Here is a 57,671-nt window from a genome sequence, read left to right as displayed (position 1 = left end):
AATCAGCGGAATTATAGATCAGTCAACAGGGACTTCCAACTTGCGTGCAGCATTCCCAAACCCCGACCAGTTACTTCGTAGCGGAAATACAGGAGATATACTTGTTCCGATAAAGCTTGATTCAGCCATTTTAGTTCCTCAAGCCGCGACATACGAAATGCAAGATAAACGATTTGTATATATCGTACAAGATGATTCTACCGTAAAAAATACGGAAATAAAAATCCTAAATGTAGATGACGGAAAAAACTTTGTAGTAACGTCAGGACTAAAAGCTGGAGACAGAATTGTTCTTGAAGGTGCAGGTACCCTGAAAGACGGTGCTCAAATAAAACCGATCTCACCTGAAGAAGCTGCAGCCAAACTGAAAGCGATGACACAAACACAAGCTGCCGGGAAAAATAAATAATAAATTCATAAACAGTATAATAAAGATATGAAGCTAGATAGATTTATAAACCGCCCTGTGCTTTCGACGGTTATTTCCATTTTGATAGTCATTTTGGGAATATTAGGGTTGGTATCCTTACCTATTACACAGTATCCGGATATCGCCCCCCCTACCGTACATGTATCTGCAACTTATACCGGAGCTAATGCCCAAACTGTATTGAATAGTGTAATCGCACCTCTGGAAGAACAGATAAACGGGGTAGAGAATATGATGTATATGACCTCAACGGCATCTAATAACGGAGAAGCAAGCATCGAGGTCTATTTCAATCAGGGAACAGATCCGGATATGGCTGCCGTAAACGTACAAAACCGCGTTACTAAAGCTCAAGGGTTCTTGCCGTCAGAAGTTACCCAAATCGGTGTGACGACACAGAAACGCCAAACCAGTATGTTATTGGGATTTGCTATTTATAGTACAGATGATCGATATGATATAAAATTTCTCGAAAACTATGCAAACATTAATATCATACCTGAAGTAAAACGTATTCCCGGTGTCGGAGATGCAATGGTGATGGGTGCAGACTATTCCATGCGTATCTGGTTGAAACCAGATGTTATGGCACAATATAAATTGATGCCTACCGACGTATCCGCTGCTTTAGCAGAACAAAATATCGAAGCTGCACCAGGTCAATTCGGCGAAAACGGAAATCAGTCGTTCCAATATGTCATGCGATATAAAGGACGTTTACAAACCGAAGAAGAGTTTGGAGACATTGTTATCAAAGCTACTGAAAACGGAGAAATTCTACGATTAAAGGACATTGCTACAATTGAACTTGGACGATTAACATACGGGTTTGACAACAAAGTCAACGGACATAATGGTGTTACCACCATCATATTCCAAACAGCAGGATCGAATGCAACCCAAATCATCAAAGATATAGAAGCATATCTTGCTCAAGCGGAAAAACAATTCCCGTCAGGAATAAAAACTGAAGTCTTATTAAATGCCAATGACTTCCTTTTCGCCTCTATCGAGGAGGTTATCAAAACATTAGTCGAAGCATTTATTCTCGTATTCTTCGTAGTATATATATTCTTACAAGACTTCCGTTCTACATTGATTCCGGCTATCGCTATCCCGGTAGCCCTCATCGGTACATTCTTTGCTTTGTACCTGATCGGATTTAGTTTGAACTTGTTGACTCTATGTGCTATGGTGCTTGCCATTGCGATAGTCGTCGATGATGCAATAGTCGTCGTCGAGGGCGTCCATGCGAAACTTGACCAAGGATATAAATCATCCCGTAAAGCTTCCATCGATGCCATGAGTGAATTAGGTGGTGCTATCGTTTCTATTACATTGGTAATGATGTCCGTATTTATCCCTGTAAGTTTCATGGGAGGTACATCCGGTACATTCTATCGCCAATTCGGATTGACTATGGCTATAGCCATTGGGTTCTCAGCTATCAATGCATTGACTCTTAGTCCGGCATTATGTGCTTTGTTTTTGAAACCTCATCAGAAAGAAGGAGAAAAGAAAATGAGTTTAATAGACCGTTTTCACACTTCTTTCAACACGGCATATGACATCGTACTCAAAAAATACAAACGCCAGACATCGTTCTTTATAAATCATAAATGGCTATCTATAGGGACGGTAGTCCTTAGCGTTATAGTATTAGTTTTCTTGATGAGATCAACCCCGACAGGACTAGTACCCAACGAAGATACAGGAACAATCTTTGCTATGGTATCTATGCCTCCCGGAACATCTATGGAACGTACTGATGCCATGATGCAAAAAGTTGACAGCATGATCGCTGCTATCCCGGCCGTAAAAGGACGAACTCAAATTACGGGATATAACTTTGTTGCCGGACAAGGTAATTCTTACGGATCTATCATCGTCAAACTAAAAGATTGGAAAGAGCGTAGCTCGGAAGAAAGTTCGGACAATATCATTAAAATGCTATATGGGAAGTCTGCCCAAATATTTAATGAAGGACAGATTCTTTTCTTCGCACCTCCTATGATTCCGGGTTACGGAGTAAGTAGCGGTTTCGAACTCAACTTACAGGATAAAACCGGAGGAGATTTGAACGATTTCTTTGAAGTCGCTCAAAATTTCTTAGCAAAGCTGAATGCCCGTCCGGAAATTGCTGCAGCACAAACAGCATTTAGTCCGGTATTCCCCCAATACATGATCGATATTGATGCGGCAAAATGTAAGCAAGCCGGCATCAGTCCGAGAGATATTCTCACTACATTACAAGGATATTATGGAGGTTTGTATTCTTCAAACTTCAACCGTTTCGGTAAACTATACCGTGTTATGATCCAAGCCGATCCGCAAAGCCGCATCAGCCCGGAAACACTAAACAGTATTAAAGTACGCAATGGTAATGAGATGGCTCCGATCACTCAATTCGTAACATTAAAGAAAGTATACGGTCCGGATAATATCACACGTTTCAACATGTACACTTCTATGAAAGTAAACGGGTCTCCTGTTCCCGGAGTCAGCTCAGGAGATGCAATCAAAGTTATAGAAGAAGTCGCCGCAGAAACATTGCCTGTCGGATACGGATACGAATTCTCTGGTATAACGAGGGAAGAACAAAGCACAGGAGCCAATACGACTGTAATAATCTTTGCTTTATGTCTTGTTTTCGTATATCTGCTATTGAGTGCCCAATATGAAAGTTATATTCTTCCGTTGGCAGTAATACTTTCCATACCGTTCGGTTTAGCGGGAAGTTTTATTTTCGCCCAAATAATGAGTGTAGAAAACAATATTTATCTGCAAATCGCTTTAATCATGTTGGTCGGATTGTTGGCAAAGAATGCTATTCTTATCGTTGAATTTGCTCTTGACCGTAGAAAAACAGGTATGAGTATCGTCGATTCTGCGATACAAGGAGCAGCAGCCCGTTTACGTCCTATTCTTATGACCTCCTTGGCAATGGTTATAGGGCTTCTTCCTATGATGTTCGCTCACGGTGTAGGTGCAAATGGAAACAGTACGCTGGGAACAGGAGCTGTAGGCGGTATGTTCATCGGTATGGTTTGTCAGATCTTTATCGTACCTGCTCTTTTCGTTATATTTGAAATAATACAGGAAAAATTCAAACCTATCGAATGGCACGATACGGATAACAGCGAGATCGAGGCAGAGATTGAACAATATACCAAATAAAGGTTTTCACATTAAAGAAAAGAAAATGAAGAAACAAATAATTTTATATACTGTATGTCTGGCAGCCATGATGAGTAGCTGTCACATATATAAATCCTATGATCGTCCTGAAGTGGACACACAAGGGTTGTATCGAGATCCGGTATCAGATAACGATACTCTCGCTTCGGATACGACCAACATGGGCAACTTACCTTGGGAACAAGTCTTCACCGATCCCCAATTACAAGCTCTCATCCGATTAGGTTTAGAGCAAAATACTGATCTACAAAGTGCAATACAAAATGTAAAAGCAGCCGAAGCCGGACTTATGTCGGCACGGCTGGCTTATGCTCCTTCTCTTGCAATTGCACCACAAGGAGGAGTCAGCCATTTAGAAGGATCTAAAAGAAGCTGGACTTATACGCTCCCTATATCTGCAAGCTGGGAGGTCGACTTGTTCGGGAAACTTCTTAATTCAAAGCGAGGTGCCAAAGTAGCTTTATTACAAAGTAAAGCTTACAAACAGGCTGTACAAACGCAGGTAATAGCAACAATCGCAAACTGCTACTACACATTACTGATGTTGGACAAACAATTGGCTATAACTGAAGAAACTTCTATCATCTGGGATAAAAGTATCGAGACCATGCGGTCGATGAAAGAAGCCGGAATGGTCAATGAGGCGGCAATCGTACAGAGCGAAGCTAACAGTTATATGATTAAAGCCTCAATACCTGATTTGAAACAACAAATCAGAGAAACAGAAAATTCCCTTTCTCTCGTTCTTAAAGAAGCTCCGCAAAAAATCAAAAGAGGGACATTAGAAGAACAAAAACTTCCCGAAGTACTTAATTCCGGAGTTCCTATACAATTATTAGCTAATCGTCCAGACGTAAAAGCTGCAGAAATGTCTTTGGCCGGAGCTTATTACAGTACAAATCAAGCGCGATCGGCTTTCTATCCACAAATATCTATAACAGGAACGTTAGGATGGACAAATAGTGTCACAGGGATGCCGATTTTCGATGTCCCCAAAATGATCATGTCTGCTCTTGGAACTTTGACTCAACCTTTATTTTATCGGGGCGCTAACTTAGCAAAACTGAAAACAGCTAAAGCGCAACAAGAGATAGCTGCTCTCAATTTCCAGCAATCCATACTAAATGCAGGAAGTGAAGTCAGCAATGCCCTTTATCAATATCAAGCAGCTAACGAGAAGACCATCCAACGGGAAAAACAGATAAATTCCTTAGAAAAATCGGTCGAATATACACAACAATTGCTAACTTTAGGGACTTCTACTTATCTAGAAGTTCTTACGGCACAGCAATCATTGTTAAGCGCCCAATTATCCGGAATATCGGATGAGTTCCAACGCATACAAGCTGTCGTAAATTTATACCACGCCTTAGGTGGAGGACGAACAGAATAAATTAACCCTAAATTCCATGTAATATGATTAGTCCATTAGCTTATATCGATTCAAGCGCAAAAATCGGGAAAAATGTCACTATTCATCCGTTTGCGTACATCGATAAAAATGTAGAAATCGGTGACAATTGTACGATTATGCCTTATGCCAGCATTCTGGACGGGACTCGTATGGGAAATAACAATATCGTTTACCAAGCTGCAATCGTCGGAGCTGCACCACAAGATTTCAAATTTAAAGGTGATGAAACTCTTTTGATCATCGGAGACAATAATACAATTCGGGAAAAAGTCATTATCAACCGTGCAACAAATAAAGGAGATAGTACTGTTATTGGTAATGGAAACTTCCTACTGGAAGGAGTACATATCGCCCATGATACCTATATCGGGAATGACTGTATCTTAGGAAATGGTACTAAAACCGCAGGAAATTGCAAACTCGATGATAAAGCAATATTAGGAAGCGGTGTTATTCTGAAACACGGATGCCATGTAGGTAGCTGGTCACTTTTACGGGACAGTTGCCGTGCCAACAAAGATGTACCTCCTTTTATTGTCGCTGCTCACAATCCGATTACTTATTATGGAATCAATGCGGTATTGATGTCTAAAGCCGGAGGATTTAAGGACAATATAGTAGATGATATTGCAAAAGCATATCGTCAAATATACCAATGCGGCACAAGCCTCGAGAATGCTCTTCTCAGAATCAAGGAATTGATTCCTGAAAGTCCGGCAATCAAATATTTGATCAATTTCATTGAAAGTTCCGATAAAGGAATTATCGGTATCACAATTTGATTCTGTTAAAAACAAGTGATAAAGGAAAAGAGGGTGACCCAAAAGTCAATAACGACTGAACGGGTCACCCTTTTTCATTATCTTTCGGCATTCCCTTAAGAGACAAAAAATAACGGTTATCATCTTGAAAATAAAGAAGATAACCGTTGTTTTTGTGGTAAGGATTTATTATATTTAAGGTGCGAAACAAAAAGATAATCAATCATTTACCATGGGTGCAAAGATAATACATAAATCCTACAATCAGAACGATAATCTTCTTTTTCCTCCGTCATTGGGCGAACTTATCCCTGAAAACCATCCGGTGAGAACAGTCAGCGCAATAATAGACAGGCTTGATATCTCCGATATAGAGTCGACTTACAAGGGCGGCGGCACGAGCAGCTTCCATCCGCGGATGCTCCTCAAGGTGATCGTGTATTCGTATATGTGCAACGTCTACTCCGGGCGCAGGATGGAGCGTCTGCTGCACGAGAACGTGAACTACATGTGGCTCTCGGGGATGTCTCGTCCGGACTTCCGTACGATAAACCGCTTCCGTAGCGAGCGCCTGTGTGACGGCCGTTTTGAGGAATTGTTCCGCCAAACTGTGATTATGATGAACGAGGAAGGAGTGGTGTCGCTGAAGGTCCAGTACATAGACGGCACAAAGATAGAGTCCGTAGCGAACAAGTACACCTTCGTTTGGAAGGGCAGTATCGAGAAGAACAAGGCGAAACTGGAGGCCAAGGTTGACGCGTTACTGAAGGCTGCAGAGTCGGTCCTGGCGGAGGAAAACGAAGAATGTTCTGCGGAAGAGCCTAGCATGGAGGACCTTTCGGCGCGTACAGAAAGGATACTCCAGAAGATGGACGAACAGGGCATCAGCAACAGGAAACTGCGCAGGAGCGTAGAAAAGGTGAAGGACGAGTCTCTTCCGAAACTGGTGTCGTACAAGAGGCATCTGGAAATCATGGGTGAGAGGAACAGCTACAGCAAGACTGATCCCGACGCCACTTTCATGAGGATGAAGGAGGATGCGATGAACAACGGCCAGACTAAGCCCGGTTACAACGTTCAGATAGCGACGGAGAACCAGTTCATAACCAACTACGGCATTTACTGGAGACCCACGGACTGGGGTACGATGATACCCTTCCTGGACTCTTTCAGGGAGAGATACGGGACGCAGAGCAATGAGGTCGTGGCAGACTCCGGCTACGGCAACGAAGCGAACTATGCGTACATGGAGAGTAACGGGATAGATGCTTATGTCAAGTACAACATGTTCCATGCCGAGACCAAACGCAGGCATGCCAACAATGGTTTCCTCGTCCAGAACATGTACTATAACGCCTGTGAGGACTACTATGTGTGTCCGATGGGGCAGCACATGGAGAGGTGCGGCACGCAGCACTCCGTTTCAGATCTCGGCTATAGGTCGAAAGTGGATGTGTACAGAGCCGTCAACTGCAAGGGATGCCCGCTCAGGGGAATGTGCTACAGTTCGGTCATTGACCGTAGGACCATAAAGGTAAACCACCAGTCCGATTCCTTCAAGAAGCGCGCAAGGGAACTGCTCACCAGCGAACGCGGTATGATGCACCGAAGTAACAGGCCCATCGAACCTGAGTCCGTCTTTGGGGACATCAAGTTCAATCACGGCTTCAGGCGTTTCCGGCTGAAGTCAAACAGGAAAGTGAGGATTGAGTTCGGCCTCGTTGCGCTTGCACACAACCTTAGAAAGTACTCTGCGATCCTTTCAAAGCGGATGATGGGGCGGAATCATGCCTATGTTACAATATAGGTAGTCAATTCTGCTTCATACCGATGCCAATAACCGGCATGTAGCTCGCAAAAAGGCGATTTGTCAAAGAAAAAACAGTAATCGGTTGCAATTTTCAGGTTGCAGCCGATTATTGTTTCTATAAAAGAAAAAGAGACCGAACTCTAAAAAAATCTTTTGGGTCGCCCCCTTTTCTTTATCATATAAAAAACAAACAAGCATTTTATCTATAAAAAAGCTGTCTACATCTATTTATGTTGTCGAAACACTTAAAGAGAAATATTTTCACGGACGAACACAAAACATATAATAAGATGAACCACAAAATTCTATTTACCTTATTCGGATTGTTTTGCTGTAATATCATAACCGATATTGCAGCCCAAACATTTGAAAAAAGAGGCTTTCCACAAGAACGACTATCACCTGAATTAACAGCCAGGAAAAAGACTGAACAGATGGACAAACTTCTGCAACTGTCGGAAAAACAATTCAAAAAAATATTCAAACTAAATTTGAAAGAGGCAAAATCGATCGATGTCCAACGAAAAAACAGACAAGGAATAATGCCTCCTCCTATGCCTGACAGAAATCAGGATAAATTTCCCGATCGTCCCCCTATGAGAAAATTTTTTAATGAAGTACCGATGCGACCCCATCCCCAACCGCTACAGAATCCTGAGAAACTGAAAAAAGAGACTCGGAAAAGAGAGAAAAAGCTTAAAAAGATACTAACCGAAGAACAATATAATACATGGAAAGAGTATCAAAAATCAATACAAGACTATAAGCATCATAATAATCTATAATAATAAAAATGCACCAAGGGCAATAATGTAACTTTATAACTCCTGGTGCATTTATTCTCTAATTATATCTGCTATTCACTCTTCAATTTTTCCCCGACAATACGCGCTGCAACTGCCACATAATCGGCACAAGGACGACGCTTATAATACGCTTCCGTGCGATCTGAAGGCTCAGGATCATCCTGTTTTCGAACTAAACCCAACAACTCCCGACAAACAATCGATCCGTTTTTCTTCCTGAACTCAGCAGCCAGTTCCTGAACTGCAGTATAATTACGGGTCTTTGCAGGCTTATCATTCGGATCATTCGCAGGATATTTAAGACCGATTATCATAAAAGATGCCGAAACAGCACCGCAAACCTCTCTCAGACGTCCCATACCTCCACCCAATGGAGCTAACAATGTAGCAGCCAAAGTATCTTCGATAGCAAAAAGATCATTGTAAGCGAGAAAAACCGATTGAGAACAATTATACCCGCTCTTAAAAAGATCTACGGCCTTCTGCACCCTTTCTTCTATATTTATATCCATCTCTCCCATTTTTATTACCATTGAATAGGCTCTATTCCATGCTCTTTTAGGTATGCATTTGCCTTACTAAAATGCCCATTACCGAAAAAGCCTCTATGCGCAGACAAAGGAGACGGGTGAGGAGATTTTAAAACCAAATGCTTCGAACGATCGATAAAATCCCCTTTACGTTGTGCATATGATCCCCACAAAATAAAGACAAGGTGTTCTCGCTCTTCTGCCAATCGATGAATAACGGCATCCGTAAACTGCTCCCAACCCTTATTCTGATGAGAGCCTGCTTGATGTGCTCTCACTGTTAACGTTGCATTTAAAAGCAAAACACCTTGATCAGCCCAACGAGTCAAATCTCCGCTTTTGGGCATAGGAATACCAAGATCAGACTCAATCTCTTTAAAAATATTGAGAAGAGAAGGCGGAAAAGGAATACCATCGTTCACCGAAAAACATAACCCATGCGCCTGACGCGGTTCATGATAAGGATCTTGCCCTAAAATAACAACTTTTACCTTATCAAAAGGACAGATATCAAAAGCTCTGAACATTTGATTTCCAGGAGGATATACAGTTGAAGTTCTATACTCTCGACGAACAAAATCAGTAAGTTGCTCGAAGTACGGTTTATCAAATTCATTCTGTAACCGGTCTTTCCAACTTTTCTCTATACGAACATCCATAGGCATTAAAAACTTTTCGTGAAAACTTTTTGCAAAGCTACAAATATTTCTTACTTTTGCCACGCATTTGGCCCCGTAGTTTAGTGAATAGAACGTCAGATTCCGGTTCTGAAGGTCACAGGTTTGAGTCCTGTCGGGGTCACTTCTATTAAGAGCATGAAAAAACAGTTTTTCATGCTTTTCTTTTCTTAGCCTTTATAACAAATTACAAATGCTTATTTCTCCTATATCATACAACGACACAAATCGATTCAAAGGAATGGCTATTCTTTTGATTGTTTTACATAACTTTTATCATGTATTACCCCAAGCCCCTATTGAAAATGAATTTTTTTTCAACATCGAAAATACCAATTATTACCTTAAATCCGTTATAGATTCCTTTTCCCCGATAAGCATCACTTCCCTTTTCACCGACTTTTTTTCTTTTTTCGGACATTACGGAGTCGCTTTATTTATATTTCTCAGCGGATATGGATTAACGATAAAATATTCGTCTAAAGAATTTTCCAATATAGAGAAAATACATTTCATCTGGAAAAGAATATTACGTTTCTGGAAAGTCATAATACCGCTAATACCGCTCTCTGTACTCGTCAAAATGATAAAATATGGGAATGGCCTATGGGAAACGCTGACCGATCACATCGGAGAATATTTATCCATTATAACATTCACACAAACATTGATTCCCGGTAAAGAATTTGTCGTTAGCGGTCCATGGTGGTTTTTCGGAGCTATACTCCAATTATATATTATATATATTTTCTTATTACATAAAAAAAGTAACCGGTTTCTGCTTATAATAAGTTTATCGGCATTGTTTATACAAGCAATAACTATATTTTGGGGATGGGAAAATATTTTATTCCGCTTACGATACAATAGCATAGGATGGTTACCGATATTCTGTTTAGGCATTTATTATGCTAAAAAACCCGTTACTACATGCAAACCTTCAATTCCCATTATATTAATGATACTATTTTTATGTAGTAATGTCAATGCGTATTTTTGGTTATTTTCATCTCTTTTGTTCCCTTTAGCATTCATTCCCCTTTTCCGAAACTTTCCGATCAAATCATTTTGGGAATTTATGGGTAAAATATCTTTTTACCTGTTTGCTATCCATTCGTTTATACGAGGAGCTTTTTTCGGCCTAATTGGTGAAGAAAAAATCGTAGAACAAAATCTAGGAGTACCAATCGGAATCTTATATTTGTTGACAAGTATTTTAATCGCATATATCTTTCAGCAACTTCTCAACCGTATTTATACTTATTGTCAAACGATAATAGTACAGAAAAAACAATAGTCCCGATCTTTTAATCAGGACATCATTTTCCTTTTAAAATCCAATCCATCACCCTAGCGGTACGTGCTCCGCTTTCATCTGTCGAAGGAGAACTACCGACTCCCCTTAATTCATCTACAACTTTCTGAATCAAAGGTTGTTCGATATGCTCCGGAAGAATAAACTCAAAAATTTTGGCACCAGAATCTGTTTCTAACCGTATAGGTGCAAAAGAAAATGTTGCAAAAACAATTTTCCCTTTCGTACCGATGATTTCTACTATATCCCGTTCCATATTCGAGGCAACGGCAAAGCACCAATGCCCTGAACCTATTATTCCCGACTTAAAATAAAAAGAAGCAGAAAAAGTATCTTTCACATCATAAAAACCGGCAAGATTAGCGGAGAAACCTTTTGCATCCACAATCTCCCCCAAAAGAAAATCGAGAATATCGAACGTATGAGGAGCCAGATCATAAAAATATCCTTCACCTGCAATTTGCCGATCTACTCGCCAAGAGTGTTTATCCGGAATGAGATCCGACTCTAACGGAGTCTTATTAAGAGAAACTGTAACCAAAAGAATATCCCCGATAGCTTGCTTTTCTAATAAAGACTTTATTTGAATAAAATATGGTAATGCACGACGATAAAACGCAGGAAAAAGCTTTTGTCCGGTTTCTCGAGCGACCACGATCATTTCACGGCATTCTTCATAACTCATCGCCATCGGTTTCTCCACATACACGGGCTTGCCTGCACGCATTGCCTTTATAGAATATTCTTTATGCGTATTCGGCGGTGTAGCGACATATATCGCATCTATATCCGGATCAGAAATTATATCCTGAACATCGGTATAATATTTCTGAACATGATGCCTGAGAGCAAAATCCTTGACCTTTACAGCATCCCGCCTCATTACAGCGTTCAGCTCAGAATGCTCTATTTTATAAAATGCCGGTCCGCTTTTCTTTTCACAGACATCTCCACAACCTATAATTCCCCAACGAATCGTATCCATATTCACACAGTTCATTACTTTTCTGGAGCAAACATCGGATCCCAAGCTGGTAAACGTACCGGAGTTTGACTCAGAATATTCAATATTTTCTTAGGAACATATTTTTTTTCTACAACAAGGCGGAACATATACTCATCAAACCAACGATCAGTCATTATCAAATGTCCTTTATATCCAGTAGTTGCCCCCCAACTATTTTCCAATAACCATTTTATCGGGTTACCCGAATCATCCAGATCTACGGCAACTAAAGTCATCGCATGTGAAGAGCCGCTCGCAAAAGATTGCACACGCTGTTTTTTATTCATTCCGAAAGTAGTACCCATCAATGATTCATAATCATAATTATTCAAATCCAAAGTTCCTTTATCCCGATTTAAAAACTTTGTCACATCACAAGAAAAATACATTGCCGTACTATCTTTTATAGATGCTATCGCCATTTTCTTTATATCTTCTACTGGAAGATTTACATATCTCCAATTATAACCATCATACATGTGACGGTCATAATCTATTTCATACAACTTATAATATTCCCGTGTCGGGTCATTCATTAACATAACATAACCGTTTGTCAAATCTTTTCCTATATATTCATTATAAAATGACTTCGGCGTATATTGTTTAGTCTCCACCGGTTTTCCATTTATATCTTTTCTTGTCCAAGTAAACTCAAGCGGCGGTTCTCCGAGATTTAACACTAACATTCGATACACAGTGCCCAACATCTCAGTTTTTATTCTTTTTATATCCTCCATATCTGTCTGAACAGGTAATTCACGAAGTTGCAAACCATATTCCCGTAATTTAAGTTTCAGCAGAGAAGCCATTTGCGAAGTATTATTGCTGGCAAATGTTTCATTCATAACTTCTTTCGGAACAACTCCATATTTACCTATAATATCAGATATTCCGGTAAACTGTCCTCCATCACTCAACGGATTCTTAAACAACCATTCGACCATTTGATCAGACATCGGCTTCTGACGTGTATCGATAACTCCTTGAAGAAACAAATTAGCCTTCTCCAACTGATCGTAAAAAAAATTATAATTCTGGGAAAACTCAAATTCCGGTAATTTATATTTATCTATCATCTTCGCCCGAAATACATTCAATCCGGTAAATAGCCAACACCGCCCCGATGCTTTTTGATCAGTAACTCCACGGGAATATACCCGATCAGAAAAATATCCATCTATAACATCCTTCTGATCCGCACTTACAGCCAACTTCTGTATGCTATTAGCATTTAATGCATTACGTATAGCCTTGTCTGCCGATGTATTTTTATAAGCGTTTTTTATTCCTTGCATCATTGCATCATCTATACCTCCGGAAATCTGAGCAAAAGCGGTCTCGGCTATTACCGAAACACCGACTAATAGAGAAAAGAATATTTTTCGGTTCATGAATCTATCTTAATTTACCAATCTTTTAAATAAGTACACAAATATAACAAAAGATAAGATATTATCTTCTTTTTTCTAACACATAACCAACGATTCCCCAACGTTGTGAATGTATAATTTAATCCATTTGTAGTAAATAATTAACAGCGCGTTAATAACAAACTTGTTTTTTACTTATTAACTTTGCTTACATCAAAATTAAAATAAACACTTTTAGTTAATCCATTATGAAAAACAAAATTTTCTCTTTTTTATTTGTCTTTTTTTGTGTAACCGTAGCTTTCTCACAAAATAAAGAAAAGACAAAAGCTCCTTCTTCATACCAAAATACGGAATTTCACACAGATTATAAACCCAATTATAAAAATGACGGTTTAAATAAACCTGTTAAAAATGTAATTTTACTGATAGGAGACGGCATGGGATTAGCTCAAGCATCGGCCGGAATGTATGCAAATCACAATACATTAACAATCTTTAATTTGAAAAACATCGGTTTAATAAAAACATTCTCTCTCAGTGATTTCATTACTGATTCTGCAGCTTCAGGAACAGCATACGCAACAGGGGAAAAAACTAAAAACGGATGTATTGGTGTAGATTCTTTAGGCAATAAGTTACCGAACATGACAGAAATTTTGTCCCCTCTCGGATATGCAACAGGAATTGTAACTACCGATAAAATAACAGGTGCTACGCCATCGGCATTTTACGCACATCAGATCAAGCGAAATATGACTAAAGAGATATTAGAAGATTTGGTCAATACTAAAGCATTATTCATTGCCGGAAGTAGTGTAAAAGATTTTGAAAAAAACAATACAGAAAAATTAGACGCACTAAAAAAGAAAAATTTTAAAGTACTGCATGATTATAAAAATCTACCCTTATCAATGGAAGCAGAAAAAATCGCCTTGATATGTGATGACATGAATGCCAAATTCATCAGCGAAGGCCGTAACCCGAACTATCTTAAAGAAACAACGGCCCAAGCTATCAAATTCTTATCTAACAAATCAAAAAAAGGATTTTTCCTGATGGTAGAGGGAGCACAAATCGACTGGGCAAGTCATAATAATGTTATTGAAAATGTGATCCGAGAAGTTCTCGATTTTGATAAAGCTGTAGAAGAAGCTTTAAAGTTCGCCGATAAAAATGGAGAAACTTTAGTTATCATTACAGCAGATCATGAAACCGGTGGCATGTCTTTAAGTAATGGAAACATAGAAAAAGGATCTATTAAAGCTCATTTCGCAACCAGCGGACATAGTCCTATTATGGTTCCGGTATATGCATACGGGCCACAAGCTCAATTATTCAGAGGAGTACAGGACAATACTGAGATTTTTTCTAAAATATTATCTGCATTACAAGTGAAAAAATAGTCTTCGACAAGGCAATATCTTCTTAGAGTCAGTTTAAATTTTTTAATAAGAAAAACGTTATCGGATTATTTTTGCGTTTTCTTACAGCCTATAACAATGTTGTTGACGGTTATCAGTAAGTTCTCTTATTGAAAGGGGCAGGAGTGTCGTTTGGTTGCAATACTGTTAATACAATTTTCGAATCTATTGGCATAAGTTCAATACCATCACACACCCTTTTTATCCCTTATCGAAAAGAGAACTGACTATTCACATGGATTTTTCTCAAACTTTGTCCGTGTGTAGACTTAATAAGGGGCTATTCCTCTGCTCTTTGCTTCTTAACATACAATTTGCAAGTCTTTAATAAAATATCATTCAATAAACCTGAGGTTATTTTTTCTATTAAAGCATAAGGATGATTTCACGCCTTTTACTTTTAAAGTATAAATAACAAAAAGGGACTTTCCGACTTTTTAAATAACTCCTTTGTCTATCATATTTATTATTCCCCTATTCGGTCAAAATTCGAATTTAACAACCATAAAACAAACACAAAAAAATACCCGAAGCAAACCTCCGGGTATCTGATATATTTCATTTACAATTACGCACCAAAATCATCATACATCAACATTTCTCGAGGAACTCCTAAATCCCATAACATTTTTTTCACAGCATTAGCCATAGGTCCAGGACCACACATGTAATATTCAATATCTTCAGGAGCATCATGATCTTTCAAATAATGATCATAAATAACCTGATGAATAAAACCAGTATACCCTGTCCAATTGTCTTCAGGCTGAGGGTCGGACAAAGCGATATGGAAAGAGAAGTTCGGGAAATCGCGTTCGATAGCTCTAAAATCTTCTTCATAGAAAATCTCACGGCGAGAACGAGCTCCATACCAATATGATATCTTGCGATCCGTTGTCTTCAATGTCTTAAACAGATGCAGCAAATGCGAACGCAATGGCGCCATACCAGCTCCTCCACCTATATACAACATTTCTCTCTTTGTATTCAAAATATGAAATTCGCCATAAGGTCCTGAAACCGTAACTTTATCTCCGGGTTTACGCGAAAAGATGTAAGAAGAACAGATACCCGGTTTAATACCAGCCGCCCATGTCCCGGTATTTCGATCGAACGGCGGTGTCGCAATACGAATATTCAGCATAACGATATTTCCTTCTGCCGGATGATTCGCCATAGAATAAGCCCGATAAGTTTCCTCATCATTTTTACAAACTAATCCCCACATCTTAAATTTATCCCATTCATCACGATATTTGTCATCAATATCCATATCCGCAAACTTAATATCGTATTTAGGAACATCAATCTGAATATAACTACCGGGCTGAAAATTCAATGTTTCTCCTTCAGGCAGACGAACGACAAACTCCTTAATAAAGGATGCCACATTGTTATTCGAAACGACTTCACATTCCCATTTCTTAATACCCAATATTGATTGCGGTATTTTTATTTCCAAATCATTTTTCACTTTTACTTGACATGCCAAGCGATAATGATCTTTAATCTGTTTTCGGGTAAAAAAGCCCACCTCTGTAGGAAGAATTTCGCCACCGCCTTCTTCTACCTGACAGCGACACATGCCACAACTTCCACCACCGCCGCAAGCAGAAGGTAAAAATATCTTATTCGCAGCCAAAGAAGATAACAGCGTAGAACCGGCAGAAGTAATCACCTCCCGCTCCCCGTTAATACGTATCTTCAATTCTCCGGAAGGAGTCAACTTAGCTTTGGCAAGCAATAATATTGCAACAAGCAAAAGAGTCAATATTAAAAAGATTACAACTGCTGCCAATATAGTGAGATTACTCATCATTAATTCGATCATCGTTTATAATTTTAGAATACAATTAAAGTTTAATCCCCAGAAAACTCATGAAAGCAATCCCCATTAGTCCGGTTATAATAAAAGTAATACCAATACCCCGAAGAGGAGCCGGAACATTCGAATATGCCAGTTTTTCACGAATTGCTGCAATTCCTACAATTGCAAGCATCCAACCGATACCCGAACCGATACCATACACGGTAGCTGTACCTACATTCGGAAATTCACGCTGTTGCATAAATAACGATCCTCCAAGAATCGCGCAATTTACGGCAATTAAAGGTAAAAATATACCTAGCGAAGCATATAGAGAGGGAGAGTATTTCTCAACTACCATTTCTACCAACTGTACCATAGAGGCAATAACAGCAATAAACAAAATTAAGCTTAAGAAACTCAGATCAACACCTTTATACTCCTCTCCCAACCAAGAAAGAGCACCCGATTTCAATATATAGTTTTCAAGCAAATAATTCACAGGAAGGGTAATTGCCAAAACAAATGTCACCGCAATACCCAAACCTATCGCCGTTTTCACATTTTTAGAAACCGCCAGATAAGAACACATACCTAAAAAGTAGGCGAATATCATATTGTCTATGAATATAGACCGAATAAATAAATTCAAATTTTCCATTTTCTACTGCATTAATTATGTGTTACTTCTCCTGCAAATCTTTATTTCGGGAACGATGTATCCAAATAATACATGCTACCGTAATCAATGCCATCGGAGGTAATATCATCAACCCGTTATTTTCATAACCCCATTTATAAAATATGTCAGGAACGACTTGATAGCCCCAGAGAGTACCAGAACCTAACAACTCACGAAAAAAAGCCACAATAACAAGGATCAGTCCGTAACCGATACCATTGCCTATTCCGTCAAGAAAAGATTCCCACGGGCCATGCCCCAACGCAAATGCCTCAAGACGCCCCATCAATATACAGTTGGTTATAATTAATCCTACAAACACCGAAAGCTGCTTGCTTACATCATAAGCATAAGCTTTCAACACCTGATCGACAATGATCACCAACGCAGCGACAACAACCAATTGAACAATAATACGAATGCTGTTAGGAATCGTATTGCGTAACAACGAAATTATCACATTAGCAAAAGCGACAACAGCCGTTACAGAAATTGCCATAACAAAAGCCGGCTCCAATTTTGCCGTTACAGCCAAAGCCGAACAGATACCCAATATCTGTACTATGACCGGGTTATTTTTGGAGAGCGGACCTAAAAGGATTTCTTTATTTTTCTTGGATAACATATCTATTTCTCCACTTATTTTAATGACTTAAAAAAATTCTGATATGGTTCAAGACTATTTTTCATCATATCTTGTACACCTTTACTCGTAATCGTTCCCCCGGAGATAGCATCTACATATTCAGCCCCATCGACAGGTTTCTGTCCTTTTTTCTCTACAGCAATCGACTTAAATTCACCGTCAATAAATAAATGCTTACCTTTATACTGATCTGAAAACATAGGTTTCTCAATCTCAGCGCCCAATCCCGGAGTTTCGCCCTGATGTGCAAAATAAGCTCCATAAATGGTATTTCCATCTTTATCGACAGAAACATATCCCCAGATAGGCCCCCACAATCCAGCGCCATTCATCGGAATAACATATTTTTCAGAACCATCTTCCAATCTACAGACAAAAACCGGCAACTCTCTATCCGATGAGGCTTTTTTCACCTGATTAGCCGTATTTACGTCAAATGCATTTACTCCATCGATTTTTTCTCCATCGGCATTGATGACATACGTGTTTACTATATACTTTTTATACAGTTCCTGAGCATTTGTCGCATCGGATGCAATATTCACCGAACTCAAGATCTGTTTCATTTTATCAATTTCCACATTTTTAGTCTGCGGTTCTTTCAGCAATAAAGCTGTATAAGCTAATACGGCGGCAACAACGATCACCATCACCGAAGCATATATTATTGTATATACATTACTCTGCTTGTTCATGATTCTCTTTTTTATGCGTTAGTTTTAGCTCTTTTCAATCTCTTTTTCATATTCGCTTCCACAACGAAATAATCAATCAAAGGAGCGAAAACATTCATCAGCAATACTGCCAACATAGCTCCTTCTGGATAACCGTTATTATATACACGAATAATTATAGCAATAACCCCGATCAAAAAACCGTATATATATTTTCCTAATGTCGTACGTGCTCCTGTTACCGGATCGGTAGCCATAAACACAGCAGCAAAAGCAAATCCGCCGAGACAAATCTGATCCGATGGAGAAAGGAATGAGCCGGGATATGTCGGTGAAGCAAAAAGATTCGCAATATATCCCATAAACAAGCCTCCTACAAAAACAGAAAACATGATCCGCCAATTGGCTATTCCTGTAAAAAGAAGAATCGCCGCACCGATCAAAATAGCCAACGTAGAAGTCTCTCCGATAGAACCGGGAATAAGGCCTAAAAAAGAATCTAAAGTAGAAATTTTTTCTCCCAAAATATTCACTAACGTAAGATCACCATTGGCCGCCGTATATGTTGCAACCTGCCCCAACGGAGTTGCTCCGGAAAAACCCTCTACAACTTGACCAGCTCCTAAACCGAATGTATCGGAAATACGAACAAAAACAGAATCACCTGACATCTTGGAAGGATAAGCGAAGAAAAGGAATGCCCGGGTAATCAAAGCAACATTAAATACATTCATTCCTGTTCCGCCGAACACTTCCTTAGCAAAAATAACTGCAAAAGCCGTAGCGACTGCAATCATCCATAATGGAGTGTCGATAGGAACAATCATCGGAATAAGAATCCCCGAAACCAAAAAACCTTCCTGAATTTCATGTCCTCGCATTTGTGCTACCGCAAATTCGATTCCTAATCCGACGACATAAGAAACGATAATCTTAGGAAGTACGGCTAAAAATCCGAAAAGGAAAGTCATCCAAAATCCGGTCTGAGCTAACTCTCCTATCGCCAAATAATGTTGATAACCGACATTATACATTCCGAATAACAGAGCCGGAAGTAAAGCAATAATCACTACAGTCATGGTACGTTTCGTATCGATGCTGTCATGAATATGCACACCTGATTTTGACGTTGTATTCGGGACAAAAAGGAATGTTTCAAACCCTTCAAAGACAGATTGAAACATCGAAAACTTCCCGCCCGGTTCAAAATTAGGTTTAATTCTATTGATATAATTTCTTAAAGCTTTCAATGTGAGTTTTATTTAAATAGGTTTATGTCTGCTTAATTCATCTCTTTCATTAACTGATCGAGTCCGTTACGGATAATTTTCTGAATTTCGAGTTTCGATGTGTCAACAAATTCACATAATGCAAAATCTTCGGGAGCAACCTCATAAATACCAAGATTTTCCATTTTATCAATATCAAAAGCAATAACCGCCTTAATCAGAAACTCCGGTAAAATATCCATCGGGAACACCTTATCATACTCCCCCGACATAATAATAGCCCGTTCACCACCATGCAGACGAGCATCCAAAGCATACTCTTTTTTTCGTCCCAACAACCATGTAAAATAACTGTGGCTTACACTATATTTATCAAGTCCGGGAGTCGCCCATCCGAAAAATTCATTACAATCATCGCCTTCAGGTATAACGGTCAACTGGCTATGAGGCATTCGTAAATACCCCATTGGATCGACCTTTACTCCCGTAAGGACATTCCCGCTTATAAAACGTTGATTATAATTACTTTTTTTGACGTTATTTCCCAATATACTGTCTAAGCGAGCTCCGGCAACAGTACGCACATATATCGGTTTAACAATCTCCGATCCCGTCACGGCAACGATTCGGGAAAAATCGACTTTCCCGGTATTAAAAAACCGACCTATCAACAATACGTCAAAAGCACTTAGTGTCCAAACGACTTCACCTTTGTTGATAGGTGCAATATGCTGAATCTGTACTCCAACATTCCCGGCAGGATGCGGTCCTTCAAAGAGAACAGTTTCTACCCCAGATATATCAACCGTATTTTGAACTGACATACCTACATAAACCTTTCCTGCCGTCATCTTCTTCAATGCGTCCAATCCTGCTTGAAAATTTTTCTCTTCACCCTTCGATACAAAAGCAAAGTCAGGGGCTAAAGGGGCAGAATCCCAAGCCGAAACAAAAATATCACGAGGAGATACTTCCGGATTGGCGATTATATCATAAGGACGCTGCTTAATGAACGGAAACAATCCGGCATTGAGAACAAATTCTTTCACTTGTTCTCCCGAGAGTTTCGTCAAATCAACTTTTCCAAAATCGACATAAGTCTGTTCATTATCAGACTTTATCGTTATATCCAACACTTTACGTCGTTCTCCCCGGTTTATTGCTACGACTTCTCCGCTTACTGGAGAAACAAACTTCACTTCCGGGCGATTTTTATCATACATCAACGGTGTTCCCGCATCTACATGATCACCGGCTTTCACAATTACCTTAGGAATTACCCCGTGAAAGTCATCCGGAATAAGAGCATAATACTCGCTTCTCGGAGCATCAACGACCTCTTTGACCGGCTTTCCTTCCAAAGGTATATCCAAGCCTTTTTTTAACTTTATCACATTCGCCATGTTGTAATAAATAGATTTTTTAATTTGTGTGCAAAGATAACAATTCTGTTATAAAACATATATAATATAAAGAATTTTTTCCGTAATTAATTTACTCGTCCTCAGGTTTTAGCAAATTATGTCACTCTTTTGATTATCTTTCTTTTATCTATACCCAAATTATCTATTATACCTATTATTACAAAAAATATTATTTTTTATATCAAAAAAAGCAAAAATGATTATCATAAAAAAAGAGAGAGGAACGATCTTGTCCCTCCCATTTCTCGTTTACCCAATAATATATTTACTATTTGGAATAAATGAAATTATTTTTACAGCTAAATAACTTACAACATAAGTAATTAAAACCGACAGAAATATCGTCCAAGGAGTTGGTAACACAGAACTTAAATAAGCATATATAAACGGAAGAAACATCATATGCACCAAATACATACCGTAACTTTTAAGAGAAATATCTTTTACCAACTTATAAAGAAATCCTTTGGAATATGTAATCTTTTTAATTAACATAAATGCCCCGATAGCCATCATAACTGTTGCCATACCGGTATTATCCCAGCCATGTTCCAAATCTTCGACACAATCAACATAAAACGAACGGTTATAAAAAGAATATACACACATAGCATAACCAGCTAAAAATAACGGGATAGAAATAATCAGAGTCTTTTTCATCGACCAGTTCACATAATTACGGATATAATGAGCTAATACCAAAAATCCGATAAATCCGGAAAAGTAATAGAACATTCCGTAAGGATATCCGGGCATCTCTCCATACATATAGCCAAAACGGTCATGAATAAAAGAAATCACCGTCGTTAATAACCATACTAACAGAAAACATTCTTCTCCTCTACGGCTCACCTGTTTAAGCCACGGAGACAAGATTGGCATCAACATGTAAAGACCGATAAGCATATATATAAACCACAAATGGTTAGCTGGCGGAATCGTGTTTACACATAATTGTACGAGATAATCCTTCAATTGCGCAACATCACATGCACCCCATAAACAGGGCAAAAACGCATACATCAATAACCAAAAAACAAAAGGGATGACAACCCGAGTAAAACGCCGTTTAAAAAATGTTTTACTGTCTGTTTTAAGCGGTAATAAAAGAAACGCGGATGCCATCACATACAAATCTACTCCATAACGAGAAAAACTACTCATAAATGAAACACTGAGTCTATCAGTTTCATTTTTAAATAAAAAATTTAACGTACCATCGGAATAAACACTTTCCGATGCATGAACGCCAAATACCAAAAACATGGCAAATACTCGTAAATAATCGAGAAAGACAATTCTTTCTGTCTCCGAAGAAAGTTTTGATGAACCCATAAATTTATATTTAATAGTTAGACAAAATAATAGCCACAATGAAATATAGTATCTTTCTGTACTTTCGCAGAATAAATAAGAACTGTTTCAAAATAATTCGAAACAGGTTAATCAACGAATTACATTCACATTAAATACAGACTAAAAAAGAATAAAATGGTTTATTATGTCAAAAAAACAATTTAGCAATAATATTATAGCTAAGAACTAGTCTAAACAGATTCAAAACAAATTTAATGAATCCCCATTTTTGAAAAAACATTAATAACTACTATTCCGGAAATAATAAGTATCGTTCTCAATACTGCCGCAAAATCCGGAATCTGTTTAAAAAAACAAAAACCGACAAGCATAACCAACACGATACCTGCCCCTGCCCAAATTCCATAAGCAATACCTATCGGAATCGTTTTAAGGGATAAACTCAAAATATAAAAACACCCGATATAAGCTATTATCGCACCGAGAGATGGAAACAATTTTGTAAATTGGTCGGATACTTTAAGTAAAAATGTTCCTATCGTTTCTAAAATAATCGCAATAATTAAAAATAAATAACCTTTCATCATCTTATTCTCCAAATTTAAATTTTCGGAGACAAAAATAACACGTATCTAATATGAAGTATTTACCATAAGATAATTAATCGATCAAGGTTCTAATTCTACTCAACGATTGTGGAGTAACATTTAAATAAGAAGCTATATCTTTCAGTGAAATCCGTTGAAAAATTTCAGGTTGCCGTTTCAGCATAAGCTTATACTGTTCCTTCTTGTCCATCCAGTAATATTCAGTCCAATAAACTTCGATTTCCCTCATCTGAGTCTCCAATAATTGCCTACAAAAATTAGCAAAAACTACAGAATTGCTACACAAACTTTTTAATTGTTTTTTATGTATTCTCCAAAGAACAACATCTTCAATAGCCTCTATCGAGAATTTGGAGTTCAAAATTTCAGTCAGTCCCACCGAATCCAGAGGAGTATCTCCTTCCGCAACTATATATATCGTCACATCTTTGTTTTCTCTTGATATAAAACTGCGCACAATACCTCTTTCCACAAAATAAAGATAGAAGCTCAGCCGTCCCTCTTTCTGTATAATATCTCTTTTAGAAAATGTAATTTGCTCCATATTCTCAAAAAGAAGAGAAACATTATCTTCAGACAATTGATATCTTTCTTTAAATATTCTATGCAATAAACACATAACCGAACTTTAAACGCCATTAAAGAATACAACGCCCTATCCCGATCAAACGGTCATACCGTTCTCCTTGTACTCGATGATAAACCTTAATCAAATATTCATTTTTAGTATCCACATAATTCCCTTCAATAAGAGAAGGAGTCGCCTTCATCTGTCCGAAAGGTAAATAGAGGTATTGATAATTATATGCTCCTTGTTTTAAAAACAGAGTTTTTTCATATCGGCGAGTATCCGGATTATATATCATTTGACTCCGATCATTAAATAGGTCATGCGTAAACTCTCCCTCCAAATAAATATTGCCATCTGATAACGGTTTATCGTAATCCAAAGAAAAGTGAACTATAAAATAATCTGCTTCAAGGTCACTATCAACCGCATCGCTCTCGCGGATCGTAAACCGCCCATTTTGAGTTTGGTCATAGAGATAATTTTTCCCGGCTCTCGGGAAATCCGGAAAAAGCGTCACATTAAAATACGGATCATAATAACGCAGTTCGGCTACTCTCATTCCTTTATACTTCGTCGTTACCATCTCAAAACGGCGATATTCATTTCCTGCTTCAAAAATAAGGTCCTTATTATGAGCATAGACCAACTCTCTGGATTTGACATAGAGCGGATGTGTTATAAGCACTTCATTATCACGACGATTATTCTGCGAGACATAAATCTTCAATTCAGTTTGCGGACTACGAATATCATAATGAGGATATTGTACATTAAACTCTATTTGTTGATGAGCCTTATTATAATCGATATCTGTTTTTGTCAAGATGCGACAAGGCACCGACACTTGATCTGAAGAAATAGAAAAACAAGCATGCAACAGTACTTTATCTGGCTCATCTTCGGGATATACGATTACCACATAATTCCCGGAAACTTTGAACCTCATCGATTCATTCGGCAGTACAATTTTATAATGAATATAGTTTCTATATGTACTGAGAGACATTTCTGAATACTCCACCGGACGGTTGTTAAAACCATCTAAATATTCTAATTCAGACAAACCCGAACGAGTCCAATCCGCATTACAATGAATCACGCTATAACTCAAATACTGCGGATCATCGACAAACTGGTCAAACGAAACAATAATCCGATCATCACTTTGTAAAGAAATTATAGGAGGATATAAAGGCGCATTCTCTACACGTACTTGCAAAGTCTGGATCAACGGATCAAAAACTTCGGTTCTATATATCTTTTTTTGCCCTTTAACCGGAACAATTGTCAAAAAACATAATAACAACAGGCATAATCGCATCATAATCGTACAATAAGTTATAAAACAAAAATAGTCATAAAAAGAGAGATAAAAAGAATATTCCCGAAAAATCAGCCTATTTTAACCTCTTATACAAAAATGAAATACTATCTTTGACCGACTTTTTATATTATGCTTACCTAAAACCAATATATGTTATGATAAAAAATTTGATATCAATTTCTCTTTGTCTGCTATTTGTATCTTACAGCTGGGCACAAGAACCGAAAAACGACAAGGAAAAAGAAAAAGCAAAAACTGACGGATACGAATTTACCGACACCAAGATCGCAAAATACACGCCTGTAAAAGATCAGAGTCGTTCAGGTACATGTTGGAGCTTTTCCGGTCTGGCATTTTTAGAAAGCGAAATGCTGCGACAAGGTAAACCTGAAGTTGATCTTTCAGAAATGTTTATAGTCAGAATGACATATTTAGAAAAAGCCGAGAAATATGTACGTATGCACGGAACCGGAAACTTCAGTGCAGGAGGAGCGACTCATGATGTCATGAATATTATCAAAAAGTACGGAATAGTTCCCGAAGAAGCATATCCGGGACTTAATTATGGTTCTACAAAACACAACCACGGAGAACTGGATGCCGTACTTTCTGCATATATTAAGACTATCGTCGATCGCAAATCGCAAATCACACCGGCATGGAAAGAAGGATTTAATGGAATTCTCGATGCTTATCTGGGTAAATTTCCAGAAAAGTTCACTTATCAAGGAAAAGAATATACACCCCTATCTTTTGCAGAATCTCTCGGTCTGAATATGGACGACTACATATCTTTTACCTCTTTCACTCATCATCCATTCTACGAGACATTTGCAATAGAAGTTCCTGACAACTGGGCATGGGGAGAATCGTACAATGTCCCGTTAAATGACTTTGACCGCATTTTAAATAACACCATAGATAATGGATATACTATTTTTTGGGCAGCCGATGTCAGTGAAAAAGGATTCAACTACAACAAAGGTTATGCTGTAATTCCTGAAGAAAAGAAGATCGAAAGTGAAGCCGGAACAGAAAAAGCCCGTTGGACAACACTATCTCCGGAAGAAAGAAAAGCAGCAAAACAGAAAGGTCCGGGAAAAGAGCAAGAAATTACTCAAGAACTCCGTCAAGCTGCATACGACAAGTTTGAAACGACCGATGACCACGGCATGCAAATTGTAGGAAAAGCCATCGATCAAAACGGAACGACTTATTATAAAGTAAAAAACTCATGGGGCGATGACGGTGTATATAAAGGATTTTTTTACGCATCAGAGCCGTATGTTCTTTATAAAACCATGAATATGGTAGTTAACAAAAAAGCCATACCCAAAGACATCGCTAAAAAACTAAATTTAAAATAAACTGCAGGTCGAGAACAAAAACATTAAACTCGATCTATTTATGTCAGAATACGGTATCTTATTCTAATAGTTTACCATTCAACAATAACAGATGCACCCTCTATATCTCCGGATATAGGGGGTTTTTGTTTTGAAATGCTTAATATCCCTCCCTCAGAAAGAGGGAACTCTGTTTGTATCGCACGTATGATTCTCCCCGCAACATGCTCTAACAAATGAGAAGAAATTCTCATTTCTCGATAAATAATTTCATACAATTGGGCATAGTTGAGTGTTGCGTCCAAATTATCCGTCTCCATAGCATCCTTAAAAGGATATTTTACTTTAACATATATTTCATAATCATTTCCTACACATCGCTCTTGTTCAGCAACACCATGATAAGCATAAAAACGAATTTTTCTCAACTCTACAAACGTATTCATATCTGCTTTTATTTAAAGACTACCGCAAAAGTACATTTTTCTATCTATTTCCATACATCGACATATCAATTCCAACTAAGAACCTGTCTAAATTTTACAATAAAAAATTCTCAAATCAACCCCGAGCTAAACTCAGCCAAGCACTGAACTTATAAAAGTTTTTATCCGGCATGAATTGTTTTTTCATTAGAAATCGTAATTTTGCAACCATAGGAGAAATAATAATATGGCAAAGGAAAACCAACCTACCGGTATGGCGCACAGCGCACTAACTGTAGAGACGACTGTTACGGGAAACATTTCGGCCTCTACAGACATTCGTATAGACGGAATTCTTCAAGGAAATCTTGATTGTCAGGGAAAAGTCATTATCGGAGAGCAAGGACGTGTACAGGGAGACATAAAAGCTGTCAATGCCGAGATTATGGGAACTGTATGTGGCAATATAGTTGTAGCAGATACTTTGGTTTTAAAGTCAAGTTCTTTTCTGGAAGGAAATATTACGGTTACGACCTTAGTAATAGAGCCTAACGCACATTTAAACGGGCAATGTTCGATGCGGACTTTCCAGCAATAGAAAATATCTATAACCTCTCTTATTTTTATATAACATTCATACAGTTGTTTGAGAAAATAGCAGTACCTTTGCAGCCGTTTAAAAAATCACAAATACAAAATTATATTTATGGCTTTTGCGAATAATGTACTCATTGTCCGCCGGGTATTAATGGCAAAACTTGTTGAATTATGGAAACAAGACCGTTTGGTAGAACACATTGATCGTTTACCTATCGAACTCAGTCCGCGTAATGCGAAAATTATGGGACGCTGTTGCATTCACAAAGAAAGAGCTGTCTGGAAATATAAATCTTTTCCGTTGCTGGGCTTTGATATGAATGACGAACAAGACGAACTGATTCCCCTCTCTTATTATGCAGAAAAAGCTTTAAAAAGAGGGAAAAACAATAAAGAAAATATTTTATGTGTCATTGATGAAGCTTGCTCTGCATGTGTTCAGGTAAATTACGAAGTAACCAATCTCTGCCGAGGATGTGTAGCAAGAGCTTGTTATATGAATTGTTCTCGAAAAGCAATCTCTTTCGGAGAAAATGGCCAAGCCCGAATCGATCACAGCAAATGCGTCAGTTGCGGAATTTGCAAAGAAGCCTGTCCTTATCATGCCATCGTATATATTCCAGTACCTTGTGAAGAAGCCTGTCCGGTAAAAGCCATTTCTAAAGACGAGAACGGCATCGAACATATCGATGAATCGAAATGTATCTATTGCGGCAAATGCATCAACGCTTGTCCTTTCGGATCTATTTTTGAAATATCTGAAGTATTCGATGTTCTCTCTAAAATCAAAGAAGGAAAACAAGTTATTGCAATCGTCGCGCCTTCTATCATGGGACAATATTCCGAAAAAATGGAAACCATATTCGAAGCGATACGTGAAATCGGTTTTCATGATGTTCTCGAAGTAGCCGACGGAGCGATGGAGACAACCCGAAGAGAAGCCGAAGAACTGAAAGAAAAACTGGAAGAAGGACAACCGTTTATGACAACATCATGCTGTCCATCTTACATAGAGCTGGTAAACAAACATATCAAAGATATGAAACCGTATGTATCAACTACCGGAAGTCCTATGTACTACACAGCACGAATGGCAAAAGAAAAATACCCCGAAAGTCTTGTCGTATTCATAGGCCCTTGCGTTGCTAAACGTTCAGAAGCCCGCAGGGACGAAGCTGTAGATTATGTAATGACGTTTGAAGAAATTAACGCCATATTCGACGGATTATCTATTGATATGACCCCCAAAAATAATGAATCTTTCCATTGTTCAGCACCTAAAGAAGGAAAAGGTTTTGGCATGTCGGGAGGAGTTATCGGAGCTGTAAAAGCGCAAAACCTAATCCCCGATCTGAAAGCTTTGCAAGTATCGAATCTTAATAAAAAGAACATCGGCCTACTTCGGGCATTCTCCAAAGGTAAAGCACCGGTTAACTTTATCGAAGTAATGGCTTGTGAGGGTGGATGTGTAACAGGTCCTTCAGCACATGTAGATGCCGCAACAGGAAGCAAATTGTTTAAACAAGCTATGGAAAAGTTTTCTGTCGTAAAAGAATCAGAAAAATAACACGACTAACTTAAATTATTGAAGCGTCGAATGAATTTTAAAATTCATTCGACGCTTCAATAATTTAATAGACTAATTTTATTCAAGATACAATAAAAGCCTGTCTGAATTTTCCTATTAATAACCAAGACAGATTATTCAAAATATAAAAGCGTTTCTTTTTACAGTTCTTTCACGATTAATAGATAATTCTTACCTTTGAAGGCAAGAAAAATAACAGCAGAATGATAGAATATATCACAGGTAAAATTTCCGAATTAACTCCAGCATCGGCAGTAATAGAATGTAATGGAATAGGCTATTTCCTCAATATATCTTTAACGACTTACAGTGCACTATCCCAGAATACTGCAACCAAGCTATTTGTATATGAATCTATACGCGAAGATGCTCACGTACTTTTCGGATTTATCAGCCGTCGCGAAAGAGACTTGTTTTTGTTGTTAATTTCCGTTTCCGGAGTCGGACCGAATACCGCACGAATGATTCTTTCTTCTCTCTCTGCTCCTGAACTGGAGCAAGTTATCGTTTCTGAAAACGTAAACATATTGAAAAGCGTTAAAGGGATCGGTGCAAAAACCGCCCAACGCATAATTGTTGACCTTAAAGATAAAATAAAACCGGGGGACAATACGTTAAATATAAGTATGCCCCAAAATCAAGAGGTACAGGATGAGGCTGTGGCCGCTTTGGTCATGTTAGGATTTCCGCAAACCGCTTCAATGAAGGTCGTACAAAAATTATTGAACGAATCTCCCACATTAAAAGTAGAAGCTATTATCAAAGCTGCACTTAAAATGCTGTAAAACACACATACGGGAGAAGGGAAAAGGATTCACGGATCAATGAATAAAAGGCTCTATTATCTTTTATATATTTTTCTATGTATCAGCGGGATAGGAATCTACTCTGCCTTTGCGGCTTATAACCGTACCTTTTCCTCACTAAACCTTCCGGAAGCATCCGTCTCATCCATTCCAGCACCTGAAGATACTACAAAAAAAAGCCGTTTCCCGGTAGCTAAAACTTCGATAGAGACTTATGAAGATCTTTATAAAAACAGTCCGGCAGATCTAAAAACTCCTGAGAACGTACGCTCAGTGTTCGAATATGATCCGGTAACTCAATGTTACGTTGTGCGTACAAAAGTCGGAGATATGGAAGTGTCTACGCCTTTTATGCTGACCCCTGAAGAATACAAAGATTATTCCTTACGAAAATCCATAGAAGCCTACTATCGGGAAAAAAACAAAGAAAATGCAGGTAAGGGAAAAGACCCTTTCGATATTCTCGATATGAAATTCAATCTCGGTCCGTTAGAAAAAGTTTTCGGTCCGGGTGGTGTGCAAATTAAAACTCAAGGGTCGGCAGAACTGACCATGAGTATAAAGACAAATAAAATCGATAACCCGGCATTGGCATTGAGTGCAAGGAAAAAGACCTACTTCGATTTCGAGGAACAAATCCAAGCGGATATTACAGCAAAAGTAGGAGACAAGCTCAATTTTAACATGAACTATAATACCGGAGCAACATTCGATTTCGATTCCCAAAAACTGAATTTGAATTATGAAGGGAAAGAAGACGAAATCATCAAAAGTATCGAAGCCGGTAATGTTAGTATGACCACAGGATCTTCCTTAATACGTGGAGGATCAGCTTTATTCGGGATAAAAACTAAGATGCAATTCGGTAAACTGACTGTTACCGCTTTAGTCTCCCAACAAGAATCAGAGTCTAAAACTGTCAACTCAAAAGGCGGTGCTCAAACTACGGAATTTTCTTTCAGCGCCGACCAGTATGATGAAAATCGTCACTATTTTTTAGCCCACTATTTTAGAGATAATTATGATAATTCTATGTCAAAACTCCCTTATATATCTTCGGGAGTGACTATTAACCGTATAGAAGTATGGGTGACCAACAAAAGAGGAAATTATGACCAGGCGCGTAACATCGTCGGGTTTATGGACCTTGGAGAACAAAACAGAAATAATTTAGCAAATCCGGATCTATGGCATACAAACGGAAGCTATACATGTCCGGCAAACAATGCAAATAGTTTATATGAATACATTCAAACCAACTATCCCGATGCCAGAAACATTAACCAGGTGACTCAGGTATTAGAGCCTCTTGAAGCTCAAGGATTCAATGGCGGACAAGAATATGTCAAAGTCGAAAGTGCCCGACTGCTCACCAGTTCGGAATATACACTGAACAGTCAACTCGGATATATTTCTTTAAATAGTCAGCTCAATCCGGATGAAGTACTGGCAGTAGCATTCGAATATACGAAAAACGGGCAGACATATCAGGTAGGAGAATTTTCAGGGAATATTACAGATACAGACAAGAGCCTGTATGTAAAGCTATTAAAAGGGACAACAATCTCGACAAGCGTTCCGGCATGGAAGTTGATGATGAAAAATGTATATTCCCTTAACGCCACTCAGATACAAAAAGAAAAGTTCCGGTTAAATATTTACTATAAAAGCGACACGGCCGGGACACAATTGACATATATGCCTATCGGAAACATCAAGAACGAAACCTTATTGAAGGTTATGAACCTTGACCGATTAGATAACAACCAAGAGACAAATCCCGACGGATTTTTCGACTTTGTAGAAGGGTACACGATTCTTGCATCCAAAGGTCGAGTATTTTTCCCGGTAGTAGAACCTTTTGGCTCACACTTAAAAAAGAAAATCGGAAACATACCGAATGTTGACCAATATGTCTATCAAGAACTGTACGACACTACATTAACAGCAGCCAGACAGTATGCCGATAAGAACAAGTTCGTAATCAAAGGTGAATATAAAGCATCATCAGGAGCAGAAATACAACTTAACGCCACGCACGTACCCCGAGGATCGGTACGAGTCACGGCCGGAGGTATGACCCTGACCGAGAATGTAGATTATTCGGTCGATTACACAATGGGAACTGTAACTATTTTAAATCAAAGTTATATCGACTCCGGAACTCCGATCAGCGTCAGTCTTGAAGACCAGTCATTATTCAACATGCAACGAAAAACAATGGTCGGATTAGATCTTAACTATGCTTTCTCTAAAGATTTTAATGTCGGAGCTACAATTATGCACTTGGGAGAAAAGTCTCTGACCGAGAAAGTGAACATCGGAGATGAAGTGCTGAATAATACTCTGTGGGGATTAAATACTTCTTACAATACAGAATTCCAATGGCTAACATCTTTGATCAACAAAATACCGACCGTGAATGCAACAGCCCCGTCCCGATTATCGCTAAATGCAGAATTTGCACAGTTAATACCGGGAAAAGGGAAAAACAACTCGCTCTCCTATATCGATGACTTCGAGTCTTCTCAATCGGGTTATGATCTGAGGACACCATATTCATGGTCACTCGCCTCGACTCCGTCTATGTTTCCCGAATCAAAATATTCCAACAATGCTGATTACGGAAAGAATCGGGCTTTAATATCTTGGTATTATATAGACCGGATGTTTACTCAAAAAAATTCCTCGTTAACTCCTGCCCATATTAAAAACGATTTAGATCAATTATCCAATCATTATGTACGGGAAATCGATGTCAGCGAGGTATTCCCGAACAAAGAACTCGGTTACGGCGAATCTTCTGTCCTACAAGTTCTGAACCTATCGTATTATCCGACAGAAAGAGGACCGTACAATGTAGATGCGGATAAAATAAACAATGACGGTTCTCTCAAATTCCCGGAACAACGCTGGGGAGGGATTATGAGAAAAATGGATAATACCGACTTTGAAGCTGCAAACATCGAATATTTACAATTTTGGATGATGGACCCGTTCCTCGATCCGGACAATCCGGGGAATGAAAGTCAGGTCGGATACCTGTATTTCAATTTTGGAGAAATATCGGAAGATATACTGAAAGATGGTATGAAATCGTTCGAAAACGGTCTTCCTGTCGATGGAGATGAATCGAATCTGACAACCACCGTATGGGGAAAAGTTTCGAAACGCCAATCTATGACCTATGCTTTCGAGAACGCAGACGGTGCTCGTGAAAAACAAGACGTAGGACTCGACGGGCTTACAAACAACGAAGAATTTACTTTTTCCACCTATTCCGACTTTTTAGAGAAATTGAAACAAAATACGACGGCAGAAGCTCAAGCCAAAATGTTGGAAGATCCTTTTTCTCCTTTGAACGACCCTGCAGGAGATAATTATCATTTTTACAGAGGTGTAGACTACGATGACATGCAGCTCGATATTCTCAGCCGATATAAACATTATAACGGAGTAGAAGGGAACTCAAGTTCTCCGGATGATGCAGCAGACAAGTACTACCAATCCTCCAAAAGCGTTCCGGACGTCGAAGATATCAATCAAGACAACACGTTGAACGAATACGAAAGATACTATGAATACGGTATAAAAATATCTCCTCAGAATCTTCAAGTAGGAAGAAATTACATCACTGATAAACGCACGACTGTCGTTCGTCTGAGAAATGGTCAGGAATCAGAAGTTACATGGTATCAATTTAAAATACCTTTGAAAGACGACAGCGACGATGAAACCCATATTCCACGAAAAAAATACGGTTCTATACAAGATTTCAAGACAATCCGTTTTGCACGGATGTTCATGACCGGATTCGAAAAAGAAACACACCTGCGTTTTGCTTCACTCGAACTTGTACGGGGAGACTGGAGAAGTTACTCTCTTCGTCTACAAACCGGAGAATCACCCAACACATCACTGCCGGCAGAAGGGGAATTGGATGTATCAGTTGTTAATATAGAAGAAAATGCAGGACAAACTCCTGTAAACTATGTACTGCCTCCTGGAGTCAGCCGGATAATTTCTCCCGACCAATCCCAGATCACTCAATTAAACGAGCAATCTTTATCTTTAAAAATAAGAGATTTACCTCCTAAAAATGCTCGTGCCGTATATAAAAATACGAGTCTTGACATGCGTAATTACAAATATTTACAAATGTTTACTCATGCCGAAAAACTAATTGATGATAACACAGACTTAAGGAACGGAGAAACTTCTGTATTCATTCGTTTCGGGTCTGATTACCGAAACAATTATTACGAATATGAAGTGCCTTTGGCACTTACTCCTCCGGGAACTTATAACACATACAATTCACAAGACCAAGAGACCGTTTGGCCTACACAAAACATGATCAACGTTCCCTTATCTCTGGTAACAGAATTGAAATTAAAACGGAATGCGGCAAAACGAAGAGGGGATGAAGGTTCGAGCTATCAAGACGTTTATTCGATATATGATCCTGATCATCCGAGAAATAAAGTCTCGGTAATCGGAAATCCGAGCCTGTCCGACATATCGACAATTATGATCGGTGTCCGGAATAATGCGGGGACGAATAAAGATATTGTGGTATGGGTTAACGAACTCAGACTATCCGGTTTTAATGAGAGCGGAGGTTGGGCTGCCCGAGCTAATGTAAATCTGGCGATATCCGATATAGCCACCGTAAATTTCGGGGGACACATCGAAACTTGCGGCTTCGGAGGGATAGATCAAAGCCTGAATGAACGTCGACTTGACGATTATTATCAATACAATATAGCTACAATGGTAGATGTCGGTCGTTTTTTACCTGAAAAATTGAAACTCAAAGCACCGATATTTTACTCATTATCTGAAGAGCGGACGTTGCCGAAATACAACCCGCTCGATCAGGATATTTTACTTTCAGATGCTTTAGACGCTGCCGGTTCTGACGCTGAAAGAGATTCGATCAAAAATGCATCTATCGATATATCGACAGTTAAGAGTTTCAGTATTTCCGGATTGAGATTCGACATACAAAGTAAAAATCCGATGCCTTATGATCCGGCAAACTTTACTTTTAGCTACTCGTCAAACATCCAAAATAAGCAAGACCCGACAATTCTATTCGAAAATACACTGGACAGAAGAGGAAATTTCAGTTACAGTTATACACCGTATGTGAAACCCCTTCAACCCTTTAAATCACTAAAAAGCAGATCGAAACATTTGAAGGTTATCAAAGACATGAGTATTAACTATGTACCGAATAATATTTCGTTCTATACTAATATGTCTCGTTACTACTACGAGCAACAATTGCGAGAGTTAGGAGAAGACGGCACAAGCACGCAACTTCCTATTTCGGTAAGCAAGAACTTTTTATGGGATCGGCAGTTCTCTATTCAATGGAATCTGTTGAAATCCTTAAACATGTCTTTAGCTACCATGACAAATGCCCGTATCGACGAACCCTCGGGTGTAGTAAATAAAAAGCTTTTCCCCGATGAATATAAAGCATGGAAAGACACGGTCATGCAAAGTATATGGCACTTAGGAACACCCTGGAATTATAACCAAACATTCAACGCCTCTTTCGACGTTCCGTTATCTAAAATTCCCATGCTGAATTGGATGACCCTATCGGCGAAATACAACTCGACATATTCTTGGGACAGAGGGGTTTATATTGATAGTGAAACGACAATGGGTAATAATCTGAATAATCAAGGTCAATTCGGAATCGACGGTCGTTTCAATCTGGAAACTCTCTACAATAAATCGGATTTTCTGAAAAAAGTAAATCGGAAATTCGCCAATACCTCTCGGTCATCTTCCCGTAGCAGTACCCAGAAAAAGAGATTCCAGCGCAATATCTCGTTAAAAAGCGACACGACAACTACGGTGAAACACAATTTGGACAATAAAAAAGTAAAAGTTTCCGCAAAAACCAAAGACGGAATATATTATTCCGTCAAATATAAAGTTGTGGATAAAAACACAATTCTTATTGAAAACAGAGATACGGCCCAAATAACACTAACCGTACTGCCCGGCAAACGTCCTGAAGATTCTTTCTGGTATAAAGCAGCAGAATACACAACACGGTTTGCCATGATGGTAAGAAATGTGAACGTCCATTACAAAAACAGTAACTCAATGTATATTCCGTCTTTCTTGCCTAATGTCGGGGACATGTTCGGACAATCCACAGCAACCAGTACCTTAGCTCCGGGACTTGATTTCGCTTTCGGATTGACAGACGAAAGCTATATCGAAAAAATCAAGGACCGAGGTTGGCTTATTGTCAACGACTCATTAGTAAGCCCTGCTATTATGAATCGTACAGAAGAATTCAGTATAGATGCCACCTTAGAACCGTTTAAAGGATTCAAAATCACGTTAAATGCCAACCGCACCGTGAGCAACAACAACCAAATACAATTTATGTATGACGGAATGCCCACCATACGAGGAGGAAGTTTCACAATGACTCACGTTGCGATTGCCTCATCTCTGAAAAGTGCAAAGGCATCGAACGGATATTATTCCAAAGCTTTTGAGAACTTTTTGCAAAATCGTGAGATTATTGCTCAACGATTAGAAGCCAAGTATAGTCAAATGACATATCCTTCAGCAAGATTTATCAGTGAAAAAGGATTAGTCGGGCAACGATATAATTCAGAAAACGGAGGGGTTAACCGTAATTCTCCCGATGTCATGATACCTGCATTTATCGCCGCTTACAGTGGCAAAGATGCGGGAAAAATCGGATTAACGGCTTTTCCGTCGATCAGAAGTTTATTACCTAACTGGAAAATAACCTATGATGGTCTATCTAAGATAAAGGCATTAAAGAAATACTTCAAAAGTATCGTCCTGAGTCATGCCTACCGATGTACTTATACCGTGGGGTCTTTTTCCTCTTTCCTGAACTGGGCTGAAGCTGAAGAAAAAGATTTCGGTTTTACGAAAGACGAACTCACAGGGAATCCGATACCGTCCTCTCCATACGATATCTCTTCTGTAAGCATTAATGAAAGTTTTGCACCTTTACTCGGATTAGATATGACCTTTAAAAACAGTATCACAGCTAAAGTAGAGTATCAAAATTCCCGTACATTAAGCCTGAATTCTTCAGCAGGACAAATTGTCGAATATACAAGTCAAGGCGTTACTGTAGGTGCAGGCTATACAATTACCGATTTCAACGCCATTTGGAGAGGAAAAGGCGGTAAACAAGGGACATTTAACAATGATCTGAAATTACGAGCAAACTTCTCTTTCAAAAGAGATCAATCCTTAATACGCCGTATTGAACAGAATTTCACTCAGGCTACTTCCGGTACAAAAGTAATGATGCTCAATTTCTCTGCCGATTATGCTTTAAGCAAACTCATTACACTACGGGCTTTCTATGATCACCAAATCAATACTCCGTTGGTATCATCGACTTCATATCCCATCTCTGACAGCAGTTTCGGTGTATCGATCCGCCTTGATCTTGCCCGGTAAGAGCTATTAAATTCTTTTCTAAATTTTACAATAAAAGTACGATCAGGTCATCTTTGTGTTTTTTTCCGGACTATAACATTGTTAACAATATATCGGTACGATTCCCCTCTCTGAAAGAGACTGAGTAAAAACTAAAACAAGTACTAAAACGATTTTCAGAATCATCCGGGATAAAAACAAAATTTTTCTCATTATATTCGCAAAAGAAAACGAAAAAATCTATGGAGCAAATAAATTTTGCAGCAATCGATATAGGATCAAATGCCGTGCGCCTGCTCATAAAGGGAATATACAAAGGGGAGACGGCAAATCAACTAAAAAAGACTTTTATTGTCAGAGTTCCCTTGCGATTAGGGCAAGACGCTTTCACATTAGGCAGAATATCGAACGACAAAACTGAACGACTGTTACGGCTCATTGCCGCATTCAAACAAATGATGCAAGTATATAGAGTCATCAGTTACAGAGCTTGTGCAACTTCCGCCATGCGAGATGCTTCGAACGGATCGGAAGTTGTCCGTTACATATCCGAACAAACCGGTATAAAAATTGATATTATAGACGGAAAAGAAGAAGCGAGAATCGTATATGACAGCCACATCGTCGATATATTAAACCGTCCGGGAGACTATTTATATGTAGATATCGGAGGAGGAAGTACCGAAACGAGCCTGATCCAAGATTGCAAACTTAAGGATTCTCGTTCCTATAATATAGGAACCGTACGTATTCTCAATAACAAAGTCAAAAAAGAAGAGCTTCTCAAGCTATACTCCGACTTGAAATCATTAGCATTGGAATATCCAGATATTTCTATCATAGGATCTGGCGGAAATATCAATAAAATATATAAACTGTCGGGTACGACAAAAGGAGAACCGTTATCGCTCGAATCCTTGTATCAAGTATCGAACATGCTTCAGGCACTCCCCATAAAAGAACGAATGAAGCAGTACGATCTGAAACCTGATAGAGCAGACGTTATCGTACCCGCCGCAGAATTATTCATACAAATAACACGACACCTCAACTGTAAATCTATATGGGTACCTACTATAGGTATTGCTGACGGAATTACCTATTCACTCTGTTCTGATTATCTAAATACACATAATTAATAATATAAAAATGAAAAAGTTAATCTTAATCGTCTGTGGGACTGTCTTATTTTCGTTCCCGTTCATCTCCTCCGTTAAATCTCAAGATTTATACGAAAAAGCAAACATCCGGAAATATGAAAAAGCAAATCAAGAACTTCCGGCTACCACAAAAAAAGAAAAACGCGTGGTATTTATGGGTAACTCCATAACCGAAGGTTGGGTCGGTACACATCCTGAATTTTTCACCGAAAACAATTATATCGGCCGTGGAATCAGCGGGCAAACAAGTCCGCAAATGCTTATGCGTTTTTACGGGGATGTTGTCGCCCTCAAGCCGAAAGCAGTAGTCATTAACGCCGGAACAAACGACGTCGCAGAAAATACTGGTGCTTATCATCCTGAGTTTACACTCAACAATATCAAAGCTATGGCTTCCATCGCCGAAGCAAACGGAATCAAGGTGATTCTTACATCGGTACTTCCCGCATCACAAATAAAATGGCGGCTCGACATCAAAGATGCCCCTCAAAAAATTATAGCCTTAAACAAAGAAATAGAAGCCTATGCCAAAGCAAACAAATATGGATATGTAGATTATTTCTCCGCTATGAAAGATGAAAAGAACGGCCTTCCTGAAAAGTTGAGCAAAGACGGCGTACATCCGAACGGAGACGGTTACAAGATCATGGAGAAACTGGTAAAAGAAGAAATCAAAAAAATCGTAAAATAATCAAAGACCAGAACAGCGGGGAAATTTAGTGAAAAAAATCTCCCCGCTGTTTCGATCTTTACCTCAAACTTTCGGTCTGATTATAAATCGCTTCCAAAATATCCTTATCGACATCGGTAAGTATTTTTCCTCGCCGTGCCATCATCCGTTCGGCAATCGAATAAAACTTAGATAACTGAACATCAGAAAAACCGGCAGCACCGCCCTCGCTAAAAGAAGCTACAAAATTCCGAGGAAAACCCGAACCGTGTATGTTCACTCCCACTCCAACAACCGTAGCGGTATTGAACATGCTATTTATTCCTGCCTTAGAATGATCACCCATCATCAACCCGCAAAATTGCAAGCCGGTACGCAAAAAACGTCCAGTAGGATAATTCCATAGTTTTATCTCGCTATAATCATTTTTTAAATTCGATGCATTAGTTCCTGCTCCCAAGTTGCACCACTCTCCGATAACCGAATTTCCGAGAAATCCATCATGTCCTTTATTTGAATAGGCAAGCATCACCACATTATTCAACTCGCCCCCTACTTTACAATAAGGACCTAATGTCGTCGCTCCATAAATTTTTGTTCCCATATTCACGACCACATGCTCACAAGCCGCAAAAGGAGCACGAATACATACTCCTTCCATGATTTCGGCATCTTTCCCGATATAAACCGGACCTTTTGTCACGTTCAATGCCGAACATTCGACAACCGCACCCGGCTCTATAAATATTTTAGGTGTACCGTCTGGAAAACAAGGATCACCGATTACCCTGTTTGATGCGGATAACGGTTCGGATTTTCCGGAAGAGACGATATATCGATAATCTGCTTCTAAAGCCTCTCCGTTCTTCAGAAATATATCATACAATTTCCGAATCATAAAAGGTTCTTCATTCAAAGTATGCTTTACACCGAAATCTTTCTTACGGAAAGCATCCAACGAACCGTAAAAAGCAATCAGCTCATCTCCGTAAAAAAGAGATTCACACTCCGACAAAGAAGAAATGGCTGCGACCAGTTTCTCATCCGGACATACATTCCCGGCAATGAAAAAGCTATTAGAAGCAATATTCATCGGATATTTTACTGTCAAATAATCAGCCGTATCATAAGAATAAATTCCCGGCAACCGAGATTCCCATTTTTCCCGTATCGTAAAGATACCGATACGTATGTCCGAAACCGGCCTTGTAAATGTCAATGGCAGAAACTCCTGATGAATTCCCGTCGTATCAAAAAGAATAATGTTCTGCATATATGCTGTTTTTAATCTTCATTATCCTGTACTCCTGCAAAATGCACGATAAATGTCGTTGAACCCACCGTTATTATAGCCCCGTTTTCCAAAACCACACGGTCTTTTTTCCCCAGACGCTCGTGCCGTAAATATGTTCCGGATACACTCGGAAAATCGCGTAATGTATATATAAACCCCCCAGCCTTATTTTTCTTTACATTAATAACACAATGCTGACGTGCAAGGGTAACATCCGTAGTCTCTATCGGTACATGAATTTCCGTTCCTTTAGAGCGACGTCCGATTATATTATCTCCCATAAAAAGAGGAAGTTCTTGACGGTATCCGTATGAATTTTCCAATACGACAATAAAACCGCAATCAGAAATCTCTTGATTATCAGTCAAATCGGCAACCGACACATTGAATTGTTTCCCGCAATAAGGACAAACGAAAAACAAAGAGACATTTTTTTCATAACGATCTTCATTAAACGTTATATCATTATCGCATTTGGGACATAAAACTTTTTTCATTTTCGCTGCATTTATCTGACAAAGGTAAAAGTTATCTCTTAGAGATACAAGGTACAGAACAGCTAAATTCAGAGAATAAAACCTCGAAAAACGGAATCATCGGTATAAAAAAAGAATTAATCTGTTTTTAAGATTCCCGTTAACCCGATATTATAAAAAAATTAAGAGAATGCACTTTTCTTTGTGGAAAAATAACTTGCGCATAATCGAATTTTATGAAAACACGCGACAAAAACACTATGCTGAAAAAATGTATGCTAATCGCCGGAAGCGTTTTTCTGGCAGGGCAAATGGCTTTTGCCAAAGGGAACAAAGGTTCTATTTATCATGACGGTTGGATCGATTTCAACAAAAACGGAAAAATGGATGTATTCGAAAATCCTAAGCAACCGATCGAAAAAAGAGTACAAGATTTATTATCCCAAATGAATCTGGACGAAAAGACCTGTCAACTGGCAACTTTATATGGATATAAAAGGGTAATGAGCGACTCGTTACCGACTCCGGAATGGAAAAATAAAATTTGGAAAGACGGAATCGCCAATATCGATGAACAATTGAACGGAGTCGGTCGTGGTGCGAAAATCGCCCAAGATCTGATTTATCCTTTCAGCAAACATGCCGAGGCAATCAACAAAACCCAAAAATGGTTTATCGAAGAGACTCGTCTAGGTATTCCGGTAGATTTTTCCAACGAAACAATCCACGGACTCAATCATACAAAAGCGACTCCCCTGCCCGCACCTATCGGCATAGGAAGTACATGGAACGCACCTTTGGTCTACAAAGCCGGATCAATTGCGGGAAAAGAAGCCAAAGCTCTCGGATATACCAACATATATGCACCGATATTAGACCTTGCCAGAGATCCCCGTTGGGGACGTGTTCTTGAATGTTATGGAGAAGATCCCTTTCTTGTCGCTACACTCGGAACACAGATGGTTAAAGGTATTCAAGAACAAGGTGTGGCAGCAACTCTAAAACACTTTGCCGTATATAGCGTTCCCAAAGGTGGGCGGGACGGCAGTGTACGCACCGATCCTCATGTTGCACCCCGGGAAATGCACCAAATGCATCTGTACCCGTTCAAAAAAGTAATCCAAGACGCCCACCCGATGGGAGTCATGAGCAGTTATAACGACTGGGACGGCGTTCCGGTTACCGCAAGTTATTATTTCTTGACCCAGTTACTTCGTCAAGAATTCGGATTCGACGGTTATGTAGTCAGTGACAGCGATGCGGTAGAGTATGTATATAACAAACATCATGTCGCCGAAACTTATGAAGAAGCCGTAAGAATGGTTCTTGAAGCCGGTCTCAACGTAAGAACGACTTTTGCCGCACCGGATATTTTCATTCTGCCTGCCCGAAAATTGGTAAAAGAGGGACGATTATCGATGAAAGTCATAGACGAACGTGTCGCTGACGTCTTACGGGTAAAATTCCGTCTCGGACTTTTCGACCAACCTTTTGTCGCAGATCCTAAAGCCGCAGATAAAATCGTCGGAGCAGACAAGAACAAAGACTTTGTGCTCGATATACAACGTCAATCTTTGGTTCTTCTAAAAAACGAAAATAATTTATTGCCTCTCGATAAAAACAAGTTGTCCCGAATACTGATCACCGGACCGCTTGCCAAAGAAGAAAATTATATGGTAAGCCGTTACGGACCTCAAGAACTGGAAAATATCACGGTATATGAAGGTATCAAAAATTATCTCGGGAATAAAGTTGCTGTCGATTACGCTTTAGGCTGTAAGGTTAAAGATGCCAAATGGCCGGAAAGCGAAATAATACATTCTCCGCTGACGACAGAAGAACAGCAAGAAATACAAAATGCCGTTGAAAAAGCAAAACTAAGCGACATTGTTATTGCCGTACTCGGTGAAGATGAAGAAAGTACCGGCGAAAGCAAATCTCGTTCAGGACTCGATTTGCCGGGACGCCAGCAACAGCTTCTCGAAGCGTTATATGCTACAGGAAAACCGGTCGTACTGGTTCTTATCAATGGACAACCGCTTACTATCAATTGGGCAGACCGTTATATCCCGGCAATTCTGGAAGCTTGGTTTCCCGGACAAATGGGAGGAACTGCCATTGCAGAAACTCTTTTCGGAGATTATAATCCGGGGGGAAAACTTCCGGTCACATTCCCCAAAACATTGGGACAGATCGAATTGAACTTCCCTTTCAAACCGGCCTCTCAGTCGAAACAGCCCGAAGCCGGACCGAATGGATACGGAAAAACACGGGTCAACGGAGCTTTGTATCCTTTCGGATTTGGTCTCAGTTATACAACATTCGAATATTCCAATCTGAAAGTTTCTCCTGAGAGACAAGGTCCTAAAGGCGACATTCAGGTATCGTTCGATATCACGAATACAGGGAAAAGAGCCGGAGACGAAATCGTACAGTTATATGTAAAAGATAAAGTGAGCAGCGTAATCTCTTACGAATCTCTGTTACGAGGCTTCGAACGTGTTTCTCTGCAACCGGGAGAAACGAAAAACATACAATTCACTCTACATCCCGAAGATCTCGAAATATTGGATATTAATATGAATTGGAACGTAGAACCAGGAGAATTTGAAGTTCGCATCGGAGCTTCATCCGAAGATATAAAACTAAAAAAGAGTTTCCGTATCGTAGCAGAAGGGATACAAGCAAATAATTGATTATCAAACTATATAAAACGATTCCGCCGCCGGATAATCCGGCGGCGGAATCGTTTTATAAATCAAAATTAGAATTCAAAACCCAATTTGAACATAACTCCTCCAATTGTATTTCTTTCGTCATACGAATTCACATAACTATCATGGGTGCGTGGATTGTAATAATATTGACGGAATGTAATATCTGTTCTCTGCATATTATATCCAATAGATAAATTCAAACCCAATTTAGATGTAGCGATAAAACGCACACCGACACTCGGATTAAAATAGAACCCCATACCGTCAAAAACAGAATAACCGACTTTCAATCCAATAAAAGGAGCAATATCATTATTCATAAAATACCCCCTCGCATCGGCATATACCGGAATAAAAACTGTAGACCAATTAAAATGATAGTTCACTCCCACTCCAACACCTAAAAAGAAATATGGATTAAACTGATAACCATGAGTAGAAGACACGGAAACAAGTCCGTCACCATAAGTACCCACGCCAAAAGCACCACCTACATCCACAAATCCTTTATAGCCATTTGTTTTAAACTCATCTCTTTCACCATGCCTATTCTTCATCCTCATTGTAGAATTTCGAGAAGAAAATTCCTTCGTGATTTTCAATACTTCTGACATTTGGAAAACCCATACACTACCATCACTTGTTTCTATTTTAATAGTTTCATTTGGTATCTGCTCAAGAATAATACCTTTAATTATACTCCCATTTTTCAAATAAACGACTTCTCGAAAATCCTTAGCCGAGACAAATAAACTGCTACATAAAATTGCACAAATGACAAATATTAATCTTTTCATGCCCATAGATATTAGATAACAATCTCTTATTTTTTCAAAATTAATAATAAAAACAAATGTAATCAATAATATCTATTTAACAAATAAATATATAAAATAAATATTATAAAGAGGTATTTTTGAAAAACTGCTACACTTTGTAAATAGGTCAGCAAAAGTAAAAAACAATAATCAAATGAACAGGATGTGATAACGAAATCAAGATAAAAGAAACAATAGCTTTTTATAGTATTGAAAAAAACTATAAAAATATCTTGATAATATTTTCTGCATCGGAAAATTCAGACATACGCTAAAAACATATTAAAAACAAAAAAGCCTTTAGAAATTGTATCTAAAGACTTTTTTCTGTGACCCCGGAGAGGCTCGAACTCTCGACCCAATGATTAAGAGTCATTTGCTCTACCAACTGAGCTACGGAGTCATTTCTTTTGCTGGTTGCGGTTGCAAAAGTAATGCTTTTCAAAAAAACAACAAAACGTTTTCAATAAAATTTTATTCGAAATTGTAATATTCTGAAGGATGATTTCTTTTGAGAGCAACTAACTGAACATCTTTTCCCACACGTATTCCTTCCTGATAAAGACGATATTCCACTGTTTTATAGGCCAATTCGGGATGATTATTTTCCCGGCTCAAATGACAAAGAAAAATATATCGCATATCTTCCGTAAAATTCCGAGCCAAAAATTCTGCCGTATCGGCATTACTCATGTGACCGTTCGGGTTAATGATTCTTTGTTTCAAATGCGGAGGGTATGTCCCATGAGTCAACATCTCAATATCATAATTCGCCTCTATAACCAAATAATTGGCTTTGCGAAGATAGTGAGCCACACCCGGAGGAATATGTCCGAGATCTGTGGCAAAAGCAAATTTCCGGTCTCCGTATTCTATAAAGTAACCAACATTATCCGTACCGTCATGAGGAACTTCAAACGAAGTAATCTTAAAATCCCGAATCTCAAAAGGTACTTCCTTACAGATAGGATGACATGCCGTATAAATCTTCTCGGTCATGCAATAGCTACGATTCATTCCGGCAAGAATTTCCTTTGTCGTATATACCGGAATAAAATATTTTTCACCCAAACAACCTGCAGACTTTATATGGTCGGCATGGTCATGAGTGATACACAGACCGACAATATTTTCAAACGGGATATTATGTTCTTTTAAGTGCTTCTTTATAGTGCGTATGCCTATACCTGCATCGATCAGAATTCCATATTCGTCATTTCCAAGATAATAACAATTTCCACTGCTTCCGCTGGCAAGGCTCAAAAAACGTAAATTCATCTACAAACTCTCTTTTTGTCTTTGAAGTCTACAAAGATAATTCTTTTGCGTCAAAAAAAGAGGATTGCCAAACTATTTATAAAGTAAAAAGATACACGGCTTTTTACCCAAATCAGGCTTTACCTTATTCCATTCTTTTAATGTCAAGGTACGGATATACTCATCTTCACACGTAATATTCGCTGCAATACACAATTTAGTGATAGGATTGCATGTCTTTATAAAATCATCTATAATACGACTGTTCCGATAAGGTGTCTCTATGAATATCTGCGTCTCATTCTCGGCATAGATACGATGTTCCAGATTCTTAAGCATCCGAGCCCGTTCTCCCGCATCTATCGGCAAATAGCCGTGAAAAGCAAAACTTTGACCGTTAAATCCAGAAGCCATCAATGACATCAAAATAGAAGACGGACCAACTAAAGGAACTACCTTATATCCGGCTCGTTGAGCAATCGCCACGACATCCGCACCGGGATCGGCAATTGCCGGACATCCGGCTTCCGAAATAATTCCGACGGAAAAACCTGCCGCCAATGGCGTCAGATAATCCGAAACCTCTTCGGGACGTGTATGCCCGTTTAATGTATAAAATGTCAAGGAATCTATATTTATTTCCGGATTCGATTTTTTCAAAAAACGACGTGCTGTACGGATATTCTCCACTATAAAATGAGAGATACCGGATATTATCGTATTATTATAAGCCGGCAATACTCGATCTACCGGAGTGTCTCCCAATGTTACAGGGATCAGATAAAGCGCTGCTGAATGCATAGGTACAATACTCTTTGCGACAAAGGTAAAGATTTCCCCGCACTTATCATAAATGCAAAACCGTTTCTTTATATCCGAAAAGTATGTAATTTTGTACAAATAACAGAAACACGACATGGAATTACCTCTTGCTTTTACCGACCGAACAAAAAATTTATTGAAAGATGAATATCCGGCTTTTGAAAAAGCTCTGCGAGAAGAATCTCCGGTAAGTATCCGGCTAAATCCTTTAAAAACCAATTCCGGATTATCCGGGCAAGAGCAAGTCCCTTGGTGCAAAAACGGTTATTACCTGCAAGATCGTCCCGCATTCACATTCGACCCTCGATTCCATGCCGGAGCTTATTATGTACAAGAAGCTTCGTCCATGTTTCTCGATCATGTCATCAAGCAGCATATTACTCGACCGGTTCGTTATCTCGACTTATGTGCCGCACCCGGTGGAAAAACGACATTGGCCTTATCAGCTCTGCCCGAAGGCAGTCTGGTCGTCTGCAATGAAATAGTCCGTAATCGTGCGCATGTTCTTGAAGAGAACATTATCAAGTGGGGGAATCCGTACTGTATCGTCACGAATAACGACTCGGCGACGTTCAATTCACTGAAACACTATTTCGACGTTATTCTCACCGATGTTCCTTGTTCCGGAGAAGGCATGTTTCGCAAAGATCCGGTGGCTGTACAAGAGTGGTCTGCATCGAATGTCGGACTATGTTCGGAACGTCAAAAAGAAATACTGCACAATATCTGGGATGCTTTACGTCCCGGTGGTATACTGATATACAGTACTTGCACCTACAACACCGATGAGAACGAACTCATAGCCGATTATATACAAAATAGATTGGGAGCTACACCTCTACCGGTAAAAACAGATCCGGAATGGGGTATTCATAAAGAGTTGACCGGTACTGTTCCTTGCTACCGGTTTATGCCGCATGTCACTAAGGGAGAAGGTCTTTTCATGACCGTATTCCGCAAATCAGAAAGCGAAGATATTATTCCAAGAGAGAGGCTACAGAATAGAATATCAGCAAAAAAGAACAAGAATCGGAATGTATGTTCTATTCCCGATAATATCAGATCATGGATCAGAAACAATGAAAAGTTCTTTTTCAGTTCTAACGCAAATTCGATATTCGCATTTCCGTCAGAATATTCAGAAGACCTGCCCCTGTTCGAGTCCCGGACAAACGTTATACATGCAGGAATTCCTCTGGCTTACGCCAAAGGGAAAGACTATATTCCCGAACATGCATTAGCTTTATCAACATTCCTGAACCGAAACATTTTTCCGGAAGAAAAGCTACCTTTAAACACGGCTCTATCCTATTTGCGTAGAGAGTCTTTTCAACTGCAAAGCAATGAACGTGATTATTTTCTACTGACATTCGAGGGAATGCCGTTAGGGTGGGCAAAAAATCTCGGAAACAGAGCAAACAATTTATATCCACAAGAGTGGCGTATCCGAAGCGGATACACCCCTACCCAACCCTTACCGATCGCTTTTAAATGAAAAATTAATAACATGCAAGTAGATAATAAAAGATCAGGAAAAACAAGGCTTATCTCAAATATTTTTATAAATTTGCATAGTTCCGGACAAAAAACAATATGTCCGATTACTAAATTAAGACACTAAAAAAACAAACATCATGATCTTAGATTCTCTCAGCAACTCAGCTTCGATCGAACAGTTGCACCCATTATTTAAAAAAGCATTCGATTTTCTAAAATCGACCGATTTCTCTACCAAAGAAGCCGGGAAAATAGTTCTCGACGGAGATGATTTATATGTTTCCATAGCAGAACCTGTGGGAAAAAGCAAAGATGCTGCTAAAATGGAAACTCACAATAAATATATCGACATACAGATGCCTTTGACCACAACTGAAACAATGGGCTGGAAAGCGACAAAAGAATTGAAAAAGATAACACAACCTTATAATGAGGAAAAAGACATAACATTCTTTGCTGATACCCCGACAACCTATATACAGGTGCAACCCGGAGAATTTGCCATATTCTTTCCTGAAGACGGACATGCTCCCGGTATCGCTGAAGGAAACTTCAAAAAAGTTATCGTTAAAGTACGTATATAAATACCGAAACATAGAAACAGTTTCCCGAATTAACTATGTCCGGATTCGGACATAGTTAATTATAAAAAATCGACATTACGTTTTATCTGCCTTTTATAATACCGATATTCTACGATTCTCCTGCAACTTTATTCTATCTACCACTTTAAGATACAAGATATTATGGATTCTCTCAATTTAATAAAAAACGATCCTTGGCTCGAACCTTATAAAACGGATATCGAACATCGATTTCAACTTTCGGTTTCCAAAGAAAAAGAACTGGCCGGAAAAGGCAAATCTTTATCTGATTTCGCAGACGGATACTTATATTTCGGGCTTCACAAAACAGAGCAAGGTTGGGTCATACGAGAATGGGCTCCTAATGCAACAGATATTTTCCTGATCGGAAATTTCTCGGAATGGAAAGAGAATACTAAATATCGCTTTTCAAAACTAAAAAACGGCGTATGGGAGCTTAAACTAAAAACCGGAGAAATAAAGCACCTCGATTTATATAAATTATCGATGCATTGGAATGGCGGTCATGGTGAACGCATACCTGCATGGGCAACTCGGGTTGTCCAAGATGAAAAGACTTACATATTTTCTGCTCAAGTATGGAAACCTTCGATACCTTATAAATTCAAGAAAAAAAAATTCAAACCCCAAATCTCTCCTTTATTGATTTATGAGTGCCATATAGGTATGGCCCAAGAAGAAGAGCGGATAGGTAATTACAACGAATTTAGAGAAAAAATTCTCCCCCGCATCGCAAAAGACGGATACAATGCCATACAAATTATGGCTATTCAGGAACATCCTTATTACGGATCGTTCGGGTATCACGTTTCAAGTTTTTTCGCTCCCTCTTCCCGTTTCGGGACACCTGACGAACTGAAACAATTAATTGACGAAGCTCATGCTTTAGGCATAGCTGTAATCATGGATATAGTACATTCTCATGCGGTAAAAAATGAAGTCGAAGGATTAGGGCGTTTCGATGGTTCTTACAACCAATTTTTCTACGGAGATCACAGAAGAGAACACCCTGCATGGGACTCTCTTTGTTTTGACTATGGAAAAAATGAGGTAATTCACTTTTTATTATCCAACTGCAAATATTGGCTTGAAGAATTCAAATTCGACGGTTTCCGTTTCGACGGCGTCACTTCGATGCTTTATTACGATCATGGATTAGGAAAAGCTTTTGGCAGTTATAATGATTATTACGACGGGGGACAAGACGAAAATGCGATCACGTATCTTACTTTGGCAAACAAATTAATTCATGAAGTCAATCCTCATGCAATAACGATTGCCGAAGAGATGAGCGGAATGCCGGGTCTTGCTGCGAAAACAGAAGACGGAGGTATCGGGTTTGATTACCGTATGGCTATGGGTATCCCCGATTTCTGGATTAAGATAATCAAAGAAAAGAAAGATGAGGAATGGAATCCTTCTGCAATTTTCTGGGAGCTGACCAACCGACGGTCTGACGAAAAAACCATCAATTATGCAGAAAGTCACGATCAAGCTCTTGTCGGGGATAAGACAATAATTTTCAGACTTATCGACGATCAAATGTATTGGCACATGATGAAAAACGACACCAATATGGCCGTTGACAGAGGCATGTCTCTGCACAAAATGATACGCTTAGTCACTTTATCGACTATCAATGGAGGCTATCTGAATTTTATGGGAAACGAATTCGGTCATCCCGAATGGATCGATTTTCCGAGAGAAGGTAACGGTTGGTCTTATAAATATGCCCGCAGACAATGGAGTCTTGTTGATAGAAAAGATCTTAAATACGAATATTTAGGAAACTTTGACGAGGCAATGATCAAATTGGTAAAAGATGTAAAACATTTTGAACAAAGTCCCATCATCAAATTATGGGACAACGGAGGAGACCAGATTTTAGCATTTATGCGAAAAGATCTATTATTCATATTCAACTTCCATCCGTTCAAATCCTTTACCGATTACGGTATATTAGCCCCCAAAGGCAGCTATAAAACCGTATTAAATACCGATTCTTATACATTCGGAGGATACGGATTGATTGACGAATCAATCGAGCATTTCACGATTCCAGATCCTCTATATAAAAAAGAAAAGAAAGAGTGGCTGAGATTGTATCTGCCGGCTCGATCTGCACAAGTTTTAAAGCTCCAAAAGAGAAAATAATTCGTTTTTAAGCAAATTTTTAATCACCATAAGGATACAATTTTTTATATATATAACACTAAAATACAGAAAATTAATTATATATAATTGTATAAAAGACACTTAAAAATAGGTTATATAACATATATATTTTTTTTGCGAGATTCAGGAAAAAGTACATCTTTGCATGCATTAACCTAGAACAATCTTTTTTACCTTAAAAAATTAATACCTATTGAAAACCTTTAAAAAGGGACTTTTGAGAAAAAGCCTCTTTTTTTATTTATAATAGCATAGTAATCAATCTATTTAATATTTAATTTGCTATTAATACACTATTACATTTGATCTAAATTAATAATTACATTACCCTTTCAGCATCCATTATTATGCACTGTCATAATGAAAATCTTTCGATATAGAATTTATTTGAAATTTCATTCGAAACAGAATAAAAAATCTTCCGAATCGTTTAAGAATACCGTAATAGTAAGTTTACCCAAAATCTCAAAAGAGATAAAAGAAGTAGAAATTTTTTATTGTATCCGAAATAGACGACTGAAAATAATACGATAAGAAGCTATTTTAAATTTTCCGATAAAAATATATTATCAGGTTATTTTTGTGATTCCTTCCAGTCTGTTTTCCCATTTTCACTTGTCAGATACTCGCTATTATCCTCGTTAAAAGCGACAAAACATTTCCGAAAGAAACTTTCAAATCTGCCCCGAGTAAAATTTAAACTGGCTCTAACTCTATTCCATTTTAAAATGTTATATTCGTACCCGATAAATTATTTATATTAAACTATCAAACAATGGACGTTAAACAACACTATTCCGGACTTACCGATGCACAAGTGAAGGAAAGTCGGGAAAAATTCGGAAGCAATCTGCTTACTCCACCTCAAAAAACTCCTCTTTGGAAACTTTTTTTCGAAAAATTTCAAGATCCTATTATCCGTATTTTACTCATCGCAGCATTATTATCATTATGTATTTCGTTCATTCATAACGAATATGCTGAAACAATCGGAATATTTTGTGCTATATTTTTAGCAACCGGCGTTGCGTTTTGGTTTGAAATGGATGCAAACAAAAAATTTGATATTCTGAATCAAGTAAACGACGATATTATGATAAAAGTAATCAGGAACGGAAATCTTCAAGAAGTTCCTAAAAAAGATATTGTCGTCGGAGACATAGTTTTACTCGAAACAGGAGAAGAAGTCCCTGCAGACGGAGAATTACTCGAAGCTATCTCTCTCCAAATAGATGAGTCTTGCCTTACCGGAGAATTGATGATCGACAAAACCACGAATCCCGAAGATTTCGATTCAGAAGCAACCTATCCCTCTAACTGGGTGATGAGGGGAACAAAAGTACTTGACGGACATGGCATTATGGAGGTAAAGCAAGTAGGCGATGCCACTCAATACGGACAAGTAGCCGAAAAAGCGACAGAAATCAGCGGAGAAGAAACTCCGCTAAACCGTCAATTAAACGGGCTGGCAAAATTTATCGGTGTCGCAGGTTTTGCTTTAGCTATCCTTACTTTCGGAACTCTATTTATTAAAGATCTGATAACTCACCCCATCACATGGGGACAATTCGGGCTATTGGGCGCTGTTATGGCAGGGGGAATCATTGCTTTATCCAAAGTTTGGGTACCGATTCTGTACGATGCATTTTCTCTCGCAGGAAAAGAAAAACCTCTTCCCCGCTGCATTAACCGCTTCGGATGGCTAACATGGCTTATATTCGGTATAATAATCTTCGCCATCTTCTGTAGCATAGGTGTATTATTCGGTGTAAATCCGCTGAACTCATCTTCATGGATCGATATTGAAGAAGCTAACAGAATACTACAATATTTTATGATTGCAGTAACATTAATTGTCGTAGCTGTCCCTGAAGGATTACCGATGAGTGTAACACTGAGTCTGGCTCTCAGTATGAGACGAATGTTGCAAACCAATAATTTGGTACGCAAAATGCACGCTTGTGAAACAATGGGAGCAACAACCGTTATTTGTACCGATAAAACCGGAACTCTCACCCAAAACCAAATGCGAGTCTTCCAAAGCAATTTCTTCGCCTTGAAAAATCAAAAATTGACAGACAACACTGCCAGCAATCTTATTAAAGAAGGTATTGCCGCCAACTCCACAGCATTTTTAGATTACTCCGATCCTCAAAAAATATCGACAATGGGTAACCCCACCGAAGCAGCTTTACTGCTCTGGTTGCACAATAAAGGTATAGAGTATGCTCCTTTGCGTGAAAATGCCCACGTCGATAAACAACTGACATTTTCTACCGAGCGCAAATATATGGCAACTCTTGTAAACTCACCTCTTGCCGGTAAAAAAGTGCTATATATGAAAGGTGCACCTGAAATCGTACTTTCAAAATGCAAGACCGTAGAAACTCCGGAAGGAGAAAAACCCGTATCGGAATATAAAGGACAGATAGAGGAGCAACTGCTTGCTTACCAAAATCAAGCTATGCGAACTCTCGGGTTTGCATATAAAATTATAAATGAGGACAACGACCAACCTATTCCTGAATTAGCCGATACCGGACTCATATTTCTCGGATTTGTTGCAATTTCAGATCCTGTTCGAGAAGATGTTCCGGCTGCCGTAGCCGAATGCTTAAATGCTGGTATTCAGGTCAAAATCGTCACAGGAGACACTACTGCGACAGCACGGGAAATTGCCCGTCAGATCGGAATCTGGAAACCGGAAGATACGGATGAGAATATCATTACCGGTACAGATTTCGAGGCACTGCCGGATGATGAAGCTTTTGAACGGGTAAAGAAACTGAAAGTCATGTGCCGGGCACGTCCGACGGACAAACAACGATTAGTAGAACTGCTTCAAAAAGACGGACAAATTGTCGCCGTAACCGGAGACGGAACGAATGATGCTCCGGCTCTGAACCATGCCAATGTAGGATTATCTATGGGAACTGGTACTTCTGTCGCAAAAGAAGCCAGTGATATAACTTTACTGGACGACTCATTCAAAAGTATTGCGACAGCAGTCATGTGGGGACGTTCTTTATACCAAAATATCCAGCGTTTTCTTTTATTCCAGCTTACAATTAATGTCGTTGCACTGGTAATCGTATTCTTAGGTTCGATCTTCGGTCACGAATTGCCTCTCACGGTGACTCAGATGCTATGGGTCAACCTCATTATGGACACTTTTGCCGCCGGAGCCCTGGCTTCATTACCGCCGAATAAAGAAGTAATGAAAGACAAACCCCGCAAAAACGAGGCATTTATCGTTACCTCTCCTATGAGAAATCAAATATTATGGATAGGATTGGCATTCGTGGCATTTTTAATGGGACTACTCTACTATTTCACCAATGCAGAAGGAGAAATAAACCGTCACGACCTCGCTTGCTTCTTCACTATTTTTGTAATGCTGCAATTCTGGAATTTATTTAATGCTAAAGCCTTTGCAACCGGGAAATCGGCCTTTAACGGATTACTGCATGATACAGGATTTATTACTGTTGCATTATTGATTATCATAGGACAGTTTTTTATCGTCACATTCGGAGGGGACGTATTTCGTACAGTTCCTCTCTCATGGCAAGATTGGTTACTGATCATCGGCTCTACATCATTAGTCTTATGGATCGGTGAAATTTTCCGTTTATTCGGGAAAAAGAAGAAATAAGATCTCAATAAGATAAAGTCCTCCAAATAGCTCTCCCGAACTTCAGATACTCAGGAGAGCTATTTTTTACTGTTAAGAATTCCTTATTCTATAAACGATGCTTGCCATCGATTGTTTTACGTAGCAGACAAACAAACTTAATGTAAAAAAATTATGGCAAAAGGAAGTCTTGAAATTTTAAAGAATAAAATCGATGTTTCCAAAGTATTGGAACAACTGAATGCTGCACTATCTGAAGAATGGCTATCTTTTTATCAATACTGGATCGGAGCTCTTATGGCAGAAGGCGCTATGCGAGCCGAAATTCAAAAAGAGCTGCAAAAACATGCCGAAGCAGAATATAAACACGCTAAACTTGTAGCAGACCGAATTATAGAACTGGAAGGCGTTCCGGTATTAAATCCAAAAAAATGGTTTGAACTGGCACGCTGTCAATACAGCGCTCCCGATGATTTCGATGTTCAGAAAATTCTATTTCAAAACGTAATTGCCGAACGATGCGCCATAAAACGTTACGAAGATATAGCCTCATTTACCGAAGGAATAGACTTTACTACCTGTAACATGGCAAAATTTATCTTAGCGGAAGAAGAAGATCATGAACAAGATCTTCAAGATTATCTGGATGATATTGCCCGAATGAAAAAAGATATATTGAATAAATAATCTTTTACTAAGAATCTGTTTAAATTTTCCAATAAAAAATACTATCAGATCATCTTTGCGTTTTTTTCGGTCCTTTTCTTCGTTTTTATTCATCAGATAGCGAACTATTTGATGAATAAAAACAGAAAAAAACAGATCGAAGAATGATTCAGGAAGATAGAAGATATGTATTCTCATAGAAAAATTTAGGCAGGCTCTAAAAACACAAACATTACAATTCCAACATTTCCATTGTAACATTCTTTCCTTTAAAATAATTTAGTAGATTTCAGTTTGTTTTATTAGCCGAAATTCATATTTTTAGAAAATAATCTTTAAATCTGAAAGCACAATGGAGAGTTCACTATTCTGGCTGATCCCAGCCTCTTCGATCCTCGCCCTGATTTTAGCGTGGTATTTTTACAAACAAATGATGCACGTAAGCGAAGGTACGGAAACAATGCAAAAAATTGCTTCACATGTCCGCAAAGGCGCTATGTCCTATCTCAAACAGCAATATAAAGTTGTAGGACTGGTATTTCTGGGACTAGTAATCCTTTTTTCTATTATGGCATACGGATTTAATTTACAAAATCCTTGGGTGCCCGTAGCTTTTCTGACCGGAGGTTTCTTTTCCGGATTATCAGGCTTTTTAGGTATGAAAACAGCAACTTATGCTTCTGCAAGAACGGCAAATGCAGCACGTACTTCTCTGAACGGAGGATTGACCGTTGCTTTTCGTAGCGGAGCTGTCATGGGACTTGTCGTTGTAGGCTTAGGTCTTTTCGATATTTCTTTCTGGTATATTCTTCTCGACTATTGTATTCCGGCTGACGCAATAAATCCGGCAAATAAATTATGTATCATAACCACGACAATGCTGACATTCGGAATGGGTGCTTCTACCCAAGCTCTATTTGCTCGTGTCGGTGGAGGTATTTATACTAAGGCTGCGGACGTAGGTGCAGATCTCGTGGGAAAAGTGGAAGCGGGAATTCCTGAAGATGATCCGCGTAATCCGGCGACTATTGCTGACAACGTAGGTGATAATGTGGGCGATGTTGCCGGTATGGGAGCTGACCTGTACGAATCTTATTGCGGTTCGATACTGGCAACTTCAGCACTCGGTGCGGCGACATTTATCGGTAGCGGAGATATAGATATGCAATTTAAAGCCGTCATTGCTCCGATGTTGATCGCCGCAGTAGGTATCGTTCTGTCTATTATCGGAATCTTTTCCGTAAGAACAAAAGAAAATGCAAAAATGAAGGACCTTCTCAAAGCTCTTTCTTTGGGGACAAACCTCAGTTCAATATTGATAATCGCAGCTACATTTCTGATTTTATGGGCTTTACAACTTGAAAACTGGATATACATATCTTGCGCCGTAGTAATAGGGCTATTAGTCGGTGTTATCATCGGACGTTCCACAGAATATTATACTTCTCAATCTTATAAACCGACACAAAAACTTTCGGAAAGCGGTAAAACCGGACCTGCTACCGTAATTATTTCAGGAATAGGTTTAGGTATGGTATCCACAACCATACCGGTATTGGCCGTAGTTTTCGGCATCATTCTTTCCTATTGGTTCGCTTCAGGATTCGACTTTGCAAATATCTCTATGGGACTTTACGGAATCGGAATTGCTGCAGTAGGAATGCTCTCGACATTAGGTATCACTTTAGCGACCGATGCTTACGGACCTATCGCCGATAATGCAGGAGGAAATGCAGAGATGAGCGAATTAGGTCAAGAAGTGCGGAAACGTACCGATGCTCTCGACTCATTGGGAAATACCACTGCCGCCACAGGAAAAGGTTTTGCCATCGGATCGGCAGCACTGACCGGATTAGCGTTACTGGCTTCCTATATCGAGGAAATACGCATCGGTCTGACTCGCATCGGAGAAGAGATTCTTATATTTGCAGACGGAAGTATGCTAGAAACGCATAAAGCTACATTCGTAGATTTTATGTATTACTATGACGTAACTTTAATGAATCCCAAAGTGTTGTCGGGAATCTTTATCGGTTCTATGATGGCATTTCTTTTCTGTGGGCTTACAATGAATGCTGTGGGGCGAGCTGCAGCACACATGGTGGAAGAAGTTCGCCGACAATTTAGAGAAATAAAAGGTATCCTTACCGGAGAAGCTGAACCGGATTATGCCCGTTGTGTGGCAATTTCTACCAAAGGTGCTCAACGAGAAATGGTATTTCCTTCATTATTGGCAATTATCGCACCCATTGCGACCGGACTTATTTTCGGAGTTCCGGGAGTCATCGGACTATTAATCGGAGGACTCAGTTCAGGTTTTGTTCTTGCTATCTTTATGGCAAATGCCGGAGGAGCGTGGGATAATGCAAAAAAATATGTTGAAGAAGGCAATTTCGGAGGCAAAGGCGGTGAGGTTCACAAGGCTACCGTCGTAGGCGACACCGTAGGAGATCCGTTTAAAGATACTTCAGGCCCAAGCTTAAATATTCTGATCAAACTCATGAGTATGGTCGCAATTGTCATGGCAGGGCTTACTGTCGCCTGGAGTTTATTTTAAGAATATAAAAAATTAAGTACCGCGGCGGCTGGGATAGTTTATCCCAGCAGCCGCGGGACTTTAACCCAACA

Annotated in this window: 42 protein-coding genes and 2 tRNA genes (1 of these 44 running past the window's edge); 23 read left to right on the top strand and 21 right to left on the bottom strand. The window is 38.9% G+C overall.

The window, feature by feature from the left end; translation table 11 throughout:
- From AC0UMU_RS05030 to AC0UMU_RS05005, 6 genes are all read left to right on the top strand, one after another.
- Window positions 1–409 carry the final stretch of an efflux RND transporter periplasmic adaptor subunit gene (locus AC0UMU_RS05030; RefSeq protein ID WP_044261768.1) on the top strand. It extends 782 nt beyond the left edge of the window, so the window shows 409 of its 1,191 coding nt (coding positions 783–1,191); its start codon lies beyond the left edge, outside the window; the stop codon is at window positions 407–409.
- Window positions 410–436: 27 nt separating this feature from the next.
- Window positions 437–3,607: an efflux RND transporter permease subunit gene (locus AC0UMU_RS05025; protein ID WP_288640975.1), complete on the top strand. Its 3,171-nt coding sequence runs from the start codon at window positions 437–439 to the stop codon at window positions 3,605–3,607.
- A gap of 25 nt (window positions 3,608–3,632) precedes the next feature.
- On the top strand, window positions 3,633–5,021 hold the full coding sequence (locus AC0UMU_RS05020) for a TolC family protein (RefSeq protein ID WP_022602026.1): 1,389 nt from the start codon (window positions 3,633–3,635) through the stop codon (window positions 5,019–5,021).
- Window positions 5,022–5,044: 23 nt separating this feature from the next.
- On the top strand, window positions 5,045–5,824 hold the full coding sequence (gene lpxA / locus AC0UMU_RS05015; RefSeq protein WP_473979886.1) for an acyl-ACP--UDP-N-acetylglucosamine O-acyltransferase: 780 nt from the start codon (window positions 5,045–5,047) through the stop codon (window positions 5,822–5,824).
- 211 nt (window positions 5,825–6,035) lie between these two features.
- Complete coding sequence (locus tag AC0UMU_RS05010; protein ID WP_473979885.1) at window positions 6,036–7,610, top strand: IS1182 family transposase; 1,575 nt, start codon at window positions 6,036–6,038, stop codon at window positions 7,608–7,610.
- Between the two features lie 293 nt (window positions 7,611–7,903).
- On the top strand, window positions 7,904–8,398 hold the full coding sequence (locus AC0UMU_RS05005) for a DUF4890 domain-containing protein (protein ID WP_270214246.1): 495 nt from the start codon (window positions 7,904–7,906) through the stop codon (window positions 8,396–8,398).
- A 71-nt stretch (window positions 8,399–8,469) separates the two neighbouring features.
- Here the strand turns inward: AC0UMU_RS05005 and AC0UMU_RS05000 are convergent, their stop codons facing one another.
- Together AC0UMU_RS05000 and ung are read right to left on the bottom strand one after the other, a co-directional pair.
- On the bottom strand, window positions 8,470–8,931 hold the full coding sequence (locus AC0UMU_RS05000) for a C-GCAxxG-C-C family protein (RefSeq protein ID WP_288640971.1): 462 nt from the start codon (window positions 8,929–8,931) through the stop codon (window positions 8,470–8,472).
- Window positions 8,932–8,945: 14 nt separating this feature from the next.
- Window positions 8,946–9,608 carry a uracil-DNA glycosylase gene (gene ung / locus AC0UMU_RS04995; protein WP_031258821.1) on the bottom strand — a complete coding sequence of 221 codons (663 nt, stop codon included), beginning with the start codon at window positions 9,606–9,608 and terminating at the stop codon, window positions 8,946–8,948.
- A gap of 69 nt (window positions 9,609–9,677) precedes the next feature.
- Here ung and AC0UMU_RS04990 point away from each other — a divergent pair.
- Window positions 9,678–9,750: transfer RNA gene (locus AC0UMU_RS04990), tRNA-Arg, on the top strand.
- A 69-nt stretch (window positions 9,751–9,819) separates the two neighbouring features.
- Complete coding sequence (locus tag AC0UMU_RS04985; protein ID WP_195596307.1) at window positions 9,820–10,923, top strand: acyltransferase family protein; 1,104 nt, start codon at window positions 9,820–9,822, stop codon at window positions 10,921–10,923.
- 22 nt (window positions 10,924–10,945) lie between these two features.
- On the opposite strand, the gene AC0UMU_RS04980 is transcribed toward AC0UMU_RS04985, so the two are convergent.
- Window positions 10,946–11,941, bottom strand: coding sequence for a Gfo/Idh/MocA family protein (locus AC0UMU_RS04980; protein ID WP_337752603.1), 996 nt, complete (start codon window positions 11,939–11,941; stop codon window positions 10,946–10,948).
- Window positions 11,941–13,341: a C1 family peptidase gene (locus AC0UMU_RS04975; protein WP_278715160.1), complete on the bottom strand. Its 1,401-nt coding sequence runs from the start codon at window positions 13,339–13,341 to the stop codon at window positions 11,941–11,943. The genes AC0UMU_RS04980 and AC0UMU_RS04975 overlap by 1 nt, the downstream gene beginning before the upstream one ends.
- Window positions 13,342–13,568: 227 nt before the next feature.
- Between AC0UMU_RS04975 and AC0UMU_RS04970 the strand changes: the two genes are divergently transcribed.
- Window positions 13,569–14,726 carry an alkaline phosphatase gene (locus tag AC0UMU_RS04970; protein ID WP_009318803.1) on the top strand — a complete coding sequence of 386 codons (1,158 nt, stop codon included), beginning with the start codon at window positions 13,569–13,571 and terminating at the stop codon, window positions 14,724–14,726.
- 586 nt (window positions 14,727–15,312) lie between these two features.
- Here AC0UMU_RS04970 and nqrF read toward each other — a convergent pair.
- From nqrF to AC0UMU_RS04920, 10 genes are all read right to left on the bottom strand, one after another.
- Window positions 15,313–16,575: an NADH:ubiquinone reductase (Na(+)-transporting) subunit F gene (gene nqrF, locus AC0UMU_RS04965; protein ID WP_022602041.1), complete on the bottom strand. Its 1,263-nt coding sequence runs from the start codon at window positions 16,573–16,575 to the stop codon at window positions 15,313–15,315.
- Between the two features lie 22 nt (window positions 16,576–16,597).
- Window positions 16,598–17,212 (bottom strand): NADH:ubiquinone reductase (Na(+)-transporting) subunit E, encoded by a 615-nt coding sequence (nqrE, locus tag AC0UMU_RS04960; protein WP_022390880.1) that lies wholly within the window; start codon window positions 17,210–17,212, stop codon window positions 16,598–16,600.
- A gap of 22 nt (window positions 17,213–17,234) precedes the next feature.
- Window positions 17,235–17,858 carry an NADH:ubiquinone reductase (Na(+)-transporting) subunit D gene (locus tag AC0UMU_RS04955; RefSeq protein WP_022390879.1) on the bottom strand — a complete coding sequence of 208 codons (624 nt, stop codon included), beginning with the start codon at window positions 17,856–17,858 and terminating at the stop codon, window positions 17,235–17,237.
- Window positions 17,859–17,872: 14 nt separating this feature from the next.
- Window positions 17,873–18,574, bottom strand: coding sequence for an NADH:ubiquinone reductase (Na(+)-transporting) subunit C (gene nqrC / locus AC0UMU_RS04950; protein ID WP_009318799.1), 702 nt, complete (start codon window positions 18,572–18,574; stop codon window positions 17,873–17,875).
- 11 nt (window positions 18,575–18,585) lie between these two features.
- Window positions 18,586–19,803 carry an NADH:ubiquinone reductase (Na(+)-transporting) subunit B gene (locus AC0UMU_RS04945; protein WP_278715164.1) on the bottom strand — a complete coding sequence of 406 codons (1,218 nt, stop codon included), beginning with the start codon at window positions 19,801–19,803 and terminating at the stop codon, window positions 18,586–18,588.
- Window positions 19,804–19,835: 32 nt separating this feature from the next.
- Window positions 19,836–21,185, bottom strand: coding sequence for a Na(+)-translocating NADH-quinone reductase subunit A (locus tag AC0UMU_RS04940; protein WP_278715166.1), 1,350 nt, complete (start codon window positions 21,183–21,185; stop codon window positions 19,836–19,838).
- Window positions 21,186–21,455: 270 nt separating this feature from the next.
- Entirely contained in the window at window positions 21,456–22,541 is a 1,086-nt protein-coding gene (locus AC0UMU_RS04935) for an acyltransferase (RefSeq protein ID WP_009318796.1), read from the bottom strand.
- Window positions 22,542–22,774: 233 nt separating this feature from the next.
- Window positions 22,775–23,107 carry a DMT family transporter gene (locus tag AC0UMU_RS04930; protein WP_423767131.1) on the bottom strand — a complete coding sequence of 111 codons (333 nt, stop codon included), beginning with the start codon at window positions 23,105–23,107 and terminating at the stop codon, window positions 22,775–22,777.
- Window positions 23,108–23,183: 76 nt separating this feature from the next.
- Complete coding sequence (locus AC0UMU_RS04925) at window positions 23,184–23,675, bottom strand: Crp/Fnr family transcriptional regulator (RefSeq protein ID WP_195596297.1); 492 nt, start codon at window positions 23,673–23,675, stop codon at window positions 23,184–23,186.
- 94 nt (window positions 23,676–23,769) lie between these two features.
- Window positions 23,770–25,026 (bottom strand): type IX secretion system plug protein, encoded by a 1,257-nt coding sequence (locus AC0UMU_RS04920; protein WP_278715172.1) that lies wholly within the window; start codon window positions 25,024–25,026, stop codon window positions 23,770–23,772.
- 155 nt (window positions 25,027–25,181) lie between these two features.
- Here AC0UMU_RS04920 and AC0UMU_RS04915 point away from each other — a divergent pair, with 155 nt between their 5' ends.
- Window positions 25,182–26,393 (top strand): C1 family peptidase, encoded by a 1,212-nt coding sequence (locus AC0UMU_RS04915; RefSeq protein WP_278715174.1) that lies wholly within the window; start codon window positions 25,182–25,184, stop codon window positions 26,391–26,393.
- A gap of 71 nt (window positions 26,394–26,464) precedes the next feature.
- Here AC0UMU_RS04915 and folB read toward each other — a convergent pair whose 3' ends face one another.
- Entirely contained in the window at window positions 26,465–26,818 is a 354-nt protein-coding gene (gene folB, locus AC0UMU_RS04910) for a dihydroneopterin aldolase (protein WP_270214252.1), read from the bottom strand.
- A 226-nt stretch (window positions 26,819–27,044) separates the two neighbouring features.
- On the opposite strand from folB, the gene AC0UMU_RS04905 reads away from it, so the two are divergent.
- The 6 genes from AC0UMU_RS04905 (at window position 27,045) to AC0UMU_RS04880 (ending at window position 39,103) form a co-directional block, all read left to right on the top strand.
- A complete protein-coding gene (locus AC0UMU_RS04905; RefSeq protein WP_009318789.1) occupies window positions 27,045–27,395 on the top strand; it encodes a bactofilin family protein in 351 nt (116 codons plus the stop codon).
- A 108-nt stretch (window positions 27,396–27,503) separates the two neighbouring features.
- Window positions 27,504–28,961, top strand: a complete 1,458-nt coding sequence (locus AC0UMU_RS04900; RefSeq protein ID WP_022390872.1) for a monomeric [FeFe] hydrogenase — start codon at window positions 27,504–27,506, stop codon at window positions 28,959–28,961.
- A 224-nt stretch (window positions 28,962–29,185) separates the two neighbouring features.
- Window positions 29,186–29,767, top strand: coding sequence for a Holliday junction branch migration protein RuvA (gene ruvA / locus AC0UMU_RS04895; RefSeq protein WP_009318786.1), 582 nt, complete (start codon window positions 29,186–29,188; stop codon window positions 29,765–29,767).
- 39 nt (window positions 29,768–29,806) lie between these two features.
- Window positions 29,807–37,273: a T9SS outer membrane translocon Sov/SprA gene (gene sov, locus AC0UMU_RS04890; RefSeq protein WP_288640960.1), complete on the top strand. Its 7,467-nt coding sequence runs from the start codon at window positions 29,807–29,809 to the stop codon at window positions 37,271–37,273.
- 221 nt (window positions 37,274–37,494) lie between these two features.
- Entirely contained in the window at window positions 37,495–38,391 is an 897-nt protein-coding gene (locus AC0UMU_RS04885) for a Ppx/GppA phosphatase family protein (protein WP_022390870.1), read from the top strand.
- Between the two features lie 10 nt (window positions 38,392–38,401).
- Window positions 38,402–39,103: an SGNH/GDSL hydrolase family protein gene (locus tag AC0UMU_RS04880; RefSeq protein WP_009318783.1), complete on the top strand. Its 702-nt coding sequence runs from the start codon at window positions 38,402–38,404 to the stop codon at window positions 39,101–39,103.
- Window positions 39,104–39,161: 58 nt separating this feature from the next.
- Here the strand turns inward: AC0UMU_RS04880 and AC0UMU_RS04875 are convergent, their stop codons facing one another.
- Complete coding sequence (locus AC0UMU_RS04875) at window positions 39,162–40,355, bottom strand: putative sugar nucleotidyl transferase (protein ID WP_122338118.1); 1,194 nt, start codon at window positions 40,353–40,355, stop codon at window positions 39,162–39,164.
- Window positions 40,356–40,366: 11 nt separating this feature from the next.
- Window positions 40,367–40,873 (bottom strand): FHA domain-containing protein, encoded by a 507-nt coding sequence (locus tag AC0UMU_RS04870; protein ID WP_009318781.1) that lies wholly within the window; start codon window positions 40,871–40,873, stop codon window positions 40,367–40,369.
- A gap of 215 nt (window positions 40,874–41,088) precedes the next feature.
- On the opposite strand from AC0UMU_RS04870, the gene AC0UMU_RS04865 reads away from it, so the two are divergent.
- Complete coding sequence (locus AC0UMU_RS04865; RefSeq protein ID WP_009318780.1) at window positions 41,089–43,548, top strand: glycoside hydrolase family 3 N-terminal domain-containing protein; 2,460 nt, start codon at window positions 41,089–41,091, stop codon at window positions 43,546–43,548.
- 68 nt (window positions 43,549–43,616) lie between these two features.
- Here the strand turns inward: AC0UMU_RS04865 and AC0UMU_RS04860 are convergent, their stop codons facing one another.
- The 4 genes from AC0UMU_RS04860 to AC0UMU_RS04845 all read right to left on the bottom strand — a co-directional run bounded on the left by AC0UMU_RS04860 (window position 43,617) and on the right by AC0UMU_RS04845 (window position 46,445).
- Window positions 43,617–44,366, bottom strand: coding sequence for a hypothetical protein (locus AC0UMU_RS04860; protein ID WP_009318779.1), 750 nt, complete (start codon window positions 44,364–44,366; stop codon window positions 43,617–43,619).
- Between the two features lie 351 nt (window positions 44,367–44,717).
- A tRNA-Lys gene (locus tag AC0UMU_RS04855) sits at window positions 44,718–44,790 on the bottom strand.
- A gap of 71 nt (window positions 44,791–44,861) precedes the next feature.
- The gene (locus AC0UMU_RS04850; protein ID WP_009318778.1) at window positions 44,862–45,665 is read right to left on the bottom strand and encodes an MBL fold metallo-hydrolase; all 804 of its coding nucleotides are present in this window, start codon (window positions 45,663–45,665) and stop codon (window positions 44,862–44,864) included.
- A 72-nt stretch (window positions 45,666–45,737) separates the two neighbouring features.
- The gene (locus tag AC0UMU_RS04845) at window positions 45,738–46,445 is read right to left on the bottom strand and encodes an SAM-dependent methyltransferase (protein WP_278714314.1); all 708 of its coding nucleotides are present in this window, start codon (window positions 46,443–46,445) and stop codon (window positions 45,738–45,740) included.
- Between the two features lie 115 nt (window positions 46,446–46,560).
- On the opposite strand from AC0UMU_RS04845, the gene AC0UMU_RS04840 reads away from it, so the two are divergent.
- The 6 genes from AC0UMU_RS04840 (at window position 46,561) to AC0UMU_RS04815 (ending at window position 57,600) form a co-directional block, all read left to right on the top strand.
- Window positions 46,561–47,961 (top strand): methyltransferase RsmF C-terminal domain-like protein, encoded by a 1,401-nt coding sequence (locus tag AC0UMU_RS04840; protein WP_288640955.1) that lies wholly within the window; start codon window positions 46,561–46,563, stop codon window positions 47,959–47,961.
- 139 nt (window positions 47,962–48,100) lie between these two features.
- The gene (locus AC0UMU_RS04835) at window positions 48,101–48,547 is read left to right on the top strand and encodes a NanQ anomerase/TabA/YiaL family protein (RefSeq protein ID WP_122303946.1); all 447 of its coding nucleotides are present in this window, start codon (window positions 48,101–48,103) and stop codon (window positions 48,545–48,547) included.
- Between the two features lie 162 nt (window positions 48,548–48,709).
- Window positions 48,710–50,722 (top strand): alpha amylase C-terminal domain-containing protein, encoded by a 2,013-nt coding sequence (locus AC0UMU_RS04830; protein ID WP_278714318.1) that lies wholly within the window; start codon window positions 48,710–48,712, stop codon window positions 50,720–50,722.
- A 796-nt stretch (window positions 50,723–51,518) separates the two neighbouring features.
- Window positions 51,519–54,398, top strand: coding sequence for a calcium-translocating P-type ATPase, PMCA-type (locus tag AC0UMU_RS04825; RefSeq protein WP_288640953.1), 2,880 nt, complete (start codon window positions 51,519–51,521; stop codon window positions 54,396–54,398).
- Window positions 54,399–54,551: 153 nt separating this feature from the next.
- Window positions 54,552–55,064, top strand: a complete 513-nt coding sequence (locus tag AC0UMU_RS04820; protein WP_270214258.1) for a ferritin-like domain-containing protein — start codon at window positions 54,552–54,554, stop codon at window positions 55,062–55,064.
- 331 nt (window positions 55,065–55,395) lie between these two features.
- Window positions 55,396–57,600, top strand: a complete 2,205-nt coding sequence (locus AC0UMU_RS04815) for a sodium-translocating pyrophosphatase (RefSeq protein WP_288640952.1) — start codon at window positions 55,396–55,398, stop codon at window positions 57,598–57,600.
- Window positions 57,601–57,671 lie beyond the last annotated feature (71 nt).

The organism is Coprobacter fastidiosus, from assembly GCF_982245605.1.
The sequence above is the reverse complement of the archived record's forward strand: the minus strand, read 5'-3'. Positions and strand labels throughout refer to the sequence as shown.

Bases quoted from the DNA above. Each gene is read 5' to 3' on its own strand.
- AC0UMU_RS05025 (WP_288640975.1), top strand. From the start codon at position 437: ATGAAGCTAGATAGATTTATAAACCGCCCTGTGCTTTCGACGGTTATT.
- AC0UMU_RS05020 (WP_022602026.1), top strand. From the start codon at position 3,633: ATGAAGAAACAAATAATTTTATATACTGTATGTCTGGCAGCCATGATG.
- lpxA (WP_473979886.1), top strand. From the start codon at position 5,045: ATGATTAGTCCATTAGCTTATATCGATTCAAGCGCAAAAATCGGGAAA.
- AC0UMU_RS05010 (WP_473979885.1), top strand. From the start codon at position 6,036: ATGGGTGCAAAGATAATACATAAATCCTACAATCAGAACGATAATCTT.
- AC0UMU_RS05005 (WP_270214246.1), top strand. From the start codon at position 7,904: ATGAACCACAAAATTCTATTTACCTTATTCGGATTGTTTTGCTGTAAT.
- AC0UMU_RS05000 (WP_288640971.1), bottom strand. From the start codon at position 8,931: ATGGATATAAATATAGAAGAAAGGGTGCAGAAGGCCGTAGATCTTTTT.
- ung (WP_031258821.1), bottom strand. From the start codon at position 9,608: ATGGATGTTCGTATAGAGAAAAGTTGGAAAGACCGGTTACAGAATGAA.
- AC0UMU_RS04985 (WP_195596307.1), top strand. From the start codon at position 9,820: ATGCTTATTTCTCCTATATCATACAACGACACAAATCGATTCAAAGGA.
- AC0UMU_RS04980 (WP_337752603.1), bottom strand. From the start codon at position 11,941: ATGAACTGTGTGAATATGGATACGATTCGTTGGGGAATTATAGGTTGT.
- AC0UMU_RS04975 (WP_278715160.1), bottom strand. From the start codon at position 13,341: ATGAACCGAAAAATATTCTTTTCTCTATTAGTCGGTGTTTCGGTAATA.
- AC0UMU_RS04970 (WP_009318803.1), top strand. From the start codon at position 13,569: ATGAAAAACAAAATTTTCTCTTTTTTATTTGTCTTTTTTTGTGTAACC.
- nqrF (WP_022602041.1), bottom strand. From the start codon at position 16,575: ATGATCGAATTAATGATGAGTAATCTCACTATATTGGCAGCAGTTGTA.
- nqrE (WP_022390880.1), bottom strand. From the start codon at position 17,212: ATGGAAAATTTGAATTTATTTATTCGGTCTATATTCATAGACAATATG.
- AC0UMU_RS04955 (WP_022390879.1), bottom strand. From the start codon at position 17,858: ATGTTATCCAAGAAAAATAAAGAAATCCTTTTAGGTCCGCTCTCCAAA.
- nqrC (WP_009318799.1), bottom strand. From the start codon at position 18,574: ATGAACAAGCAGAGTAATGTATATACAATAATATATGCTTCGGTGATG.
- AC0UMU_RS04940 (WP_278715166.1), bottom strand. From the start codon at position 21,185: ATGGCGAATGTGATAAAGTTAAAAAAAGGCTTGGATATACCTTTGGAA.
- AC0UMU_RS04935 (WP_009318796.1), bottom strand. From the start codon at position 22,541: ATGGGTTCATCAAAACTTTCTTCGGAGACAGAAAGAATTGTCTTTCTC.
- AC0UMU_RS04930 (WP_423767131.1), bottom strand. From the start codon at position 23,107: ATGAAAGGTTATTTATTTTTAATTATTGCGATTATTTTAGAAACGATA.
- AC0UMU_RS04925 (WP_195596297.1), bottom strand. From the start codon at position 23,675: ATGGAGCAAATTACATTTTCTAAAAGAGATATTATACAGAAAGAGGGA.
- AC0UMU_RS04920 (WP_278715172.1), bottom strand. From the start codon at position 25,026: ATGATGCGATTATGCCTGTTGTTATTATGTTTTTTGACAATTGTTCCG.
- AC0UMU_RS04915 (WP_278715174.1), top strand. From the start codon at position 25,182: ATGATAAAAAATTTGATATCAATTTCTCTTTGTCTGCTATTTGTATCT.
- folB (WP_270214252.1), bottom strand. From the start codon at position 26,818: ATGAATACGTTTGTAGAGTTGAGAAAAATTCGTTTTTATGCTTATCAT.
- AC0UMU_RS04905 (WP_009318789.1), top strand. From the start codon at position 27,045: ATGGCAAAGGAAAACCAACCTACCGGTATGGCGCACAGCGCACTAACT.
- AC0UMU_RS04900 (WP_022390872.1), top strand. From the start codon at position 27,504: ATGGCTTTTGCGAATAATGTACTCATTGTCCGCCGGGTATTAATGGCA.
- ruvA (WP_009318786.1), top strand. From the start codon at position 29,186: ATGATAGAATATATCACAGGTAAAATTTCCGAATTAACTCCAGCATCG.
- sov (WP_288640960.1), top strand. From the start codon at position 29,807: ATGAATAAAAGGCTCTATTATCTTTTATATATTTTTCTATGTATCAGC.
- AC0UMU_RS04885 (WP_022390870.1), top strand. From the start codon at position 37,495: ATGGAGCAAATAAATTTTGCAGCAATCGATATAGGATCAAATGCCGTG.
- AC0UMU_RS04880 (WP_009318783.1), top strand. From the start codon at position 38,402: ATGAAAAAGTTAATCTTAATCGTCTGTGGGACTGTCTTATTTTCGTTC.
- AC0UMU_RS04875 (WP_122338118.1), bottom strand. From the start codon at position 40,355: ATGCAGAACATTATTCTTTTTGATACGACGGGAATTCATCAGGAGTTT.
- AC0UMU_RS04870 (WP_009318781.1), bottom strand. From the start codon at position 40,873: ATGAAAAAAGTTTTATGTCCCAAATGCGATAATGATATAACGTTTAAT.
- AC0UMU_RS04865 (WP_009318780.1), top strand. From the start codon at position 41,089: ATGAAAACACGCGACAAAAACACTATGCTGAAAAAATGTATGCTAATC.
- AC0UMU_RS04860 (WP_009318779.1), bottom strand. From the start codon at position 44,366: ATGAAAAGATTAATATTTGTCATTTGTGCAATTTTATGTAGCAGTTTA.
- AC0UMU_RS04850 (WP_009318778.1), bottom strand. From the start codon at position 45,665: ATGAATTTACGTTTTTTGAGCCTTGCCAGCGGAAGCAGTGGAAATTGT.
- AC0UMU_RS04845 (WP_278714314.1), bottom strand. From the start codon at position 46,445: ATGCATTCAGCAGCGCTTTATCTGATCCCTGTAACATTGGGAGACACT.
- AC0UMU_RS04840 (WP_288640955.1), top strand. From the start codon at position 46,561: ATGGAATTACCTCTTGCTTTTACCGACCGAACAAAAAATTTATTGAAA.
- AC0UMU_RS04835 (WP_122303946.1), top strand. From the start codon at position 48,101: ATGATCTTAGATTCTCTCAGCAACTCAGCTTCGATCGAACAGTTGCAC.
- AC0UMU_RS04830 (WP_278714318.1), top strand. From the start codon at position 48,710: ATGGATTCTCTCAATTTAATAAAAAACGATCCTTGGCTCGAACCTTAT.
- AC0UMU_RS04825 (WP_288640953.1), top strand. From the start codon at position 51,519: ATGGACGTTAAACAACACTATTCCGGACTTACCGATGCACAAGTGAAG.
- AC0UMU_RS04820 (WP_270214258.1), top strand. From the start codon at position 54,552: ATGGCAAAAGGAAGTCTTGAAATTTTAAAGAATAAAATCGATGTTTCC.
- AC0UMU_RS04815 (WP_288640952.1), top strand. From the start codon at position 55,396: ATGGAGAGTTCACTATTCTGGCTGATCCCAGCCTCTTCGATCCTCGCC.